A 50,832-nucleotide genomic window follows, 5' to 3' on the forward strand; every position below is an offset into this window, starting at 1 on the left:
TGGGACTGCCAATGCAACCTCGGCAGGTTGGGGGAATCTTGGAGGTGGAGCTAACCGATTGGGTATGCCTATTATTGCTGCAGGTGTAGTTAGTTTTGGAATTGCCGAAGGTGAAGCATGGAGATATTCTATGGTTATTGCTGGTGCAGTTTGTTTTTTAATGGGGATTGTATATTATGTTTTTACACAAGATACCCCACAAGGTAATTTTAAAGATTTAAAGGAATCAGGTATTGAAATAGAAAAGAAGAAAGATCAAGTAGGTTTTGCAACCGTGCTGAAAGATTACAGAACATGGATATTATTTTTAGTTTATGCAGCGTCGTTTGGTATAGAACTTACCGTTTATGGTACCATGGATGATTATTTACAAAACACCTTTCAATTAGAAAGAGTAACAGCAGGTAATCTTGTATTGTCTTTTGCATTAATGAATATTTTTGCAAGAACTCTAGGTGGATTTTTTGGTGATAGATTTGGTAAATTAAAAGGTTTACGAGGTCGAGTGATATTTTTAGCTGCGATTCTTGCTATTCAAGGTTTTATGTTAATTACCTTTTCTTCAACAACAAATATAGCCATAGGTATTTGTTTTTTAATACTGTTTAGTTTATCAGTTCAAATGGCCGAAGGAGCAACATTTTCGGTAGTACCGTTTATAAATAAAAAAGCTATTGGTTCTGTTTCTGGTATTGTAGGGGCAGGAGGAAATGTAGGTGCGTTTTTAGCCGCTATGCTATTAAAATCTCAATCGGCAGTTGCTGAAAAAGCCGCTATTGCAGCTAATGAAGGATTGGGAGAAGCTGCTATCCAAGCGGCGCAATCTGCAGCTTCATCAGCGGCGGTTTCTAGTGGTTATTTTATTATTGGAATTGTGGTTGTGGTTACAGCTATTTCTGCTTTAGCGATTCGTTTTTCTACCGAAGATGAAAAGGTTGCTGAAATGGATGCAGTTGTAAATGAAAAAGATATGATTCCTGTTAGTTAAAATGTAGGGTTTAATACGATTCTATTTAGTATACCTTAAATAATAACTACCTTTTTTAAGGTATTGAAAATAATGAGTTGTGCATTTGTTTTCTGGAATTAAAATGCATTAATTAGTATAAAATGTAAGTCTCTATGATTAAAAACGAAGTAAAAACAACGTGTTCTTATTGTGGTGTTGGTTGCGGGATTATTGTTAAAAAAGATAACAATAATAAGGTGTTTGTTGAAGGCGATAAAGATCATCCTGTTAATAGAGGTATGTTGTGTTCTAAAGGGATGAATTTGCATTATGTGGCCAATGATACTTCCGATAGAATTTTATATCCAGAAATGCGTTGGAGTCGTTCTCACCCAAGAGAGCGCGTGAGTTGGGATGATGCATTAGATAGAGCAGCAAACGTTTTTAAATCTATAATAAAAAAGCATGGTCCAGATAGCGTAGGTTTTTACGTTTCGGGTCAGAGTTTAACAGAGGAATATTATATTGCCAATAAACTTACAAAGGGATTTATAGGTACCAATAACATTGACACTAACTCACGCTTATGTATGAGTTCGGCAGTGGTAGGTTATAAAAAAGCATTTGGAGAAGATAGTGTTCCAATTTCTTATGAGGATATCGAATTAGCAGATACATTTTTAATAACAGGAGCAAATCCAGCGTGGTGTCATCCTATTTTATTTAGAAGGATAGAAAAGCGCAAAGAGGATAATCCAGACGTGAAAATTATTGTAATCGATCCAAGAAAAACGGACACGGCTAATTTTGCCGATTTACATTTACAATTACTTCCGGGTACCGATATTATTTTATACAACGCTATTGCAAGGTGTTTATATAAACGTGGTTTAATTGATGAAGATTTTATAAAAAATCATACCCAAGGTTTTGAATCTTATAAAGAATTAATATTTAAAACCTCATTAAAGCAAGCGTCAAAATTATGTGGTGTTGAAGAAAAAGACATTCGAAAAGCCGCTGATATTATAGGATTATCCAAAGGTTTTATTAGTATGTGGGCCATGGGGCTTAATCAAAGTGTTGTGGGTACAGATAAAAATGTTTCATTACTAAACTTATCGTTAATCACAGGTCAAATTGGAAAACCTGGAGCAGGTCCTTTTTCTTTAACAGGGCAACCCAATGCTATGGGTGGACGCGAAGTAGGTGGGATGGCTAATTTATTGGCGGTTCATAAAGATTTAATGAATCCAGAACATCGTAGGGAAGTAGCTCAATTTTGGGGTGTGGATAAAATTAACCCCAAGCCAGGATTAACGGCTACCGAAATGTTTGATGCCCTAGAAAGTGGAAAGTTAAAAGCGGTTTGGATTGCTTGTACAAATCCATTAGTTAGCTTACCAAATTTAAATAGAGTAGAAAAAGCCATGAAAAACGCCAAGTTTGTTGTGGTTCAAGAGATATCTCATAAATCGGATACTGTAGGTTTTGCCGATTTAGTTTTACCAGCTGCTGGATGGTTGGAAAAGGAAGGAACTATGACCAATTCTGAGCGTCGTATTTCTTATTTGCCAAAAGAAATAGAAGCGCCAGGTGAAGCAAGACCAGATGTTGAAATATTTTGTGATTTTGCACAACGTATGGGGTTTAGAGGGTTCAATTTTAATAACGCTAGCGAGATTTACGATGAGTATGCGTCCATGACCAAAGGCACAAATATTGATGTGTCTTTTTTAAATTACGATCGCTTAAAGAATGAAGGTACATTTCAATGGCCAGTACCGGAACATAGGCATCAAGGAACACCAAGACTTTTTGAAGATAAGGTATTCTATACACCAAGTAAAAAAGCACAGTTTAATTTACCAAGTGTAACTGAAAATACTTCTGAGCCCCCAAATAATGAGTTTCCATTAATTTTAACGACAGGACGGGTTCGAGACCAATGGCATACCATGACAAAAACAGGCAAGGTATCTCGTTTAAAAACGCATTACCCAACTCCTGTTTTGGAAATTAATCCGGTAGACGCCTTCTTAAGTAAAATTAAAAATGGCGACATTACAGAAATTAAAAGTGCCAACGGAGTTGTAAGAGTACGAGCAAAAGTTACAGACACCATTAAAAAGGGTGTAGTGTTTTTACCAATGCATTGGGGTAAGCAGTTGCAAAGTAATTTAAATCGAGCAAATAATTTAACTAATACACACGTAGATCCTGTTTCAAAAGAGCCAGATTTTAAATTTACGCGCGTATCGGTTGCAAAATATAAAAAAGCTGCAGAAAAAATTATTGTTGTTGGTGCTGGTGCTGCAGCCTTCCGATTTGTACAAAATTATAGAGAATATAATGAAATAGATGAAATTCATGTCTTTTCAAAAGAACCTAATCTGTTCTACAATAGGGTTTTGTTACCAGAGTATGTTACCGAAGAATTATCTTGGGAGCAATTACTTAAAATTAAACAAAAGGAGCTTAAAAAGCTTAACATTCAATTACATCCAGAAACATTTATAACCAAAATAGATAAAAAAGCTAAACGGGTTACCGATAGTAATAAGATTGAGCATGATTTTAATAAATTAATACTGGCTACAGGTAGTCGTGCTTTTGTTCCTAAAGATGTTCAGATAGATTTACCTGGTCGTTTTACCATGCGAAACAAAACGGATGCCGACAGTTTTAAAGCGCATTTAGAGGCTACAGGTTTACCTGCGGAGGAACAACATGTAGTTATTGTAGGAGGTGGTTTATTAGGCTTAGAGCTTGCGGCGGCCATGAAACATAAAAATGCTAAAATTACTATTATACAGCGAGGTTCGCGTTTAATGGAGCGTCAATTGGATAAGGTATCTAGTAAATTATTGGCCTTGGATGTGCAAGAACGTGGTATACAGATTTATTTCGATAATGAAGTAAGTACGGTGTTTGATGATGACGATACTGGAGAATTAAATATCACTCTAAAAAGTGGAAAGTTTATTACAGCAAACGCTATTGTATACGCTATAGGAACCATTCCAAATGTAGAAATAGCAAGAACTAATGGTATTGCATGTCGAAGAGGAGTTATAGTAAATCAACATTTACAATCATCAGATCCTGATATTTTTGCCATTGGTGAAATAGCAGAATATAATAATCAGTTATTTGGTATTACATCGGCAGCGGAAGAACAAGCCAATATATTAGCTAACTTTATTGCAGGCGATATTAGTTGTTCATATAATGGATCGGTGTTAATGAACATCTTAAAATTTAATGATTTAAACCTGTGTAGTATAGGTGATATTAATGTTCCTGATAACGATAATAGTTATGAAGAAATTATATTTACAGATATTAAAAAGCGTTATTATAAAAAATGTATCGTAAAAGATGATTTATTGATTGGAGCTGTTTTAATGGGCGATAAAAATGAATTTGCCGAATTTAAAACCATGATTGAAAGCAAAATTGAAATGGCTGATAAACGCGATACCTTACTTAGAGGTGCATCAAACGATGTTCCTGTAATAGGCAAGTTGGTTTGTTCCTGTAGTCAGGTTGGTGCAGGTAATATTCAAGAAGCCATAGCTTCCGGCTGTACAGATTTTACAGAGCTGTGTAATAAAACGGGAGCAGGTTTAGGTTGCGGTAGTTGTAAAACCGAAGTTAGAGAAATACTTCAAAATTCTAAAGTCTTAGCATAATGATAGAACCATATAGATTAATGATAAATGGAGGTGTGTTATCTCCTGGTGAGTTAAAATACATTTGTGAGGCTGCAGAAGTTTTAGGATTAGACGCCATTTCTTTCGGGTCAAGACAAGATATTATTTTTCCTGAAGAAATAGATGAAAGCAAGTTCGATCAATTTAACAAAATTCAATTTGTAAAACCTAAACGTGATGGTATAGAAAATATAGCATCGTCATACGTTTCGGCAGAAATTTTGCCAAGTACGTCGTGGCTAACAAGCGATAGGTATTTATATGTTTTAGAGCAATTTAAACACCATCCTAAACTACGTATAAATGTTATAGACCCTAAACAAAAACTCGTACCATTATTTACAGGTAATGTGAATTTTATAGCTTCAGACCATGAGGATTATTGGTATTTATTTGTAAGGTTACCAGGTTGGAAAGAAACTAAAATGTACCCCGCGCTTATTTATAGTTGGGATATGGATAAAATTGAATTTGCTATTGAGAACATTCTTATTGAAGAACCCGAAACTATAGAAACGGTATTCGATTTAGTAAGTGATGCTGTCGACACTAATAATAGAACAGTTGATAAACCTTTAGAAGTGCCATTTTACCCATTTCCGTATTACGAAGGCATGAATAGAATAGGGACAGATAGGTATTGGTTAGGTTTGTATTGGAGAAATAATCGTTACGACATAAAGTTTTTAAAAGCGATGTGCGATTTGTGTTCCGAAAACAAAATTGGTAAAATATCAATTACACCTTGGAAATCTTTTATAGTAAAAGGAATTCCATTACAGTCTAAATTAAAATGGGAAAAATTATTAGGTAAGTTTGGTATTAATGTTCGCCATTCTATGTTAGAGATGAATTGGCACTTACCAGTTAACGATGATAGTGCTTTAAATTTAAAAAAGTATTTGGTTAATAATTTTGATCAAAACGATATTAGTACTTATGGTTTAACCTTTGGTATAACTAATTTTGATAGTGATACTTATAATTTTACATCTATTGTAATAGAAAAAAACAGGCAACCAGAATCTATTAAAGATTTTAAAATTAGAGATACTTATAATTTATTATACGCTAAAAATTTTGATACCAATACCCGCGAATATATTACACATGTTCAAGATGTAGATAAGGTTGAATTACCTGGTTTATTAATGGAATTAAGTCAGTTGTATTTTGAGCAACTAGGGTCGGAACGTGAAGAAGAAGATCAAAACCTAGCCATTCAAGAAACTATAGAAGAAGAGGTGTATCAATGTTCGGATTGTATGACTATTTATGATGAAACTTACGGCGATCTTACTCAAAATATCCCAGCCCAAACCCCTTTTGATGCTTTGCCTAGTACTTACCAGTGTTCACTTTGCGAAGGGCCTAAAAGTAATTTTAAGAAAATAGTATTGGTTAAATAGCCTAAAACTATTAAATCCATTCGTCGACACTTACTCGATATTCGTCGACACTTAAAATAGAATAAGCGAAGTCTATTTTGTTGGCTGTGTATTTATTATACTTTTACATTAAATTATATAGCAGCAAAGATGGATAAGACATTAAATATTCTACTCATAGAGGACGACATGATTGAAATTATGAAGTTCAACCGAACAATTTCACAACTTCAACTTAATCATAATGTTATTGAAGCCAATAATGGCGAGGATGCTTTAAAAATTTTAGAAAAAAAAGATGAATTACCTGACATTATTTTATTAGATTTGAATATGCCTAAAATAAATGGAATAGAATTTTTGGGCATTCTTAAAAATGATGATGTTTTAAAATATATACCTATTATTATCTTAACAACTTCAAGTAATCAAAAAGATTTGTTAGAGTGTTATAAAGTAGGTATCGCAGGATATGTTCTAAAGCCTTTGAAATATGAAGATTACGTTACTAAAATGGAAAGATTATTAGCGTACTGGAGTATTAATGAATTAAAGCAAGTTTAATGAAAGGTATTGTTTTTACGGAATTTTTGGAGTTGGTTGAAGATAAATTTGGACTAGAAATGGTCGATAATATTATCAATGCATCTAATTTAGAATCGAAAGGTGTTTATACTTCAGTTGGTACCTATAGTTTTTCAGAAATGTTACAATTACTTCAACATTTAAGTGCAAACACTGGTATCTCTATTGATGATTTGTTACTAGTTTATTCAGAGCATTTCTTTAGTGTGCTTAAAGACAGTTATCCAGGACTTATAGCAAGCTATAAAGATCCTATTGAAATGATTTCGTCCATTGAAAATCATATACACGTAGAAGTAAGAAAAATTTATCCAGATGCTGAGCTACCAACCTTTGAAGTTGTTGAAAAAACAGATAGATCCTTAATACTAATTTATAGATCTAGCAGGGCAATGCATCATTTTGGTTTAGGATTAATGAATAAAACATTCGAACATTTTAATTCTTCCGCCACTATAGTTTTAGAAAAATTAAAAGAAGACGGAACAGAGGTTAAGTTTTTAATTAATAAAAATTAATGAGTCAAGCGCAAATTGACATGCTTCAGCGTGCTCTTGCTCGCGAAAAATTAGCTAGAAAACAAGCAGAAAAAATTCTAGAAAATAAGGCTGCAGAATTGTATCAGGCTAAACAAGAACTCGAAAAATCTTATACCGAGTTAGAAACCTTACTAAATAAAACAGATTCCCAATTACAAGGTGTTTTCGAAAATATTGTAGATGCCTATGTTATTATGGATTTACAAGGTAATATTCTTAAAGTTAATGATGCAGCGGTAAGTTTGTTAGGATTTAAGGATTCCAATCAAGAATTTAATCTTCTTGAAATGGTAAAGCCAAATGAAATTGAACGCGTTGCCGAATCGTTTAAAATGTTGCTTAAAACTGGTTCTATTACAGATTTTAGTGTAAATATAATTACTAAAAAAAAGGTTGAAAAACTGGTGCATATTAATGCAAGTATAATTTATGATGATGGTATAGCCGTTGCTGCTCAAGGTATTGTTCGAGATATTACATTACAAAGGAAATATCGAAAAAGTTTAGAAGCAGAAAAACTTAAATACTACAATATAATTTCTAATATGAACTTAGGTTTAGTGGAAGTAGATCTTAATGATCGCATCATTATGGTAAACCAAAGTTTATTGAATATGACGGGCTATTCAGAGGATGAACTTATTGGAAAACATGGCGTAAATCTTTTACCTGTTGATGAAGATAGAGATTTATTAAAAGAAAGAATACGCGAAAGACGGGAGGGTAAAACGGAATCTTATGAATTACGAATTAAAAAGAAAGACGGAGAATTAAGATATTGGCTTGTAAGTGGCGCACCAAATTATGATTTAGATGGAAATATTATTGGATCAATAGGTATCAATTTTGATATCACTGAATTAAAAAGTTTACAGCTTCAAAAGGAACTTTTACTGGAGAAATTAGCTAAAAGTAATGACGATTTACAAGAGTATGCGCATATAGTATCTCACGATTTAAAATCACCATTGCGTAGTATAAATGCCCTGGTTACTTGGGTTAAACAAGATAATGTTGGTAAATTAGACGCCGTAACTTTGCAGAATTTAGACCTTATTGATACTACTCTAGAAAAAATGGAACAACTTATAACAGATGTTTTAAATTATTCTAGTGTTGGCACAAACCATAACGATAAAGTAGAAGTAGATTTAGATGTGGTTATTACAGATTTAGTTAAAATCATGTATAAACCAGACCATGTTACTGTTAATATTTTAAATAAATTACCTGTAGTAAAAGGAGACGAAACTAAATTGCGGCAAGTGTTTCAAAACCTTATTGGTAATGCCATAAAGTTTATAAATAAAGATAATGGATTTGTAAATATAGATGTTGAAGATGCCAATACGCATTATCAATTTACTATTGCAGATAACGGTATGGGAATCGAAGAAAAATTCCATAATAAAATTTTTAAAGTATTTCATGCCTTAAATAAAAGTAAGGATTCTACAGGTATAGGATTATCTATAGTTAAAAAAATTGTCGATTTACATGAAGGTCAAATTTGGTTAGAAAGTGTGTTGGGTAAAGGCACAACATTCTTTTTTACAATAAAAAAATAATTATGGAGCACCCTAATTTATCTTATATTAATCAATTGTCTGGAGATGATAAAGTTTTTAAAAACAAGCTTATAGGTGTTGTAAAACTAGAGTTCCCTCAAGAGAAAGCAATCTATGTAAAAAATATATCGTTAAATAATTATAAAGAAGCTGCAGAAAATGTACACAAACTTAAACATAAAATTAGTATTTTAGGACTTGAAAAAAGTTATGCTGTAGCCGATGATTATGAAAATAATTTATTAGAGCAAAATACGTCTGGAAAATTAGAATTTGAATCTATTTTACAAACTATTACAGACTACCTAACTACTATTTAATGTTATTTTATGAATTGTATTATTATTGATGATGAGGCCATGGCTAGAACAATTATTACGCAACTTTGTTCTCATATTCCCAGCTTAAATTTACTTGAAGAATTTCCTAATGCAATGCAAGCCATAAAATATTTAAATCAAAATGAAGTCGATCTTATATTTTTAGATATTCATATGCCAGATTTTACTGGGTTTGATTTTATTCAATCGCTTAAAAATCCGCCTAAAATAATATTAACAACTTCCGATCCTAAATTTGCCATAGAAGCTTTTGAGTATGAGTGTATTGTAGATTATCTTGTAAAACCACTGTTGTTACCACGTTTTGAAAAAGCTATAATAAAGGCTGAAGCAGCAGGAGTAAAGCCTAAAGGGCTTAAAAAGGCATCTTCAGGCAAAACTGAATCATCTTCTGGAAACGACTTATATGTTAATATTGACAGACGCCTTATAAAAATAGATATTCCAAGTATTTATTTAATAGAAGCTAAAGGGGATTATATACAGGTTAAAACAGAGGATAAAAATTACACCGTACATTCTACTTTAAAAAAGATTGAAAGCAAATTACCAAACGATTTATTTTTGAAAGTACACCGTTCTTACATTATAAACGTTCAAAAAATTATAGATATCGAGGATAATAGTGTACTTATTAAAAAGGATGTTATTCCTGTAAGTCGCTCAAACCGCCCAGAATTAATGAAGCGTCTTAATTTGCTTTAAATACGAAATGTGAACTAATTGTTTTAAAATTTAAATTAATATTAAAAGGCAAAAGAATACTCTTTTGCCTTTTGCATACTATATGTTTCCTATTTATAAGAATACGTTCTATTTATCCTCAATTAAAAAGTGACTAATGGAAAATTAATAATCTCTTGCTTGCCAAATTAATTTTGTCATAATTTCAATTAAACTTCATTAAAAAAATATCATTTGTTTTAGTTACCATATTACTAATATGCGGGAACGTAGTATTGTTTTATTGTTAAACAAGAAGTTGAAATTTAAGGAGTTATATAATTCATTTAACTGTGTAAATCTACCGTTTATCTACACTTAAATCTCATCCACCGAAAATTCTATTTTTAGGCCTAAAAGTGATATATGTTTGTAAAATAGATACCCTATTTCATGAACAAAATATTACTTATTTCAATATTTATAACAAGTATAATTTCTGCTCAAAATACATCTTTTAATTGCGATTTTAGCGCTTACTTATTTCAGTATAACGATGTGTATACGGTCGATTTAGCTTCAGGAAATTCATATACGGTAGCAACCAATATTACCGAGGGTAATATAAATGCAACAGCTTACAACCCTACAGATGGTTTTATTTGGGGGTCGTTAAGTAAGCCCCAAAAATCAATTGTACGTATTGGTAAAGATTTTGAAACCACAACCTTTTATATCGATGAGTTACCCACTAATAACAGGTATGTAGGCGATGTTAGTAGTAATGGTATTTACTATTTAAAAGGTGGCGGAACCAAATATTACGGTATTGATGTAAACCCAGAATCTAAGAATTACACTAAATTTTTAGCAACAAAAAACTTATCTAAAAATATTAGTATACACGATTGGGCTTTTAATGCTGTAGACGGTAATTTGTATGCGCTAGAAAAAAACACAAATATTTTATTTAGAATAGATGCTGAAACAGGAGGTGTTTCAAGTTTAGGTGTTGTGCCAATTCTTAGTGGTTTAAATTATATATATGGTGCCGTATATTTTGATGCTTCTGGTCGTTTTTATGTGTCGGCAAATCAAACAGGAACAATTTACGTTATTCAAAATGTTCAAGATTTAAATGGTTTAAACAATATTGAATCTAACTTATTTGCCTTTGGTCCTTCAAGTTCTCAAAATGACGGAGCACGTTGTCCTACAGCACCTGTTGCTCAAGAAATTTGCGATAATGGAATTGATGATGATGGCGATGGATTAATTGATTGCGAAGATCCATCATGTTCCGGATATTCGGGTTGTTCAGATCTTCAATCTTCTACGGCATCTAGTGCCAATGCAGGTGGATTAGAAAGTAATAACAGGCTATCTCAACAAATTAGTAAACGTAATTTTAATAGAGCAAAAACAAGTTATAAATTCGATAAAACCAAAGCAAAACGTTTCGTTAAATCTAATACGTACGGTAAAACGACTTCAGCAAAAAGTAATGGGTTTCAACTTTCAGATTTTATGCCTTTAGAGGTAATAAATGAAGATGCTGTTATCGAGTCTTCTCCATCAGATTTAATAGGAATTACCAATGCTACCGAAGTTTATTCAATAAACTACATGAGAAATAACGATGCCATAGCATCTATCTTATTACTAAAAACCGAAAAAGGTGTTTACGAGCATACAAAATACATTTGCGATAGGTTGTTAGGCGCACAATTAATCTCGGTATCAACCATAGAAATTAATGAGCAACAATTTATAAAATCTTTAATAAGAAATATTGATGGTAGCTTAGAGTTTGTTTTAAGTCTTTCAGCAAAATCCATAAATAATAATGTGAACTTTGGGATTGAAAGCCACTGGAATCTTGATAAATACGAAAGTAGTGTTGGATTTTATAATTTTCAAATCTGGTCTAACAACTTAGACGATTTAATAAAATTAGGTGAAGAAGTTGTACGCTTATTGGATGTTCAACAACCGGTAACAAGTTATAATAACTCATCACCACCAACTGTGTTTGTTAGAACAGGTACTTATAAAAATGGTAAATTAAATTTACAAGTTGTAAACACAAATAGAAGTGAAGCCGTTGCTTTTGATGGCGGATTAAGAGCTACAGAAACTGAAACTGTAGAAAAAGTATCAACAACTATTAATTTAACTGGCGATTATATTTCAAATATTGAAGTTGATGCTGGAAACCTTTTTGATATTGGCTTTAGAATTGGTGATGGTGTAGCAACTCCAGACGATTTATTCATGTCCGATGGACCATGGGGATATGATGATGCTGCACCAACAACTACTGTTACACATTATACCGTTAACGAAGGCGATAAAACGTTTAATAATGATGAATACACCATAGAGCGTAACGTAAACCTAGAAGCTATCACAAGCGATTATATTGCCACATACAGAGCCTTAACACCAAAGTTTAATCCAATCGATTTAACAAGTTATAACAGCTTAAAATTACAGGCTAAAGGTACAGGAACCTTAATTGTAAGACTGGTAAAAGAAAGTTTAAGCAATTGGAAAACGCAATACAAAACAAGTATAGCTTTAACGGATGATTTAGCGGAGTATACTTTAATGTTCTCAGATTTCAAATCTAGCAACGGTTCACCACTAGAAGCTAACGATGTAACCTCTATAGTGTTTACTATGTTAGCTGAAAATGGAGAACAAGTAACCAAAAAAATGACTTTAAAGCAGTTGCGTTTCGCTACAAGCAACTCATTATCTGTAGCGTTTCTAGATGAAACTAATACGATAGCAACAACTGCTATACCTAACCCAATGCATAATCAAACAACTATACACTTAACTGCAGAATATGCTGAAACTATACAGCTGACGGTTTATAACCAAGTGGGAGGCTTAGTAAAAGCGCTAGAGGTAGATGCTAAACAAGGAGCAAACCAAGTGACGTTGGAACGCGGAAACTTAAGTTCAGGAATGTATTTCTGCACCATTAAAAGTACCCAAGGTCATTACAAAACAATAAAACTACTGATGGATTAATTAATAGCAAATTATAATCTATGTAGTAAGGCAAAAGACGTCAGTTTTTTGCCTTTTTTTGGTATATTACGTTCCTAAATAAGACTTTTTTTATAATTATTGGTTTTCTTTCTCGTTGGTTCAATCAAACAAAAAAAAGCCGGTATTTGGTAATTTAAATATGAGGAAAGAATACAGGATTGCAAAAGGTTGGGAAATTTTTATATGGATATGTTTTCCTGTGTTCATGATTTTGTTTTTCTATTTAGGGATTATGCCATATCTAGAAGAAAAAGTGAATGTAACGTTAGCTGTTTTCTTAACTCTTATCGCATTGGGCTTGGAATTTCTTATGGTTCTTGGATTGATAGACACCAGGAAGAATAAGTTAATTATTGAAAAAGAAAGTATTACAAGTATTGGGGTTTTTAAAACTAAAACACTAGCAATTAAAAATGTTAAAGGGTTTAAAGTAGATAGAAATTATCTCTGGTATTTTTCGGAAAATGAAAATGAGAAAAAGATTAAAGTGAGTAGATATGTTGGTGGTTTTGATGAATTACTATCATGGTCAGAACAGCATTTTAATGATTTAGATCTAGAGGAATTTAAAAATGATGAACAAGAGATTTTGGAGAATAGAGAATTTGGTATGACAGCAAAAGAAAGTGAGCATAACTTATTGAAAGCCAAAAAAACGACAAAGATTATAAATATTATCTCTTGGATTGTTGCTTTATCAACTTGGTTTTATCCACGTTATTATCAAATTCAAATTATACTTTGTGCCGTGTTGCCAATTATTGGACTAATTATTTTTAAAAATTCAAAAGGGTTAATTCGTTTGGACGAAAAACCAAACTCGCCTTATCCTAATATTCATTCAACCCTTATTATTCCTTCGTTAACCTTACTAATAAGAGCGTTAACTGATTTCGAAATATTGGATTATTCAGGTCTTTGGATTCCTGTTTCATCGCTAATTATGGTGATTGGTTTTTTAATTATGAATGATTCCTATGTGCATTATAATTTTAAAAAAGGGCATACATATTTAACGGTATTTGGTGTTTTAATACTTGCCGGTTCTTATGGATATGGCCTTTTAATAACAACAAATGCTGCATTTGAAGATGCTGAACCTATTGTATATGATGTGGGAATTTTGAATAAACGAATTAGTTCGGGTAAATCTACTTCATATTACTTTGAACTTGAAAAATGGGGCCCACACAATAAAATTGATGAAGTTTCTGTATCAAAAAACATTTATAATAGTAAGGAGGTTGGAGATAAAGCCGTTGTTTGTTTTAATACCGGACTTTATAAAATCCCTTATTATTTTGTGATTCAATAATATGAAGAATAGAAAATGATTAAAGAGAGTAGGTCAATGGCTTTTTCCTTTCATTAGGCTAAGTCGTTTTGCTTATACCTTTAGAAAATAATTACTTGTTGTTAAATTTAAAATACATTAATCAATACTGTTTAAATATGTATCAGTAATCTGCAAAATTACTTTCTAAAAATAGGGGTATCAAACAAATACCATTTAAACCGCAACCCAATTTCATTAAAAGTAAAACCGGCAGCTGTGGCAGATGCAATATTACTTCGAGTTCCGTATAGGTTTAATAAGGCTCTTTCAGAGAATTTATAACCTAATTTACCCTGTATGCGGTAGGTGCTTTGGCTGGCATCGTCCTCAATGTATTGTAGTCCTGTTGCAGCCGTTAACTCATAAAACCACGCCTTAGGTTTGGTTGTGGCTTCATCTTTAATAATATTCACAAAAACTTCGGCAGCATTAAACTGTTCTGGGCTAAAATAAATAGTGGATACTTGGTTTTTAAACGTAATGTATTGATAGTTTAAACCAGCCTTTAGTGAAGGCTTGGCTAAAATATTGTAGTATAAAGACGTAAATAATAGGTTTCTAGTATTATCATCGTTTTGCCATGTGTAAAAGTACTGTGTAAACCAACCTAAATTAAAGTTGGTGCTTAAGCTGTAATTGGCATATAAATTATGCATTACAATTTCTCTATTTAATAATTCGGCATTAAAATTTTGTATTTCGCTTTTGTAGCCAATATCTAGTACTTGCAATTTAAAAGGTTTAATGTTTAAGGCTAAATCGGTTACCATTTGTGTGTAATCGTTAGTATCTGCTTTTGCCGAGGTTACACCTGCTGTACCTTTAAACGTTATATCTGGTAATAACTGGTATGCTAAACCTAAAGAAAAATCGTTTGATGTGGCATCAAAATTGGTGACCTTATTGCTAGTTGTTCTATACCCGTAATTTACCAACCATTTAAATCTGGTCGATGTTGGGAATTCTATTTTTGTTGTAACTCCAAAGGCTTTATTATCGCCATTATCAAAAGAGTAGGAGGCCTTAATTTCCAAAAAAGGGGTAAAGCTAGTATTTAGGGTTTTAATAAAATTGGTGGCATCTTTTTGCTTGGTGTAAAACGTTAAAGTATGTTCTGCAGCTTGGTAGGCCTCATCATAATTGCCAATAGCTTTTAAGGCATTTGCTTTTCCTAGGTTTCCATCAAACGAGCTGCTGTCGTTCTCCAAAATGCGGTTATAATCTGTTACACTCTTTTTAAAATCGCTTTTATAAATGTTTAATGTTGCGCGTAGGGCTAATAGCCAGTTTTCGTTGGGTTTGGTTTCAATTAAATTGTTAATTAAGGTATTGGCGGTTTTATATTTTTTATTCCAAATTAAGGCTTGTATATAGCGTTCGGTAGTTGGTTGTACCATTGCTGAATCGGTTTGTTCGTTTAAACTTAAAAAAGCCTCTTCACTAAATTGTAGTGCTTCTTTTTCTTTACCTTTTAAATGTTTTACTAAGGCTAACCCGTTTAAAGCCAAGAGTTTGTTGTTTGGTGTTTTACCAATGGTATAATAAGTGATTTCAGCCTTGTTAAATTGACAAGCAATTATATAGAGGTTTGCTAAATTTAAAAGTGTGTCTTTATCATCATTAAAAAGTGTTAAGTTTTCTTTTAAGAGGCGTTCTGCTTCATCATAATTTTGGGATTGCTGATTTTGATACGCATAGCCTAAATACATATATTTTTTTGAGGTTAAAGCATTGGGATTGTCTGGTAAAACTTCTAGTGCTTTATTTACATAAAGTAAAGCGTCTTCATATTCTTTTAAGTTGGAGAGGGTATTAGCGTAACTTAGTAGTGCTGGAAAACTTTTAGGATCTTCTTCAATTAATCCTTTAAAATAGGTTTTTGCTTTATTGAAATTACTAGTCCATAATAGAGATTCGCCATAGTTAAGTTTTACCTCAAAATCTGTAGGGTAATCTGCCAGTAACTTGGTAAAAAGAGTATAAGCTTGTTCTGGATTTCCGTTAAGCCCAATGGCTCTTCCAAGACATAATCTCGCAGTTTTATTATCGGGATAATCTTTTAATATAGTTTTAAAATAAGCTTCTGCTTTAGCATATTTTCCTGTTTCTAAATAGGTGAAACCTTCTTGCATGTTTTGCGCAAAGCCGTAAAAAGTAACTAAAACCAGTAATAAAAAAAACAGCTTTTTTAAAGGCATAGGATGTGTAGTTTATATAAATGCAAGTTAATTAATCGGATGGAATTATTAACCGACAGTAAATGGTTATTGAACGACATAGATATACCTTTGGTTGTTTAAAAATAGAATTTTAAACTCAGTTTTTAATTTTTTACCTGTAATGTATCGCAATTTGACCTAGTTGTCCAACAATTTTTACCGAGTCTTTCATGGATAGTTTAGAACCATCGGCATGAATCCAGCGCTTAAGTGGTTGTTCGCAAATGTAGGAGATTGCTTTTTTCTTACCATAATGTTTTCTCATGCGAATAAAAATTTCAACATCAAAAATCCAACGCGTGATAAATGAGTCTTTAAACACAAGGTTTGCAATATCTTTGTCCATAATTTTTGCACCACATTGCGTATCATTAAAAGGCATGCCTAAAATGGTACGGATAATAAGATTTATAGTTTTGCTTATTATTTTACGAGCAGATTCTTTGGTTATATTTGCGCCCATTCTACTCATTCTAGAACCACTTACAATTTTAAAATTTGAAGTCTCAATAGTTTTAACTAAGTCATCAAAATCTCTAAAATCTGTTGATAAATCGGCATCTAAATAGCCAATATAATCTAGTTGTGGGTCTTTTGCTAAATGTAAAACACCTTGCCTTACAGCTTCAGCCTTACCACCATTTTTTTCGCAGTTGTATACACTAATATTGTTTTCTCTACCTTTTTTTAGAGTGTTTAAAACATCTAGGGTTTTATCTGTACTTCCATCGTTTACAAAACATAGATGATAGCCTAAATTACTATCCACAAAATCATGAAACTCTTTACTTAATAGTCTTTCTTCTTCATTATAGCAGGGAATAACAACACCAACACAACGTTGCTGTATCATCTGGTCCTTGGTAGTTTCGTTTTGTGATTTATTTGTTTTTATTCCAAATATTCTTGAAATTCTCACCGTGACTTCGTTAAGTGAAACGGGTTTTTTCATGTAATCGTCTATGCCCAAATCAAAGCCATCAATAATAGTATCTTCATTAGTATTTCCTGAAAGTACTAAAATTTTTGTATCCGATTTTTTCTCATACCTAATCGTTTTTACAACATCTAGTCCAGTCATACCATCCATATTTATATCAACAATAACAATGTCTGGTTTAAAGGAATCGAAAATTTTTAAGCCTTCTGCTCCAGAATGTGCACATTTAATATCGAAGCCTAAATCGCTTAAGTGTTTTTCGAGTGATAACAGAATTAATTGTTGATCATCTATGGCTAAAATTTTAATCATAATAGTAGGTTTTTGGGGTAAAAGAGGATGCTTTTATCATTTTATATATGGTAAATATAATATAAATTTGAAAGAAATGTATTATTTTTTACAATATTTTATCGATAAAACGATATATTTGTTAGATGTAATGCGTTAATTGTTGATTTTGTGTTTTATTTTTTACATGGTGTAAGTAAGTAAATCTTTATTAATATGAAGAGTAATATTCATTTTCTAATTAATCAAAACAATTGATTCATTCGTCTAAAGGAAAGTGCAATTGAACGAAATTTAAAGTCCCTCTACTAATTCCTGATAGATATTTGTATCAGAAATCAAAACCATATTAATCTAAAAATATAATGTTATGCCCCTAATAATTAAAGAAAGTAAAGGTGTGTTTTTGTTAGAAGGAATTATAAATTCTACTACTTTAAAAAAATTTAAAGAGCATTTAGAGTTTCTTTTAACATACACAAAGTCCGTAACTATTAATATTGAAAAAGTATCTGCTATTGATAAAAATGGATTGAAAGTTATCCATGAGCTTTTTCAGGTTGCTAAAGCCAGCAAAAAATCATTTGCAGTAATTGGTTATGGTTGTAAAGCTATTTATGAAACTATGGACATTACTACAACATCTTAAATAGTAGGTTTTAATTTTTATACCCCAATCATGCAAATTCTTACTATTTTAAAATCAAAAAAAATTTCTCCAGAGCAATTATTTATGTTAAGTGTTCTTGCCGTAAACGGAGGTAATTATTTATACAATTTAATTTTAGGTCGTATTTTAGGGCCTGCTCAATTTGCAGATGCTGCTGTATTAATTACCTTTTTACTGGTCTTAAGTTTTGCTGCCATGACGTTTCAATTAGTAACCGCAAAATTTTCAGTACTTTTTGAAAACGATATTTTTAAAAGCTTCATTTCTAAAATATATAAAAATGCGCTTTTAGTTGGTGTTATTATGGGAGCACTTATTGTTATTAGCGCTAACCAATTACAAATCCTATTCAATACATCGTCATCTAATATGTTTGTCGTTTTTGGTATTGGTGTTCCACTATATTTTTTAATGAGTGTTAACAGAGGTGTTTTTCAAGGAAAGAAAGCTTTTAAGTCGCTTTCAATTACCTATCAAGGTGAAATGTTAAGCCGACTAATAATTACACTAGGTCTTATATTGATCTTCAATATGCAATCATCGGTTGTGATTGCCGTAGGTATTTTGGCATCGTTTGCTTTTGGACTGATACCGTTTAAATTCCCAACTTTGGTCCCAAAAAAGGTGTTACAGTTAACTACTTCACATTCCAAAGAGATCCGTAGTTTCTTTATTATTACTGCCTTTTATGAGCTGACCCAAATTATTATAAATAATAGTGATATCCTATTGGTTAAACATTATTTCGAGGCTTATGAAGCTGGTTTATATGCTTCTTTAGCTTTAATAGGACGGATTGTTTATTTTATAGCTTGGATGTTTGTAATGTTGTTGTTGCCCACAGTTGTTCAGCTTAAAAAGGAAGGGAAAGAAACAGCACCTACGCTTTTTAAATATGTGGGATATATAGCTGCCATTTCAATAACTATTATTTTGGTTTGCTTAAGTTTCCCCGAAACTATTATTACTATTCTTTTTGGTGATAGTTATATTGCCATGGCACCTCTTTTATGGAAGTATGCTATAGCGACATCCATGTTTGCCATTTCTAATATTTTTGCTTATTACTACCTGTCTCTAGATAAATACATTCCTGTTGTTATTTCTGGAATATTTGGAATGCTTCAAATGGGATTGGTTATTTTTTACCATGATAGTTTGGAGGAAGTTGTGCATATGCAAATTATAGCCATGTTATTTTTATTAGCTATTCAATTGGCATTTTTTAAATATGATCAATTAATTTCTAAATCCACTTATCTATAGTAAAATACCATTCGTCTACAGTAAAGGTTATCCTACCTAAATATGCTGATTTAAGAAGAATAAAGCCTCAATTTTGTAGTGTTATTAAAATTACCTTTAAATCCCAAATCATGAAATTAGCCATAGTAACAGCTTATCCGCCAAGTAAAGTCACTTTAAATGAATATGCATATCATTTAGTTAAGCACTTTAGGCAAAAGGATGACATTACGGAGTTAGTTTTGTTAACTGATACTACCGAAGAAGAAAAGGATATTGCGTTTACCGAGGCTGGTTGTAAAATTACGATTAAGGAATGTTGGTCTTTTAATAGCTATAAAAATATTCTATCGGTTACTAAAGCTATTAACCAAACTAAACCAGACGCGGTATTATTTAATTTACAATTCATGAAATTTGGTGACAAAAAAGTTGCTGCGGCATTAGGGCTAATGTTACCTCTAGTTTGTAGGTTAAAAAAAATACCGAATATTGTATTACTTCATAATATCTTGGAAGAAGTAGATTTAGGGAGTGCAGGATTTACAAGTAATAAATTAATGCAAAAAATTTATGGATTTATTGGTAGTAGTTTAACGAAATTGATACTTCAAGCAGATACAGTTGCAGTAACTATGCAAAAGTATGTTGATGTTTTAGAAGCAAAATATAAAGCAACAAATGTCTTGTTAATACCTCATGGTACTTTCGAAATACCATTAGAACCGGATTATAAAGTACCAACGGCTCCAATGCAAATAATGACTTTTGGGAAATTTGGAACATATAAAAAAGTAGAGGCTATGATTGAAGCTGTTGAAAAAGTAAGACAATCCACGGGACTAGATTTAGAAGTTGTTATTGCCGGAACTGATAATCCAAATGTTCCAGGGTATTTAGCTAAAGTACAAGCTGATTATAAACACATCCCGCAAGTACGTTTTACAGGTTATGTTGAAGAATATGAAGTGCCAAGGTTGTTTAACGAAAGTGCAGTGGTTGTATTTCCATATACATCTACAACAGGAAGTTCTGGTGTATTGCACCAAGCAGGAAGTTACGGTAAGGCTGTAGTAATGCCAGATTTAGGCGATTTAGCTTTGTTAGTACAAGATGAAGGTTATAGAGGTGAGTTTTTCGAACCAACTTCGGTTGAAAGTTTAGCACAGGCTATAGAAAATATTGTAACTAATGAAGTTTACAGAATACAGTTGGGTAAAGCAAATTACCAAGCAGCAACTGCACATCCAATGTCTCAAATAGCAGGAATGTATATAGATACTTTTGATAGTATAATAACTAAAAAAAGTAATTCAGGAACAGTAATGGCGTAAAATTAAAGTGTTGATATGTAGGTGAATGCGGGCTTAGTCTCTCCGTTTTGGTCAATAAAACCAAAATGCTCTTGAGCTCGTTTACGCCAAGGAAGTCGTCCTACGACTTCCTTTGGTATTTCTGTAAAGTCGTATAACGTCCATGACATAAATTGCAAATCATGGGTTTTAAGTTTTTCTTGAAAGAGTTTATGATATTCCAATTGATCGTTTTCTGAATTACCAAAAGGATTCCAAAGTCCGCGATAAGAAGACAGTCCAAACTCTTGAAGTACCAATGGTTTATTTGGTATTTCTGTTTTCATTTTTGTAATGGTTTGGTCAAAATCATTTAAATCTTCATAATAATGAAACGAGATAAAATCAACCTTATCCTTTAAAATTGAAGCACTTTCTGGGTTAGACCAACCAATGGTAACCGGATGCTCATCATCTAAAGATTTTACAAGTTCTATCATGTTTTCTAACCAAGCAATTACTAAACCTTTTCCTCTAGATTCAAAGTCCAAATTAGGTTCGTTTTTAATATCCCAAGCAAGTAAAGCCTTATGGTTTTTAATACTGTTAATAATAGTTTCGGCATGGCGCTGATTTAAAGTCCAATTTAAAACCGAGTAATCGCCATAAAAATCAAACAAGGTTAAAACTACTTTTAAATGATGCTCTTCAGCAGTATCTAAAGTTCGTTTTAGTTTTTCTAATTTTTTATAATCTACTGAGGCCTTTCCGAAGTCTTCATATTGTACAAATAATCTAACAGCGTTTAAACCGGCGTCTTTTATAATTTTAAAATCTCTCGAAATAGTGTCTTTTGAAAATGCATCGCCAAACATATGCCATGGTGTAGCTTGTGGATAATAGTTAATTCCTTTAATATTCAAGCTATCGGTGTTTGCTGGTTTGTTTTCGGGTTTATAAATTTCTACATGTTCTTTAACTAAATGTCTTATTCTCCAAAAGCCATCTTCTAATAATAAAACAACCTTATATGTTGCTAGTTCTTTAGTTTCTAATTCTAATTTTTCCGCTTTATAAATACGTTTATACTCTAGTACATTTCTATCGGTAATAACGGCTAATTGTCCATCTTCACTAAAAAACTCTAAAGTAGGGTTATGCTGTAAAGTGGTGGCTACTATAGTAATGTTTTCAGCCTTGTTTATTTTAATAAAATCATATAAATTTTTTCTAGCGCTATCTGTATAATAATCTTTAATACCGGCAATTTTGTTGGTTTTATAAGCTATCTGTTTAACATACCAAGCATCCAAGTAATCGTTTTGTAAAGCATTTAGGTTTTCGTTATCCATGGGCCTGCCTTGGTTATGTAAAGGTTCCCAATTTAATTTTGGTATATATTGGTCTGCTTTTTGGATTTCGGTGTGCAGCATCGTACTTCTGTCTGCTCCAGTATTTAAATAGCTAAACAGTGCGCTAATGCCGGCAATAATAAGTCCTATGAGAATAATATAAGAGGCCAATAATATGGTACGCATGATGTTTTTATTAATACCTACCATAATTTTTTTGATTTAAATTCTTTGTTTTTTCCAGCTGTTTCCAATTGAAAATGATAAATTCCATTTTCGAAAATAGCAGGTTTTAAAGTAAAATTAGCGTAGCCATTAAAAGATGTTTTTGTCCAAGTTTTAAATAAGGTATCTCCTTTAAAAATTTGAAGTTTTACTTGTAAGCCATCAGGAATCATTTGCTTCATGAAACTTTGTAAAGGCCCAACACGAATAGTTCTATTATTGTTAGAGAAGGACACTGGAAAATCTTCAATAACTTGCTTGTAATCTAGTGTAATAGCATTGCTCTCTGCCATACCATCTATAAAAGCTGTAATGCGCCATTGGTCTTTAAAATCTGGATGTATTATTTTAGACGTAGCAATACCATCAATTGTAGTGCCTGTTGTTTTTAAAATATTGCCTTTAGCATTTTTAATTATAAATGATACAAAAGTACCATCGCTAACTACATTATTGTGCTGGTCTTTAATTATTGACGTAGAAAAAGTAGTAATCTGGTTACCATCAGCATATTGATGTGGCCGTTTTGCTGAAATGCTAAAATTTTTTGGAATAGCCGCGGATATATTAATGGTAAATTCTGTTGAGTTTATGCCCAAAATTTCAGAAGAAACTAGCATTCGGCCGCTTTTCTTTTTAGAATTGATGTTTTTAAATGCAATTAAATTATGGGTATATATGGTTTCTTGTTCTTCCCAATCTAAAAACTGATAATTGGCATTTATTTTAGTGTTAGTAGGCACAGGGTTATCTAAACTGTCTGTGGGAATAACTACTAACATAGTGTAATCTAATCCGCCAGCTTCTATACTTGGTGGGCCTATATAAGTTTCCATAGTGGCAACCTCAGGCTTTGGGGTTATGGTTATACATCCTGAAATAGCTTCTTTAGTATCAGGTAATTTCCAATAAATAACGCCAATTTTTTTGCTAATGTTATCAGGTATTTTATAGTGTATTTCTTGGTTTTCTTTAGTCCCAGAAATTAATGTAGAACCATAACTATTGGAGCAGTAGAGTACCGGTGCCTGGGATTGAGAAGCCGTGAATTTTAAAATAATAGAACTGCCAACCTCATATTTATTAAGTGGTGTAACCGGATTGAGAGCTGTGGTTTGTTCTTTTTGTTGCGCAACAGCAAACCCTGATAATAAAATCAAAACTAATCGAAGGATATGTGTTTTTTTTATTTGCATTAATTAGGGTTTCCTATATAGGTGTTAGTTTCAATTTTTATATAACTAAAGTTTTGATGATCGATTTTTTGTAATTGTGCGTCTCCATGTTTTTTAATTCTATTAGGTACAATTTTACTAGAAATAGCATCATTGGGTAAACCGTTTACATAAATGTTTTTCATATCGCTATTTATGATTTTGACCTGACCATCTTTTAAAATTTGATATTCAAAATCTTGCTTACGTTGTTGCCTTATACCAGCTTTTACAAATAAATGATCTACCCAAAGCATATTTTTATTAGCATCGTAGTAAGAAATTAAAAGTTGAGGAATGGTTATTTCTTGTAAACCACTATTAAATAAACTACCCTGTATAGTTCCATTATTAAAATAAATAGCACTAAGCACGACATTTTTATATAAATCTGAACCAGATACGTTTCCAGCCACCTGAAGATTAAATTTGGTAGGTTGTTCTTCAAATTCTACTGGTGTAAACTCATCAGGATTAAAGGTGTCTGGAATTGAATCTTGGGTTTTAGACCAGGCAATCCCTTCAAAATTAATACGGAAACTACTCGATTCTTTAGGCATTAATTTATGTTTTACATGATACTTCGAGTTATAAGTTGCCAACTGCTTATTGTTATCATTATAAAGTGTGCCTTTTAGAATAACATCTGCCGGAACATTATCTATATTTTGTACCTGACCAATAATAGCGTAGCTACCGTTATATTTTACCAATTTAGCCGAAACTACCTCTAATACCGGTTGTTTTAAAATATCTTCATGGTGGGTCTGCTCGGTTGTTATGCGTCTTCTGCCTTGATTAAAATATTTAGTGGCATTAGCAGAATACAGTTGGTCTGGAGGTAAATCGTTATTTAAATCGTCTGGTTGTAAATACCATTTTCCGTTGTGTTTAGATAATGATTTATAATCAACTTTTTCAATTTTTTCCAAGGGCGTAATCCATTGGCTAATAACTTTTGCAGATACCGTGCTGTCGTTATGTTTTGTAATTTCGGTTTCAATGGCATCCATTTTAGCATAACTACTAAGTAATCCATCGGTTACCGATACCTCTAGCATGTATTGTGCAATTGGTAAATTGCTTTTAGGGTCTATTAATTTATGCGCTTTTTCAAACTCTTTAAAATCTAAGGCGTCATAATAGGCAATTATGGCATTTTTAGGACTTCGTTGTGTGTCATTTTTTAAGTAAAACAAGTATAGGCTATAGCACATAATAAGGGCTAATAGTATAGACCAAATATGAGTAATACGCAGCACATTTTGATTAAATTTTGTATAGGCTACCGGGTATTTTAAAAAGTCGGGCACAGGTTTAACACGTGTTTTTAGCATATTAACCCATAGCATTTGTATGTTTAAAATAAAGGCAATTAAAACGGTTAAAAATGGCACAATGCCCCAATGAATTTTTAGCCATTTGGCAACATCTTCTTTGGGAAGGATGGAGGATACAGGTGGAATATTAAGACGCTCCCAAACCATAATCCCATTTTCCAGTTGACGTAAACGTTGCCAACCACAGAAGAAGAGGATAGGGTCGTAAAATTTATCGTTAGAAAATATGTACTTTAGGTTGTATTTTTCAGGTGTTGTTAAAAACTGTTGTAGGGAGCCAATTCCCGCTACGCCTTTAAACTTTGAGTTTTCTAAACGTTCTATTGGTCGTGTTGTTAATTCTGGTAAACGTCGGGCTGAGTGGTAATTACCATCAACAGTCAAAGCATTGGTTTGCGCACTTAACCAGGCCATTTGGTCACCAAAACCTAGGGTTAAAAATCGCCATTTATCATGATCGTCCTGATTTAAGAAATTAACAATGGGCAACATCTTAATTTTCTGTGGTTGCGATGGTCTAAAATAACCTAGGCTCATTGTAAAAATAACCATAGATAGAAATAATCCTGCAAGGATACCTCCAATTATACGGTGGTAAATAGCACCAAATTTAGTTTGTATTAGTGTTTTTAAGTCGCCTTCAACTAAGCGATATGCAAACTCACCTAATAAAGGAATAGACATAATAGAAGCCCAAAGGGTAAACCGGTCTAGAGTTAAAATATTAAATGCTGTTTCGCCTAACATTTTTAAAGGAATTGGCGTTGTACCTCCAGTTCCTAAAATGGTACAAATGCTTATGGATAAACCAAAAAACAAGTAACGCTTGCTATAATATCTATAAAAAATGTATGGTAATACTAGGAGTAAAATACCCCAAGGGATTAAAAAGAAAACTAAACCAGAGGAAGTTATTTCTAAAAAATTATCCCGAGAACCATGAGGTATTGGTACTTGAGTAATTGGATTAGCTTTAGAGTTTAACCAGTATGGGAAAATACAACCTATAATGAGTACTAAGGACAACATACCGAAAATAACAATACGTTTAAATAACTTAATAAAGCTATTTAAAAACACTTTAAACGTTACTTCTTTCATGGAGTTTACTTGTTCTCTAGAAACATCCATTAACACCATGCCAATTAGTGGGAATATAAAAAATATCATCCCGAAAATAGGGGTAACATGATGTGAAGTTACCGTAACAGCTATTAAGGATAACGAGGTTGCTAAATACCATTTTTTGCCTGTTTTTAGCCATAAGTATATTTCTGGTAATGCATGCATTAAAACAGAAACACCAACTATACTAGGTAATTGTCCAAAAATATGGAGTGTTTCTACAAAGGAGGAAGAGAATACCGCCAAAACTGTTGCATACCCAGCAACCGTTTTATTGGAGGTCATTAACAACGAAAATCGATAAGTTCCTGTTATAAATAAAACAATGGCAATAAGTGCCACGCTAAACATTCCAAATTTTAACCCACCAATTAAAGATAAAAGGGCTATCGATTGATGCACTAAAGGTGGATAACTCTGTACTGTAAATCCTGTGTACCACTCGTAATTCCATGGTTCAAACCAGCTATTAGCATAATGATCTGCAAAAAATAAATGTATTAAAGCATCATAGGTGGTTTCTAAAGTGAAAAATATAGCACTACCATGAAAGGCTAACCCTAAAAGAAGGGCGGAAATTAAATATTTGTTAGAGGTTTCTTTCATTAAATTTCGTGGAGGCTGTGCTACATGGTAAAGATAAATAATTTAATTAGGCTACAAATTTAATTTATCTATAGCTTTTTACCATTCGTCTACACTTATAAATGGCTTAATCTAATTTTGAAAAGACATAGAGGTTTTTAGATGTAATTTTGACCTATAGTTAATAAAAATATCCCTCGAAATGAAAGTTTTAGTAATAGATGATGAGCAAACAGTGTTGATGCCAATTAACAAAAGGTTAGAAGAACTAGGTTATCAAGTTTGTACAACACCAGATGCTATTGATGGGATTTTATTGTTTGATAGTTTTAAACCTAATTTAGTAATTGTAGACATTAATATGCCTGAAATTTCTGGAATAGAATTTATAAACCATATACGAATTAAAAAAAATGAGTCTTTACCAATTATTGTCCTATCAGGTAATACTGAAGATGATGTTATAAAAGAAGCTTTCAAATTAGGGATTAACGATTACATTAAAAAACCAATTTGTTTAGATGATATCTGTTCACGAATAAAGCGATTAAATATTTTTTTCCAAACTCATTAATAAAAAAAACTCAAATCATGAAAATATTAGCCATAGACGATCAACAATTAGTTTTATTGCCATTACAAAAACGGTTACAGGAATTAGGATACGAAGTGATAATAGAAACCAATGCATATGCAGGTATATCAATTTATAATAATGAAAATCCAGATTTAGTAATTGTAGATGTAAATATGCCTAATGTTTCTGGTTTAGATATAGTAAAATATATAAGAAACTCAAAAAAATCCAATACTCCTGTAATGGTATTATCTGGTAACACCAAAGATAATGTGATTACTCACGGTTTCGAATTAGGTATTAATGATTATATGAAAAAACCTTTAAGCTTAAACGAAATTAGTGCTCGTGTTAAGCGATTAATTGGTGCTCCAAAAGTTGACATTGCTATTAGTAATAATAATGTCATGATTCAGGAGCGTTGTGTAGGTGTTGTAATTCCTTGTTATAACGAAGAAGAACGTTTATTAAGCGATGAGTTTATTAGTTACATAAATAAAAATTCTGGATATCATTTATGTTTTGTTAACGATGGTAGCACAGATAAAACACTAGAGGTTTTAAAGGGGTTACAAAAAGGAAGAGAAAATTTTATAACGGTTTACGACTGTGAAAAAAATGGGGGTAAAGCTGAAGCTGTACGTTTAGGTATGTTGCACATGGCAAAGAAAGAAGATTTAGATTACATAGGGTTTTTAGATGCCGATTTATCTACCGATTTGGCAGACTTTGATGATTTGGTAAAAACCATAGAAACTTCAGATTATAAAATTGTAAGCGGTTCCCGTATTTCAAGAATGGGGGCTAACATTACTAAAGAATCAGCACGAAAAATAATTAGTTTGACTATTAATTTTATTATCCGGAAAATTTTAAAAATGGAATTCAAAGACACGCAATGTGGGGCTAAAATTTTTCATAAGGATGTTATTAATATTGCATTTAGGGAAAAGTTTGTAACCCAATGGATTTTCGATGTCGAAATTTTTAAAAGAATGAGTATTTATTATGGATTAAAAAAGGCAAAAGCAATGCTTTGCGAACAACCATTAAAAAGGTGGGTTCATGCCGATGGTTCTAAACTTTCTATGAAAGACTCCGTAAAAATTGTTGGACAATTAGTTCAAATAGCTTGGGTGTATAGAGGTAAAAAGTCAAAACTAACTGCTTTTGAAACTAAAGAATTAAAAATGATTTAAAAAGTATGATACGAATAGGGGTTATTATAGTGTGTCATAATATTGAAAATAATATAAACACAGATTTATTTGTTAAGAATTTAAATCAAGCTAAAAACTTAGAACTTTGTTTTGTAAATAACGCTAGTAAAGACAATACATATCAAATATTAAAAGAAATTAAAGAATTGAGTAAAATAGATTTTTCAATATTAGATATTAAAAGAAATAAATCAGATATTTCCGCAGTTCGTTCGGGTTCTAGGTTTATGTTTAATCAATTTAATTTAAATCATATAGGTTATGTAAGCACTAAAGTATTGAATAAAAAAGAGTATGGTATATGTGGTTTAATTAAGCATATAAGAATAAATCAAAATTTTATTTTACGATATAGTAAAGAGCTTAAAGAAAGGAGTAAAATTAAACAAACCATGTTTCAAACCGTATTTTCAATAAAAGATTATTTAGATAAATTAAATAATACTAATTAAATTATTAGTTTAAAACATTTAGAAAACTCAAGACTTAATTAAGGCCTGAGTTTTTTTATTTACCAAGAAACAGCACCATTCATGGTTAATATTTTATCTGTTACAGTGTTTTTAACAGTAGTATTTTTAAAAATAACTTTATTGTTTTTTTGGTCTACTTCAAAACCAGTACCACAATCCACTTCATCAGCTCCGCCATTATAATCAGATACACAAACAAACCTGTATTCTTCTCCATTTTTGATAATTATCATCGAAATACTTTTTGTGGCCGACGCATTATCTTCATCATCAAATTGAGCCGTAACAATTATAAAACTGTTTGCTAAGCTTGCTGTGGTTGGGGTTATTTCACCATCCTGATCAATTTCTATACTTTTATGGGTTAAGGTAACCGATTTACTAGTGCCTGTTTGATAGGCACCTTCTAAAATATTACTAACCGTTAGGCTAGTGCCAAATAGGTCTGTTTCATCTCCTGATAATGCAATAATACCTTTTGCGTTTCCAGAATCACCATCCGATTCACTGCTGCAACCCAATAAAAAAAGTGAAGCAAAAGCAAAGAGAATAAGGGCGTTTTTTAATGTTTTCATAATAATAGTCTTAAATTAAGATTAATAGCTAATCCTAAATCTAAACTAATCTGTAAGATTTTACAATCAGAAATTATTAAATGTTCAAGTAATGCAAATGGGTGATGCTTATAAATTATTATTCGGTTTTAAATATCATTTATTAAATCAATTAAAGCTGTTTGCTGATATCCGCTATATGTTTTATTTTTTGTTTAAAAATTAATGGGTCCAAAAGTTAAATAATTATTACGAGGTGAAAATTTACAAAGTATTAATGGTTTAATTCATTTTTTTGTTTTAAATTTAATTGATTTTCAGATAGATAGATGTTTTTTAGTTCCTTTTTAAACTCTACTCTAATAGTTTTGAGCTATTTTTTATACCCGTTTAATTTTATATTAATTAATTATGTCTCCATTATCAAAAACAAATCGAAGTTTATCACGAGCCTACAAGCGTTATTTTTCAAGAACTAACGAAAATCCAAATTTAAAGGTATTGGAAACCGATTCTAGTTTTCACTACGAATTAGAAATTCCAGGATATGTAAAAGAAGATTTTAATTTTTATGTAAGTAGAAATAATTTAGTGGTAACTACCGATAAAAGTAATTTAAATCATGACAATAAGGTCGATGGAATTAGAAAAAAACATGCTTACTGTTATCCTTCTGCTTATTTTAAGATGAGAATTCCATTACCTCAGAAATTATTAAAGAAGGAAATATTGGTAAATTATAAAAACAAAATATTGAGTTTCGATTTGTTTAAATACAAGGACCACTCTGATGATGGTTTGTTAATTTAGTCCATAATTATTTACCCGCCAATAGTTATCATACTTCTATTATTGTTGTGTAATTTAGGTTGTTTAAGTTTCTTTAAAGTATCCATACCTCCGCGTATTTTAAATTTAGCTTCAACAGCTTTTTGTATTACGGGTTCAATAGAATTTCCGGCTCTTAAAGTGGTTAATAAATCTGATTCGCCAGCTGAAAACAAACAGTTTTTTAGTTGGCCATTTGCTGTTAAACGCAATCGATTACACGAATCGCAAAACGGGTTAGTAACCGAGCTTATAATGGCAAAACTACCTTTATAACCTTTTATTTTGTAATTTTTTGAGGTGTCGTTAGGTGCATCTTGTAAACGTTCAATGCTATATTCCGCGAAAGCGTTATTAACCAACGTCATCACTTCTGAATAAGATACCATTTTACTCATATCCCATTTATTACCATCAAAAGGCATAAACTCAATAAAGCGTACGGAAATAGGTAAATCTTTGGTAAAGTGTATAAAATCGATAACTTCATTGTCGTTAAAACCTTTTATTAAAACCGCATTTACTTTAACCGTAAAACCTTCTTTAACCAAAAGTAAAATGTTGTCATAAACTTTTTTATACTCATGACGGCGTGTAATATGTTTAAACTTGGCGGCATCCAAGGAGTCTAAGCTTACATTAATTTTATTTACACCGCTGGCTTTTAAATCATCAATAAATTTATCGATTATTACGGCGTTGGATGTTATGGATAGCTCGACCGGAAGCGTCGCTAATTTTTCTAAAATAATGGGAATGTCTTTTCGAATTAGGGGTTCGCCTCCTGTTAACCTAATTTTAGTAACACCATGATTAACAAACGTTTTAGCTATTTCGTATATTTCTTCATAAGTCATTAAATGACTTTTTGGAGATAATTTTACGCCTTCTTCCGGCATGCAATAGGTGCACCGTAAATTGCAACGTTCAATTAATGAAATACGGAGATAGGTATGATCTCTACCATGTGAATCTTGTAAAATGTTTTTGTTATCTTTCATAATAAATTTTCGATCTCAGCATTCAATTTTTTTTAGTTTAGTATTTCCGCTTTTGAGCCTTGGTGTTTTTGTGCAAAAAACTAGTCGTGTCGTGCGCCCTTTAATATTCTAAAAACATGTAACACGGAAGGAAAAATAGCATCCATTGATTCCTTAGCTCCATTAGTAGAACCTGGTAATGCCAGTACTAAGGTGTTTCCTATAGTTCCTGCTACACTTCGGGATAGCATGGCAAATGGTATACGTAGTTGTCCAAAACTTCTAATAGCTTCTTCAATTCCAGGAATACGTCTTTCTAAAAGCGGAATTAGAGCTTCTGGGGTAACATCGCGCCCTGAAAGGCCTGTTCCGCCAGTATAAATGACCATATCTATACCTTGCTCTTGATAAGCTCTTACTTTTTGTTGAATGTCTTCAATCTCATCAGGAATAATAACATATTCCGAAATTTTAACATTACAACTTTCAAGTTTACTTATAATAGCTTTTCCAGCTTTATCCTCTTTATGACCTGCAGAAATAGTATCGGAACATACCACAACAGCGGCTTTTAAATCTTTTCTAAACGTATCCTTAAAATCAGATTTACCACCTCTTTTTTTAAGCAATTTAATAGCGTGTATTTCTATGCCTTTGTCTATTGGTTTTAACATATCATACATGTTCAAGGCAACAACACTAGCACCGTGCATCGCTTCAACCTCAACACCTGTTTTATAAATAGTTTTTACTGTAAATAGAACTGTAATTTCTAAATCATTAATTTCATATTCAACACCAGTAAATTCAATAGGTAAGGGGTGGCAATCAGGTAAAATATCTGGTGTTCGTTTTACACCTAATAAACCTGCTGCTTTACTCATGGCAAATACATTACCTTTTGGAACTGTATCATTTTCAATAGCCTGTATTGTTTCTATTTTACTCACTTTAACAACAGCTTGTGCAATGGCGGTCCTTAGAGTTGTGTTTTTTGTTGTAATATCTACCATTATTTAGCTATTTACTTTCCATTGGTGTGAAGTGTCTTCAAAAATTTCTTTCCCAAATACAGGAACATCTGCTTTAATAGCTTCAACTATAAATTCTAAAGCTTTAAAAACGACTTTTCGCCTTGGTGAAGACACAAATACAAATAAGCAAATTTCTCCCGCTTTCACAGTTCCAAGGCTGTGGTAAATGTGCATGCATGTTAAATCAAACTTTTCAAAAGCAGATTCTCTAATCTCATGAAATTTCTGATTTGCCATATCTTCATAAGCAGTATATTCTATTGCCGAAACCGTTTTCCCATCTATCTCGTCCGCTCTTACTTGTCCTAAGAAAATGTTATGAGCACCAATACTTGTTTTTGTTTGGTGTTTGTAAATAGAATTGCCAATGAATTCTGAAGTTATAGCACCTTCTTGAAATACGTTTTTTGGTTTTTTTTCTTTCATTTTATGATCCTTTTGTGTAATTATTTATTTCTAATGCGCCTTCTTTCATGCTAAAACAGTTGGTAATATTCGCATTTTTTAATATTGAAACTGCACGTTTACTTCTAACACCTGATTGACAAAAAAGGACTTTCTTTTTATATGCATCAATTTGGTTTAAATTTTGTTCTAGCAGACTTAAAGGGATACGAGTTACTTTTAAGTCTTTAACTATTGGTAATTCGTTTATTTCTCTAACATCAATAAACTGGATATTATTTTTTGTTAGTACACTTGCTATGGAAACGCTTTGTATAGCTGATTCACAACTAATATTAATGCTTTTATCTTTGAAATTGTCTTTATTGATTAAAACAGATTGATAATTAGTTTCATTTCTTTTTATTTTTATTGTTGAAGTTTGAGCTGTTAAAGCATTGTAACAGAGTATTTTCCCTGAAAGAACATTTCCAATACCTAAAACTATTTTTAAAACCTCGTTAGCTTGCATACTTCCAATAATTCCTGGAAGCACTCCCAATACACCAATTTCAGAGCAATTTGGGATACTGCCTTGTTCTGGTGTATTAGGAAACAAACAACGGTAACTTGGTCCGTTATTATAATTGAAAACCGAAACCTGTCCTTCAAATTTGTAAATGGCTCCGAATACCAATGGTTTATTTGTAATAATAGAGGCATCATTCACTAAGTAACGCGTTTCAAAATTATCTGAACCATCAACAATTATATCGTATTGCTTAAATAATTCAATAGCATTTTTGTGTGTTAATTTTTCGGCGTAAGCGATAAATGAAATGCTATCATTCAAATCTTCTAATCGTGCTTTGGCTGCGATGGCTTTGTTCTTTCCAAGTGTTGAAGATCCAAATAAAACTTGACGTTGCAAGTTGGATAATTCAACCACATCAAAATCAATAATACCAATGGTTCCAATACCGGCAGCAGTAAGATATTGAAGTATTGGGCAGCCTAAACCACCTGCACCAATAACCAATACTTTTGCTTTTGAGATTTTGTCTTGTCCTGTTTGACCGATGTCGGATAAAATGATATGTCTGCTGTATCTGCTCATAATAATTTATCCTCCTGCAAAGGGAGGTAATAATGCAATTTCTGCTCCTGTTAATTTGGTTTCTATCGAGATTAATTCTTGATTTTGAGCGATTTGAAAACTTTTGGTTTTAAGTGTGTCATACTTCACATAAAGCGTATCTAATAATTCTGACACAAGACGACCGGAAAACTCAAAGGATTCTTCTTCAGTCTTAGTAATTTCAGCTATTTGCCCAAAATATTTAATGTTTATATGCATCTTCAACTGCTTTTAATTCGGTTTGAGTATTTACATTCATTGTAGTAAACTCATTTTCTTTTTCTAATACCATATTTTTAGATTTACAACTTTTAATAACAACCCTTAAGCGTCTTTCATCATTTTTCAAAAATGAATTAAAGGTCTTAGCAACGTCTTTTTTATACAACGCTATTAATGGCATGCTTTTACCATTGCTTTCAACTTGGATAATTTCAGAATTAGCATCAATATTATCAATAAGTATTTCAAGTATGTGGGTGTTAATCAGGGGTATATCGCAACTTAAAATTAAATTATAGTCTGTTGAAGAGGCTTCTAGCCCAGAACAAATTCCTGCAACAGGGCCAGCATTTTTAGTGATATCATTTATGCGTTTCAGTCCGAAAACATCATAATCGGGATTATCTGAAACAATTATAATTTCGGAGACCAATGGAGATAAAGCATCAATACTATATTGAACAAAAGGTTGATTGTTCAATATTAAAAAACCTTTATCTGTTCCCATACGGGAGCTTTTTCCACCAGCTAAAATGATTCCTGTTATGTTTTTTTTGTCTATCATTTAAGTGAAAAATAATTTGCCACAGGCTATAATTAATACAAAAGCTAAAATATATCGTAAACGTTGGTTATTAATGACTTTACTGCCGTAATAACCACCTAAAATTCCGCCTACTAACGCAATGGCAACTAAAAGAAATGATTCTTTTTCAATAGAAACACCAATATGTAATTGACCAATTAAACCAGCTACTGAATTTACCCAAATAAAAAGTGCGGAAACTGCGGCAGCTTCTTTCATTTTTCCCCAATGCAATAACAGAATTATAGGTGTTAATATAATGCCACCACCAATACCTATTAGTCCTGAAAAGAACCCAATAATACCACCAACTATTAAACCTTGCCAAAGTTTTACTAGCTTGATGTTATTGCTTTCTTTTCCAAATACGTTGAGCATTTTTAGAATAGCAAAAACTAGTAATACAGCAAGTGTTTTTTTATAGATAGAAGCATCAACCTCTAAAGTGCCACCCAAATAAGCGAGTGGAATAGAAGCTATGGCAAATGAAATAAAAAGCTTTTTATTAAAATGGCCTGCCTTATAATAATAGTAAAATGAAATGCCCGCAACAAAAATGTTAAGTAATAGGGCAGTAGGTTTCATGCTTTCTGGTGCAAAGGAAAACAAAGCCATTAAAGCCAAATAACCACTAGCACCGCCATGACCTACACTAGCGTATAAAAAGGATACTACAGGTAAGATTAGTAGAAAGAGATATATGTTTTCGGTTTGTAACATTTAAATACGCTCAAATTTTTCCAGTTGCTTATCTAAAAAAGCCCAACAATTTTTATTAATTTCATCGAAGGCCTCAATTAACGATATTCCATACTCTGTAAGTTCTGCGCCTCCACCTCCTTTACCACCAATACTATTTATAGTTACAGGTTTTTTAGCCGATTTATTAACGGAATCTAACAGTTGCCATGCCTTTTTATAGGAAATATTTAGCGACTTTGCTGCTTTTGAAAGTGACCCTGTTTTATGAATAGCTTTTAGTAGATGCACTCGACCTTCGCCTAGAAGTACGTTGTTATCTGACTCTATCCATATTCTACTTTTTATTTTGTATCCCATAATGTCGTTTTAAACTGGTAATTGAATAACCTCTATGGTATCTCCTTTATTAATTTCGGTAACCGTTTCAGGAGCATAAACTAAAGCATTTGAAAGTGCAAAAGTTTGCAACATTGAAGAGTTTTGACCTTCTAAAATCTCAACTGTTCCGGTATTGTAAATAGCCTTTAGAAATTGAGGTCTATCTCCTTTTTTCTTAAAACTTGAAATGGAGTTAGCTTCAATTCTTGGTAATTCTAAAACATCTCGATTCATGAGTTTCTGTAGCGCTATATATACATACACATAAAAACACGATAGGGCAGCAGCGGGGTTACCGGGTAAAGCGAAAATTTGGGTGTTATTCTTTTTTCCATAGAATAAAGGTTTACCCGGCTTCTGTTTTACTTTATAAAAATGCTCTTCTACTTGTAACTGGTTTAAGGCTTTACCAACAAAATCGTAATCGCCCACCGAAATACCGCCAGTAATTAGCACAAGATCCTTATCGTTTATTGCTGTATTGAGCGTTTCGATGGTTTTGGTATAATTGTCGTCAACCTTGTAAAGTGTAACGTCATAAAATTTTAAACTATAAAGCGCACTTAGTAGCATTTTTGAGTTGCTTTCGTAAATTTTTCCGAAAGCTAAATCTTGACCAGCCTCAATCAACTCGTTACCAGTGGTAACAATAGCAATATTGGGTTTTTTAAATACTGAAACTTTTGTTATACCTAAAGACATAAGATAACCAATTGCTGCAGGGGTTAATTTGGTTCCTGCCTTTAAAGCAATATCTCCGGTTTTAACCTGTTCGCCTAATGGTCTAATATTTTGCTGAATTGTTCCTTGTTGTTCTAAGGTGATATGGTTTTCTGTTTTAATAACCTTTTCTTGCATCATAACGGCATTTGCTGAATCTGGTACAGCAGCTCCCGTAAATATTCTAACAGCTTCGCCTTTTTTTAAAACAGGTTGATGGCTATCACCAGCTTTTACTTCGCCAATTAAGTTGTAGTTTAAATCTTCATGCAAATGCAGAGCATAGCCATCCATTGCCGATTGTCTAAACGGTGGCATATTTATAGGTGATGTAACATCTTCAAATAATAAATAGCCTCCAGCTTTTTCAACTTGTTTTGTTGTATTTTTCAATAATGGTTCGCTGTGCTTTTTTACAATTGAAATGGCTTCAGGAATTGAAATCATAAGTGTTTTTTCGTTATGTCTCAACAAATATAACGAATCTGTTTAAGTTTTCACTAACACATAAGGTTCTTCACTAAATAATAAAAATCAAATAAAAAATAGTTAACAAAATTTAGATTAATTGATTAGGAAGTGTATTTTATTGAAGTACCTGTAAAAATTAAATTCTAAGTATGATAAATAAGTATTAATACTTATTTTTGAATAAATATATAACTTCATGTTGGTTTCTACTTCAAACAATCCATTCGAAATTAAAACATCATTAGATGGCACCTGTGGTGTTTGTGGAACTCATAATTGCTTGATACATAATTTTTATGATGTACTTTTTAATTCTAAAGTAGTACGTAATAATCCAATACTTAAATGTCAAAAAGGACAACAATTTATTATTGAAGGCGCACCAGTAAACGGTCTTTATTTTATAAAAGCAGGAACGGTAAAAGTATTTAGAACAGGGATTAATGGTCGCGAACAGATTGTGCGTTTCGCAAAAGCTTGCGAAATTGTTGGTCATCGTGGTTTTGGTACTCAAGAATACTATTCTATTGGTGCCATTGCGCTACAAGATACCGAGTTGTATTATTTTGCTAAAGAGCAAGTGCAGGATTATTTGCTTGAAAATCCAAAATTTGCATACAGTATGATGTTGTTTTATGCTAACGAACTAAATAGGAGTGAGAACAAAGTAAAGTCTATTTCGCAAATGACAGTTCGTGAGCGTGTTATAGATACCTTATTATATATTAATCGTAAATTTGGTGATTTACGTGGATTTCTAAACCTACCTTTAAGTAGAAGGGAGTATGCCGATTATGCGGGTACAACTGAAGAACAGGTTATTCGCGTTTTTTCTATCCTAAAAAAAGAAGGATTAATTAGTGCAAAAGGTAAAAAAATTAGCATCACAGATGTTCAGCTTCTAAAAAGTGAGATTAGTGAGCATAACTACTTCTTGGACACCTAATATTTTTAAGTTACTTCTAATTACCTACTGGTATTAGCTTTTCTATTACTTAATAACTTAAAGGTCCTCTTAATTCTAATAGCTTCTATTTTAAACTTTATAATTCCTTTTGCTGCTTACATGTGTACGCTTTTTAGAGTCTATTTTAATTATATTTTTTCTGCTTTATTTAATTTACGTAGGTATACGTATTATTTATTGTCAGGTTAATTTATTGATTTAAAATTGTTTAGGTTTAAAACATGTTTTTTAGTAGGTTTTATTATGGTTTAAAAAGAGGTTTTAATATGGGGATACTCATAAAATGAAATAAAGTCTACTTATATATTTGCCATGAGTAAGTATTAATACTTAGTGTAAAATTAAAACATAACAAAAATGAAATCTCTACTAAAAAAAACAACTTGGATTTTACCTGTAGCTGCTTTACTAATAGCATGCGGTGGAAAAGAAAAGAAAAATGCGATAGCAGTAAATACGGCTACCCAAACTTCAAAAACTAAAACATTAGCTATTGAAAAGCCACAACTAACATTTGGTTTTATCAAATTAACAGATATGGCACCTTTAGCCATTGCAAAGGAAAAAGGTTTTTTTGAAGATGAAGGATTATTTGTTTCTGTTGAGGCACAATCAAACTGGAAAAATGTATTGGATCGTGTAATTGATGGTCAGTTAGATGGTTCTCATATGTTAGCGGGGCAGCCTATTGCCGCAGGAGCAGGGTTTGGACGTCAAGCAAAATTAGTAACTGCTTTTTCAATGGATTTAAATGGTAACGGTATTACGGTATCTAACGATGTGTGGTCTAAAATGAAACCAAATGTGCCAAAGGATACCGACGGAAAACCTATTCATCCTATTAAAGCAGAAGCGTTAAAACCAGTTATAGATGAGTACAAAACAAATGGTAATGCTTTTAAAATGGGTATGGTGTTCCCAGTTTCTACGCATAATTACGAAATTAGATATTGGTTAGCTGCTGCAGGAATTCACCCAGGAATGTACACGGCAGATAATGTACAAGGGCAAATTGATGCCGAAGTTTTATTGTCTGTTACCCCTCCGCCACAAATGCCAGCAACACTTGAAGCAGGTACGATTTACGGGTATTGTGTAGGTGAACCATGGAATCAACAAGCCGTTTTTAAAGGTATTGGAGTACCCGTAGTAACCAATTATGATATCTGGAAAAATAACCCTGAAAAAGTATTTGTAATGACAGAGAAGTTTGTTGAAGATAACCCAAATACGGCTATTGCCGTAACCAAAGCTTTAATTAGAGCAGGGAAGTGGTTAGATGAGCCAACAAACAGAGCTGAAGCTGTAAAAATATTGTCAATGTCTCAATATGTTGGTGCGCCAGAAGAGGTATTAGCTAACTCTATGACAGGAACTTTTGAATTTGAAAAAGGAGACAAACGTGAAATGGAAGATTTTAACGTATTCTACAAGTACAATGCAACGTATCCGTTTTACTCTGATGGGATTTGGTTTTTAACACAAATGAGAAGATGGGGACAAATTCCTGAAGCGAAACCAGCAGATTGGTATGCAAATACGATTAAAGATATTTACCGACCAGATATTTGGACCAAAGCAGCTAAACTTTTAGTGGAAGAAGGTAATATTCCTGCAGCAGATATTCCAACAACAGATGGCTATAAACCTGCTACAACAGATTTTATAGATGGTACAATGTATGATGCTAAAGATCCTATTTCTTATATCAATAGTTTTAAAATTGGTAACAAGGATAAGGCGGTACAATAGTATAGGATAAAATTAAAGTTTTTATCATTCTGAGCTTGTTTCAGAATCTTGTTAAGTGATAGGTGTTGAAACAAGTTTGGTGTGATAATATAGATAAAAAACAAAAAAATAAGTAACTCATGAGGCAAAGTTTAACATTAGGAAAAGTAACCAAATTTATGGGACTCGGTTTTTTAAGCACTTTAAAAAACCTATTTACAGGAAAGCTAGACAAGGAAGAATTTAAAACTTTTTTACGTAAAACGGTTGTGCCGGTTGCTTCTATTCTGTTGTTTATTGGTTTGTGGCATATGGGGGCAAAGTCTTTGTATAATATTGAAGCCGATCATAAAATTGAAAAAGCTCTAACCGATCAAGGTCAGGAAGCGGCAGATGTTTTACGTGCATGTATAGCATCAGGAGAGTCTGGATGCCAGCCAAATACATTACCATCGCCAAGTCAGGTTTGGGATTCCTATAAATCTTTATTGCGAGACCATAATATTATTGCTGCAGATAAGGCTGCTTTTATAGAAAAAACGGCTGCTTTAAACGAAACACGTGTCGCTCAAGGATTGGATGCTATTACGTATACAGGAAGACCATCGTTTGTAGATCAAATTTTTAGAAGTTTAAAAACCGTATTTGCGGGTTTTTTATTGGCATTATTTATTGCTGTACCCTTGGGGATTTTTATTGGTCTAAGTCCTACTTTAAAAAGTGCGTTTAATTGGTTTATTCAAATTTTTAAGCCTGTATCTCCAGTGGTTTGGTACTTATTGGTTTTTATGATTGTAAAAACATTATTGATAGGGTCTAATGAGGATAGCTCGTTTACCATCTCGTTTATTAGTGTGGGGTTATGTTCTATGTGGGCTACTTTGGTAAATACGGCTATGGGTGTATCGTCTGTAGATAAGGATTATATAAACGTTGCTAAAGTATTAAAGCTTGGTAATTTTCAGAAAATATTTAAGGTGGTTTTACCATCGTCTTTACCATTAATTTTTACAGGATTAAAAATTACTTTATCGGTAGCGTGGATGGTATTAATTGCTATTGAATTATTAGCCCAAAGTCCTGGTTTAGGATTATTTGTTTGGGAGGAATTTCAAAACGGTGCAAACGACTCTAACGCAAAGATTATTGTTGCCATGTTTGTAATTGGTATTATTGGTTTCTTGTTAGATCGATTGATGCTAACTATACAAAATTGGGTGAGTTTTGATAAGACGGATGCAATTTAATAGTGTTGAATTGTTTTAATGTTTAATCGTGTAATCGGCTAAACACATCAACAAATTAACAATTAAACAAATAAGAAAATGGCATATTTAGAATTAAATAATATTTATAAAACTTACGGGCAAGGTGAGAACGAAACCGAAGTATTGTCGAACATTAATTTGACAATTGAGGAAGGCGAGTTTGTTGCTATTGTGGGATTTACTGGTAGTGGAAAAACGACTTTGGTAAATTTAATTAATGGCTTAATTGAGCCTACTAAAGGAGAAGTTCTGTTTAAAGGTGCTCCAGTACAGGGAACCAGCCATGAGCGTGGGGTGATTTTTCAGAATTATTCGTTGTTGCCTTGGTTAACGGTAGGGCAAAATGTTTATATGGCTGTAAAGGAAGCTTTTCCGAAAAAGAATAAAAAGGAGTTAAATGAAATTGTTGCCAATTATGTAGAGATGGTAAGTTTAACACCTGCCATTAATAAACGACCTAAGGAGTTATCTGGTGGAATGCGCCAGCGTGTTGCTGTGGCTAGAGCTTTAGCCATGAAACCAGAAATGATAATTATGGACGAGCCATTGGGGGCGTTAGATGCTTTAACGCGTGGAAATTTACAGGATGAAATTTTAAATATTTGGGGACAAGATAAACGTACAGCCTTATTAATTACTAATGATGTAGATGAAGGCATTTATATGGCAGATCGTATTATTCCGTTACGACCAGGACCTAATGCCACTTTAGGACCTGAGTTTAAAATAGATTTAGAGCGCCCACGAGATAAAACAGAGATGAACGATAATGCAAATTTTAAAGAAACTAGAAATGCCATTATTGAGTACTTAATGGATATTGGTGATGAGAGAAAATCGAAGTCTACAGTAGAATATGTACTTCCGGAATTAAGTCCTAAAGATTTTGTAAACCAGTTTAAATAAGGAGATTATGAGCACTATATTAGAAAATAAAACAATAACTAGTAATGGTCTTTTTCCTTCGAAGAATGTCATGTTGGATTTGAAAAACCTTAAGAAGGTATATCCAACTCCAAAGGGTGATTATGTGGTTCTAGAAGATTTAAATCTCCAAATACGAAAAGAAGAGTTTGTCACCATTATTGGGCATTCTGGTTGTGGAAAAACAACCATGCTTTCTATGATTGCTGGATTAAACCCTATTTCCGGAGGTAATATTTCGGTATTAGGAAAACATATTAAGGGTCCTGGGCCAGATAGAGGTGTTATTTTTCAGGCACCTAGTTTAATGCCTTGGATGACAACTTTACAAAATGTTATGTTAGGTGTTAACCAAGTGTTTCCGCACGCATCAAAAGCACAACGTACCGATATTGCTAAATATTATTTGCAAAAAGTAGGTATGGAAGATTCGTTTAATAAACGTGCTTCAGAGTTATCTCAAGGTATGCAACAACGTGTTGGTATTGCAAGAGCTTTTGCTATTAAACCTAAAGTATTATTGCTTGATGAGCCTTTTGGAATGTTAGATTCGTTAACACGTGGAGAGCTTCAAGATATACTTATTGAAATTTGGAATAAGGAAAAAATTACTGCGGTTATGATTACACACGATGTGGATGAGGCTATTTTTTTAGCAGATCGCGTTGTTATGATGACTAGCGGACCAAAGGCTAAAATTGGTGATATTTTAAATATTGATTTTGAACGGCCTAGAACTCGTAAATCTGTTTTAGAGCACGAGGATTACTACAAATACAGAAAACACTTAATTGACTTTTTAGAGCATTAATTAAATAATTAACAATAAAACTTGTTGTGATTTTCAAATTATGAAATTATTTTTATCATAATTAAAGGATAACTACAACTAAAAATTAACAAAAACTCAAACAATCAAATATTAAAAACAAGTAACATGAAAAAACAATATGTATTAATAGGCCTAATGGCATTGATAGTTCAATTTGCACAGGCACAGTTTACATTAGATGGTGAATTTAGACCAAGAACCGAGTACCGAAATGGTTTTGGAAGTATTATTGCAGATGCTGCAGATCCTGGTTTTGGTATTTCAACACGAATTAGATTAAATGCAGGTTATAATACGGATGCCTATAAGTTTTATTTAAGCTTTCAAGATATTATGGTTTGGGGAGAAAACAGACAAATTTTACCGTACGACCAAAACAACTCGTTTGCAGTATTTCAAGCTTGGGCAGATATAACATTAGGAGAAGGGTTTTCTACTAAATTAGGACGTCAAGTTATTTCTTATGACGACCAAAGAATTTTTGGGGGTCTAGATTGGGCACAACAGGGGCGTAACCATGATGCTGCTTTATTAAAGTACAAAAAAGGAAAATTTATGGCCGATGTTGGTTTGGCGTTTAGTCAAGACTATTCTAACCCAACAGGGTTTCAATCTACTTCAACGGTGTATAGTACAACAGGATACTTTTCATATAAAACCATGCAATATGTATATTTAAAACAAGCTTGGGAAAACTTTTCTGGTAGCCTACTAGTACTAAACAATGGTTTTCAAAAATACGACACAAATAGTAATCCAGATGGTGTAAACAGTATTCAAACTATTGGAACGCATTTAGACTATTCTAAAGGGAAATTTGGAGCTGCAGCAAACGCATTTTTACAAATGGGAGATACTGTTGATGGTGCTTATTTATTAGGATTGGACCTAACGTACAAAACATCTGATAAAGTAAAGCTTGGTGCAGGTTTAGAAATTATTAGCGGTAACGATACAGCAACCGCCGATAGTGAAGCCTTTTTTCCATTATATGGTACAAATCATAAATTCAATGGGTTTATGGATTATTTCTACGTAGGTAACCATGCTAACAATGTTGGATTAGTTGATATTCATGTAAGTGCAGATTTTAAATTAAATAAATCTTCCAGCTTAATGGTTAAAGCATTAAATTTTAGTGGTGAGCAAGAATTGGTTAGTGGAGAAAAATCTTTAGGAACTGAAATTGATATTGTGTTTAAAAAAGCATTTAAAGGTTATGCTTTAGTGGTAGGATACTCGCAAATGTTTGCTAATGATGGTATGTATGAGCTAAAAAGTGTTAATGAAAGTGCAGCGGCAGATATGCAAAACTGGGCTTGGGCTATGTTAGTAATTAAACCTAAGTTTTTAAACTAAAAACCGTATAAATTTTTTCATCAGTGAATTGGATTTAGTTTATATGTTAATAAAACGTATTAGCTCGAAAATCCAATTTATTTGAATCCCGCTTCGGCGGGATTCTTTGTTTTTATCTAGAATGATTAAAATACATTTTATTAATAATTCAATTTTATAAAAGATATATATATTCGTGGTTTTTAATAGAATCTACTGATAACTAGTAAGTTGTAGAGTGAAATGTTAATTGTTAGATAGCAGTAACACTAACAATTTCAAGCAAAAGGATAGAGCTTGCTAGTTTTTCTGTTATTTTTTTTAATAATACATCATCGTGTAATATATTTAATTCAGTTATTTTAGATTTGTAAATAAGACTCTGTAGTTCTTTTCGAGGTCTTATGTTTTAAATTATTATAATTTAAATACATTTCTTACATTTAAGCAATATGAAATCCAATGAGATATTCTAGTGAATATCCTAAAAGATAGTTGTTATATGCTTAAAAAAGTTTTTGCTAGTGCTGTATTTGGTGTAGAAGCTTCAACCATAACCGTTGAGGTAAATGTAGATAAGGGTGTGGGGTATCATCTTGTAGGATTACCCGATAATGCTATCAAAGAAAGTAATTTTAGAATTGCAGCAGCACTTCAAAATAACGGCTATCGAATTCCAGGAAAAAAAATTATAATTAATATGTCGCCTGCCGATTTGCGAAAGGAGGGAAGCGCATACGATTTAACTTTAGCTATTGGTATTCTAGCATCTACAAATCAAATTAAAGCCGAAGATTTAGACAAATACCTCATTATGGGTGAGTTGTCTTTAGATGGGAGTTTACAACCCATAAAAGGCGCTTTACCTATAGCTGTAAAGGCAAGAGAAGAAGGTTTTAAAGGCTTTATTTTACCAAAACAAAATGCCAAAGAAGCTGCTATTGTGGATAACCTGGAGGTTTATGGTGTTGAAAATATTGAGCAAGTTATTAACTATTTTGATAAAGGCGAACCTATAGAACAAACCATTATAAATACTAGAGAAGAGTTTGAAAAAAATCTAGATTTCCCTGAGTTCGATTTTTCGGATGTAAAAGGACAGGAAGGTATAAAACGCTGTATGGAAATTGCGGCAGCTGGCGGTCATAATATTATTTTAATTGGTCCTCCGGGTGCTGGTAAAACGATGCTAGCAAAACGATTACCAAGTATTTTACCACCAATGACGTTGCATGAGGCTTTAGAAACTACAAAAATTCATTCTGTTGTTGGTCGGGTTAAAGACACAGGATTAATGGCGCAACGCCCATTTAGAAGTCCTCATCATACAATCTCGAACGTAGCGCTTGTTGGCGGCGGAAGTTATCCGCAACCCGGAGAAATTTCATTATCGCACAATGGGGTTTTGTTTCTAGATGAATTACCTGAATTTAAGCGGGAGGTTTTAGAAGTGATGCGGCAGCCATTGGAAGATAGAGAGGTTACGATTTCTAGAGCAAAATTTACGGTAACCTATCCATCGTCTTTTATGTTGGTGGCGAGTATGAATCCTAGTCCAAGTGGTTTTTTTAACGACCCAGACGCACCAATTACATCGTCTCCAGCGGAAATGCAACGCTATATGGGAAAAATTTCTGGCCCTTTGTTAGATAGAATTGATATCCATATTGAAGTTACCCCTGTGCCTTTTGATAAGTTAAGTGATGACAGAAAAGGAGAAACATCGGTAGATATTAGAAAACGAGTTACTAAAGCAAGAGAGGTGCAAACCAAGCGTTTTGAAGATTCTGATAGCGTACATTATAACGCCCAAATGAACGTGAAACAAATTAGAACCCATTGTGTTTTAGATGAGGGTTCAAAGCAACTATTAAAAACAGCCATGGAACGTTTAAACTTATCGGCTCGTGCTTACGACAGGATTTTGAAAGTGTCTAGAACTATTGCTGATTTAGAAGGTGATGCCAATGTTAATGGTGCTCATATAAGTGAGGCTATACAGTATCGTAGTTTAGATCGTGATGGTTGGTTGGGTTAAACATTCCTGCGGAGGCAGGAATCTCTTTGATTAAAACTCTAATTTAATATGTTGGTTTCTCAAGCGTTTCGATATTAACAATAATAATACCTAAATAAATAATTTATAATAAATTGGGTGAATAATAGTTTAACGGCACAAGCAAGATGCTTGCGCTAGCGGGGAATACATAACAATCAATACTAACATAGAAGAAAATAAATATAAATACATCAACTAATAATAACCATACAACACCAATAAATAATAAATAACAATAGAGAGAAAATAAAATAATTGGAATCAATAAAATATAACTATTCGTTTAGAAATAATAATATTAATTGCCTTTAAATTTCTTATCTTTTTTATTCTTTAATTCTTCTTCTAATTTACTAATTCTATCGTGTAGTTTAGAATTCCCCATATCAGCAAAATATATACTTACAAAAAACGTACAAATACAAAAGTATATTATAACACCTATAGTTTTACTATCTGTATCAATAATATCGTTTATATAATATTTTAAAATAAAAATAGGGATAATAGAATAAAGAAGTACACAAAAAAAATAGAAAAGCAATTTATCCGCTTTACCAACTAAGGGTTTTAATATCTTATTAATAATATATTTTGAATCAGGTAATTTCGGTTCAAAATATTTAGTAAAAATAGCTGTTAAAATAATTGTTATAATTACTATAAAATAATTGTTGTTCAATATTTCCATATTACAAAATTAATTAAAAATACTACTCTATAATTTAGTAATCATTAAGAGTTTTAAACAATATATGTAGGGTCTCTAAAAAGGTTAAATATAATATAGTACTCAATAAGATAGCCAACACGCACATTACACACCCCAGCACCCCTCGCTAGCGCGAGCGTCTCGCTCGTGAACATAAGAGTGTTTCGTTCTAAAAATACATCTTTTGAATCTTGTCATTGCAAAACGATTATAACCTTACTATTGTAAACGAACAAAAACCTCAAATTAAATATGAGAATTCAGCAAACAAGTGCGTTAGGGATTGCAACGGCATCCTTTTGTTTTTGTTGGTTGAAGATTACTAGTAATAATAGATATACTTGGTTATTAGCGAGTTTCTGCCTAAGTAGGAACATAAAAAACAAAAGATATAGTGGAAAGCCCGACCCTTTTGGGTAACGCCCAAAATACTGAATAGTCTGCTTTTTAAAATAGAAGGTAAGTTGCTATCAGAATATGATAACCTGTTTTTTTAAGGCGTAAAAAGCTTATTTTTAATCGCATAAAGCACCAATCCTATTCTGTTTCTCACATTAAACTTATTAAATAAGGCATCGCGATAGCCATCTATCGTTTTCGGGCTTAGAAACATTTTGGCTGCAATTTCCTTATAGGTTTTGTCGGTGCAAGCGTGATTTAAAAACTCTATTTCACGCTCTTTCAAAATGCTCTTGTTTTTTTCTTGATTATGAAGTGCGTCAACAAGTATTTTTGATACATGTTCGGTATGGTAATAGCCTTTGTTAATGGTTTGGATTAAGGCTTTTTCTAAAGTGCTTTTTTCGATATTCTTTAATAAAAAACTTTTTGCGCCTGCTTCTAGCATTTGTAAAACATCATTTTTTTTGTTTTCTACTGAAATGGCAATAATCTTTACATTTGGATAGCGATTTTTAATGTGTTTTGTGGCTTGTATACCGTTTAAAACAGGCATATTTACATCCATTAGAATGATATCTGGATGTTTTAAGGAAGCATCTAATTTTTCTATAATTTCTTTACCAGTATTACAGGTATAACACACCTGGAAATTTTTAAAAGAATCTACCAAGGTTGCCATAGCCTGAGCTAATAATTGGAAATCGTCTACAACAGCTACATAGTACATAATAAAAATGTTTAATAGCTATTAAAAAGTTGCAATTAAATGGGGAGTATTACAAATATAATATTTTTATTACTTGTAAAGTGTTAAAAATCAATTATATATTGAGTGTTTTGTGGTTTTTTTTATTCTGTCGAGAGCACTGTAATAAGAGGAGGATATTAAAAAAAAAGGTGTTAAATAATCTTCATATATAAAAAGTCAGTGTTTTTCCTATAGCTAAAAAAGGGTTTTTCCTCTTTTAATCTCTTTATAATTAATTCAAATTGCATAGAGCACAAATCAATCAAGCATGAAAAATTTATTAAATGTAGCTATTAACGAAGTTGGTATTACGGAAATAAAAGGGATAGAACATAATAAGCGTATTTTGGAGTATGCTGAACAATCCTTTTTTTCATGGATAAAAGATGACGAAACCCCTTGGTGCAGCATATTTATTAATTGGGTGGCGAAACAAGCTGGATTAGATACCTCAAAATCTGCGGCGGCACGCTCTTGGCAAACCGTGGGTTTTGAAACTCAAGATCCAGAACCTGGAGATATTGCTGTGTTTTGGAGAGATAGTATTAATTCCCATTTAGGTCATGTTGGTATTTACTTAGGGTTTTCAAAAGATGGTACTCGTATTTATGTTTTAGGCGGTAACCAAGGCGATGCGGTTTCTATATCGGCATATCCAACCGATAGAGTTTTGTCTTTTAGAAGATTAACCAATACCGGAAGTGCAAAGCTTCCACCAAGTCCGTTGCGTAATGGTAGTAAAGGAAATAATGTTGTAAAGCTTCAAAACGCTTTAAAAGTTTTGGGGTTTAATCCTGGGACTTCAGACGGAAGATATGGCAATAAAACTGAAAATGCCATAAAGCAACTTCAATCTACAAACTCTAAATTAAATATTACAGGGATTTATAATGCAAGCACTAAAAAGTATATGGAAACTTTACTAGCTAATAAAGGTTAAAAAAATCTCCAATACGAATTAAAATTCACACATAACAAAACTAATAGATCACTCAACATGAAGGAATCAAAACATATTAAAATATTAATATCTATTGCTGTAATCGCTGGTGCAATGGGTGGTATTGGTAATTATTTAATGATGGATCTAGGTTTAGATGATCGCACAAGTATTGTAAAACCTATTTTTTTGGGTATTATTGCGGCGGCCGTATTACCATTGTTTTTAAAACTAGTATCTAGTAATATTCTAGACTTTGTTGAAGAACATTTAAGGTTTAAAAACTATACATACTTTGTTAGTCTTTGTTTGTTGGCAGCCCTTTTTGGTGATGTTTTTTTGCAAGGTATTTATGCTAAAGTTTTTAATGAGTTAACCGAGGAAATTGCGACTATCGATAAAAAGATAGAAGACTCTAATGAAAAAGCAGACTACGCGCTTTACAATATAAAATTAGAGAATGATAAGAAAAAAGAAGTTGGTAATTCTAAGGAAATTAGAGATCATAGGGATCAAAAAATCAGTGACTATTCTAAAGATTATAAACTCAATAAAACAGAGGCAGCTATACTTTATGAAATTAAAGAAAATAAAATTTCGGAGCCCGATGAGTTATATAAATTAGGTGGTAAAGAGGCGGTAGATGCAACGCTATCAAAATTTAAAAAAGAAGACCTTGTTAAAGAGTTTGATTTGAATGATACTAAAGTTATTGTCCCCAAAACTAAATTTATGACCAATTTGAATGACATGAATAAGTCGAATTCAAAATAGGTAAGCATTTGGGGTTTAATCATAATCGATTGTTAAAGTATATTCAATCATAGCTATCGCATCTTTCTCCTTACAAATTCCTTTTTCATTAATAGATTTAATTATAAATTTATAACATGAAAAACACCCTTAATTTACTACTAGTACTTTTAGTTTTTAATTGCCAGAATAAACCAAGTAGCCGAGAATTAGAACCTGCGGTTGAAAACAAGCTAGAAGCTGTAAGCATACTTAATATTAATCAAGCAAATGCTTTAGCAAACTTACCGTTAAACTGTATTAATACCGAGTACCCAAATCGCTTATCGCAAACTTTGGGAGGTCAGGAAGATTTAAAATCACCAATGCAATTGCATCCGGCCTTTTATGGTTGTTTCGATTGGCACTCATCGGTTCATGGGCATTGGAGTTTGGTAAGCTTGTTAAAATCGTTTCCCGAAATTGATAACGCTTCGGTTATTAAACAAAAACTTCTTAATACCATTTCAATGGAAAATATTGAAGCCGAGGTAGCCTATTTTCAAGGTAAGCACAATACATCTTACGAGCGTACTTATGGTTGGGCTTGGTTATTAAAACTCGCCGAAGCGTTACATACCTGGGATAATGAAACCGCAAGACAGTTGGAGGCTAACTTGCAACCGTTAACCAATTTAATAGTTTCAAAATATATTGAATTTTTACCAAAGTTAAATTATCCGCAGCGGGTAGGAACGCATACAAACACGGCTTTTGGTTTGTCTTTTGCTTATGATTATGCTGTAACGGTTAACCATGAACCCTTGAAAAATGCTATTAAAACCCGAGCCTTATATTTTTTTAAGGAGGATAAAAATTGCCCTATGTCTTGGGAGCCTAGCGGAAGTGATTTTTTATCGCCATGTTTGGAAGAAGCCGCCTTAATGAAGCGTTTGTTATCTGTTAACGATTTTAAAATTTGGCTGAATGATTTTCTGCCAGAATTAAAAAATAAGAATTTTAATTTAGAAGTTGGTTTAGTATCAGATCGGACTGATGGTCAATTAGTACATCTTGATGGTGTTAATTTCTCAAGAGCGTGGAGTATGAATACAATAGCTAAAGGCCTGCCTGAATATAGTCACTTGAAAAATATAGCTAATAAACATATTAATTATTCGCTTCCAAGTATTTTTGATGATGGCTACGAAGGTGGCCACTGGTTAGGAAGTTTTGCTATTTATGCCTTGAATTCTACAAAAGAAT

At 32.4% G+C, this 50,832-nt stretch carries 44 protein-coding genes (1 of these 44 cut by a window edge); 27 read left to right on the forward strand and 17 right to left on the reverse strand.

The features are described 5' to 3' along the window. From ABJM36_RS08225 to ABJM36_RS08270, 10 genes are all read left to right on the forward strand, one after another. Positions 1 to 988, forward strand: partial view of an MFS transporter gene (locus ABJM36_RS08225; protein ID WP_348450973.1) — the 3' portion only. 431 nt of this gene lie to the left of the window's left edge; 988 of the gene's 1,419 nt are visible here — the last part of the coding sequence; its start codon lies beyond the left edge, outside the window; the stop codon is at positions 986 to 988. 134 nt (positions 989 to 1,122) lie between these two features. Further along, positions 1,123 to 4,644, forward strand: a complete 3,522-nt coding sequence (locus ABJM36_RS08230) for a molybdopterin-dependent oxidoreductase (RefSeq protein ID WP_348450974.1) — start codon at positions 1,123 to 1,125, stop codon at positions 4,642 to 4,644. Further along, positions 4,644 to 6,074, forward strand: coding sequence for a rubredoxin (locus tag ABJM36_RS08235; RefSeq protein ID WP_348450975.1), 1,431 nt, complete (start codon positions 4,644 to 4,646; stop codon positions 6,072 to 6,074). Before ABJM36_RS08230 ends, ABJM36_RS08235 begins: the two co-directional genes overlap by 1 nt. Positions 6,075 to 6,203: 129 nt before the next feature. Continuing rightward, positions 6,204 to 6,617: a response regulator gene (locus ABJM36_RS08240; RefSeq protein ID WP_348450976.1), complete on the forward strand. Its 414-nt coding sequence runs from the start codon at positions 6,204 to 6,206 to the stop codon at positions 6,615 to 6,617. After that, a complete protein-coding gene (locus tag ABJM36_RS08245) occupies positions 6,617 to 7,156 on the forward strand; it encodes a heme NO-binding domain-containing protein (protein ID WP_348450977.1) in 540 nt (179 codons plus the stop codon). The genes ABJM36_RS08240 and ABJM36_RS08245 overlap by 1 nt, the downstream gene beginning before the upstream one ends. Beyond that, a complete protein-coding gene (locus ABJM36_RS08250; RefSeq protein WP_348450978.1) occupies positions 7,156 to 8,745 on the forward strand; it encodes a PAS domain S-box protein in 1,590 nt (529 codons plus the stop codon). Before ABJM36_RS08245 ends, ABJM36_RS08250 begins: the two co-directional genes overlap by 1 nt. A 2-nt stretch (positions 8,746 to 8,747) precedes the next feature. After that, positions 8,748 to 9,065, forward strand: a complete 318-nt coding sequence (locus tag ABJM36_RS08255) for an Hpt domain-containing protein (RefSeq protein WP_348450979.1) — start codon at positions 8,748 to 8,750, stop codon at positions 9,063 to 9,065. A 9-nt stretch (positions 9,066 to 9,074) separates the two neighbouring features. Then, on the forward strand, positions 9,075 to 9,791 hold the full coding sequence (locus ABJM36_RS08260) for a LytTR family DNA-binding domain-containing protein (RefSeq protein WP_348450980.1): 717 nt from the start codon (positions 9,075 to 9,077) through the stop codon (positions 9,789 to 9,791). A gap of 411 nt (positions 9,792 to 10,202) precedes the next feature. Then, on the forward strand, positions 10,203 to 12,791 hold the full coding sequence (locus ABJM36_RS08265) for a T9SS type A sorting domain-containing protein (RefSeq protein WP_348450981.1): 2,589 nt from the start codon (positions 10,203 to 10,205) through the stop codon (positions 12,789 to 12,791). Positions 12,792 to 12,951: 160 nt separating this feature from the next. Further along, entirely contained in the window at positions 12,952 to 14,127 is a 1,176-nt protein-coding gene (locus ABJM36_RS08270) for a hypothetical protein (RefSeq protein WP_348450982.1), read from the forward strand. Positions 14,128 to 14,285: 158 nt separating this feature from the next. Here the strand turns inward: ABJM36_RS08270 and ABJM36_RS08275 are convergent, their stop codons facing one another. Continuing rightward, positions 14,286 to 16,346: a tetratricopeptide repeat protein gene (locus ABJM36_RS08275; RefSeq protein ID WP_348450983.1), complete on the reverse strand. Its 2,061-nt coding sequence runs from the start codon at positions 16,344 to 16,346 to the stop codon at positions 14,286 to 14,288. A 133-nt stretch (positions 16,347 to 16,479) separates the two neighbouring features. After that, positions 16,480 to 17,616: a response regulator gene (locus ABJM36_RS08280; protein WP_348451019.1), complete on the reverse strand. Its 1,137-nt coding sequence runs from the start codon at positions 17,614 to 17,616 to the stop codon at positions 16,480 to 16,482. A gap of 352 nt (positions 17,617 to 17,968) precedes the next feature. Between ABJM36_RS08280 and ABJM36_RS08285 the strand changes: the two genes are divergently transcribed. From ABJM36_RS08285 to ABJM36_RS08295, 3 genes are all read left to right on the forward strand, one after another. Continuing rightward, a complete protein-coding gene (locus ABJM36_RS08285; protein WP_348450984.1) occupies positions 17,969 to 18,247 on the forward strand; it encodes an STAS domain-containing protein in 279 nt (92 codons plus the stop codon). Positions 18,248 to 18,277: 30 nt separating this feature from the next. Next, positions 18,278 to 19,534, forward strand: coding sequence for an oligosaccharide flippase family protein (locus tag ABJM36_RS08290; protein ID WP_348450985.1), 1,257 nt, complete (start codon positions 18,278 to 18,280; stop codon positions 19,532 to 19,534). A gap of 110 nt (positions 19,535 to 19,644) precedes the next feature. Next, the gene (locus ABJM36_RS08295; protein ID WP_348450986.1) at positions 19,645 to 20,847 is read left to right on the forward strand and encodes a glycosyltransferase; all 1,203 of its coding nucleotides are present in this window, start codon (positions 19,645 to 19,647) and stop codon (positions 20,845 to 20,847) included. A 2-nt stretch (positions 20,848 to 20,849) separates the two neighbouring features. Here the strand turns inward: ABJM36_RS08295 and ABJM36_RS08300 are convergent, their stop codons facing one another. From ABJM36_RS08300 to ABJM36_RS08310, 3 genes are read right to left on the reverse strand one after another with little or no spacing between them, the layout of a single operon-like run. After that, positions 20,850 to 22,367 carry a glycoside hydrolase family 2 TIM barrel-domain containing protein gene (locus ABJM36_RS08300; RefSeq protein WP_348450987.1) on the reverse strand — a complete coding sequence of 506 codons (1,518 nt, stop codon included), beginning with the start codon at positions 22,365 to 22,367 and terminating at the stop codon, positions 20,850 to 20,852. Next, on the reverse strand, positions 22,361 to 23,578 hold the full coding sequence (locus ABJM36_RS08305) for a hypothetical protein (protein ID WP_348450988.1): 1,218 nt from the start codon (positions 23,576 to 23,578) through the stop codon (positions 22,361 to 22,363). The genes ABJM36_RS08300 and ABJM36_RS08305 overlap by 7 nt, the downstream gene beginning before the upstream one ends. Next, on the reverse strand, positions 23,578 to 26,667 hold the full coding sequence (locus ABJM36_RS08310) for a hypothetical protein (protein WP_348450989.1): 3,090 nt from the start codon (positions 26,665 to 26,667) through the stop codon (positions 23,578 to 23,580). The genes ABJM36_RS08305 and ABJM36_RS08310 overlap by 1 nt, the downstream gene beginning before the upstream one ends. A gap of 181 nt (positions 26,668 to 26,848) precedes the next feature. On the opposite strand from ABJM36_RS08310, the gene ABJM36_RS08315 reads away from it, so the two are divergent. From ABJM36_RS08315 to ABJM36_RS08325, 3 genes are read left to right on the forward strand one after another with little or no spacing between them, the layout of a single operon-like run. Continuing rightward, positions 26,849 to 27,220 carry a response regulator gene (locus ABJM36_RS08315; RefSeq protein ID WP_348450990.1) on the forward strand — a complete coding sequence of 124 codons (372 nt, stop codon included), beginning with the start codon at positions 26,849 to 26,851 and terminating at the stop codon, positions 27,218 to 27,220. A 17-nt stretch (positions 27,221 to 27,237) separates the two neighbouring features. Continuing rightward, positions 27,238 to 28,422 carry a response regulator gene (locus ABJM36_RS08320; protein WP_348450991.1) on the forward strand — a complete coding sequence of 395 codons (1,185 nt, stop codon included), beginning with the start codon at positions 27,238 to 27,240 and terminating at the stop codon, positions 28,420 to 28,422. A gap of 5 nt (positions 28,423 to 28,427) precedes the next feature. Then, positions 28,428 to 28,895 carry a glycosyltransferase gene (locus tag ABJM36_RS08325; protein WP_348450992.1) on the forward strand — a complete coding sequence of 156 codons (468 nt, stop codon included), beginning with the start codon at positions 28,428 to 28,430 and terminating at the stop codon, positions 28,893 to 28,895. Between the two features lie 59 nt (positions 28,896 to 28,954). Here the strand turns inward: ABJM36_RS08325 and ABJM36_RS08330 are convergent, their stop codons facing one another. Continuing rightward, positions 28,955 to 29,491, reverse strand: a complete 537-nt coding sequence (locus ABJM36_RS08330; RefSeq protein ID WP_348450993.1) for a hypothetical protein — start codon at positions 29,489 to 29,491, stop codon at positions 28,955 to 28,957. 390 nt (positions 29,492 to 29,881) lie between these two features. Here ABJM36_RS08330 and ABJM36_RS08335 point away from each other — a divergent pair, with 390 nt between their 5' ends. After that, a complete protein-coding gene (locus tag ABJM36_RS08335; RefSeq protein WP_348450994.1) occupies positions 29,882 to 30,280 on the forward strand; it encodes an Hsp20 family protein in 399 nt (132 codons plus the stop codon). An 11-nt stretch (positions 30,281 to 30,291) separates the two neighbouring features. On the opposite strand, the gene moaA is transcribed toward ABJM36_RS08335, so the two are convergent. From moaA to ABJM36_RS08380, 9 genes are all read right to left on the reverse strand, one after another. Continuing rightward, positions 30,292 to 31,299 carry a GTP 3',8-cyclase MoaA gene (moaA, locus tag ABJM36_RS08340; RefSeq protein ID WP_348450995.1) on the reverse strand — a complete coding sequence of 336 codons (1,008 nt, stop codon included), beginning with the start codon at positions 31,297 to 31,299 and terminating at the stop codon, positions 30,292 to 30,294. Between the two features lie 80 nt (positions 31,300 to 31,379). Beyond that, a complete protein-coding gene (moaCB, locus tag ABJM36_RS08345; protein ID WP_348450996.1) occupies positions 31,380 to 32,291 on the reverse strand; it encodes a bifunctional molybdenum cofactor biosynthesis protein MoaC/MoaB in 912 nt (303 codons plus the stop codon). Between the two features lie 3 nt (positions 32,292 to 32,294). Continuing rightward, positions 32,295 to 32,738, reverse strand: a complete 444-nt coding sequence (locus ABJM36_RS08350) for a molybdenum cofactor biosynthesis protein MoaE (RefSeq protein ID WP_348450997.1) — start codon at positions 32,736 to 32,738, stop codon at positions 32,295 to 32,297. Between the two features lies 1 nt (position 32,739). After that, positions 32,740 to 33,813, reverse strand: a complete 1,074-nt coding sequence (moeB, locus tag ABJM36_RS08355; RefSeq protein ID WP_348450998.1) for a molybdopterin-synthase adenylyltransferase MoeB — start codon at positions 33,811 to 33,813, stop codon at positions 32,740 to 32,742. A gap of 6 nt (positions 33,814 to 33,819) precedes the next feature. Beyond that, positions 33,820 to 34,053: a MoaD/ThiS family protein gene (locus tag ABJM36_RS08360; RefSeq protein ID WP_348450999.1), complete on the reverse strand. Its 234-nt coding sequence runs from the start codon at positions 34,051 to 34,053 to the stop codon at positions 33,820 to 33,822. Continuing rightward, positions 34,037 to 34,621 carry a molybdenum cofactor guanylyltransferase gene (locus ABJM36_RS08365; protein ID WP_348451000.1) on the reverse strand — a complete coding sequence of 195 codons (585 nt, stop codon included), beginning with the start codon at positions 34,619 to 34,621 and terminating at the stop codon, positions 34,037 to 34,039. The genes ABJM36_RS08360 and ABJM36_RS08365 overlap by 17 nt, the downstream gene beginning before the upstream one ends. Continuing rightward, complete coding sequence (locus ABJM36_RS08370; RefSeq protein ID WP_348451001.1) at positions 34,622 to 35,362, reverse strand: sulfite exporter TauE/SafE family protein; 741 nt, start codon at positions 35,360 to 35,362, stop codon at positions 34,622 to 34,624. Next, the gene (locus ABJM36_RS08375) at positions 35,363 to 35,701 is read right to left on the reverse strand and encodes a molybdenum transporter (RefSeq protein ID WP_348451002.1); all 339 of its coding nucleotides are present in this window, start codon (positions 35,699 to 35,701) and stop codon (positions 35,363 to 35,365) included. Positions 35,702 to 35,710: 9 nt separating this feature from the next. Then, a complete protein-coding gene (locus ABJM36_RS08380; protein WP_348451003.1) occupies positions 35,711 to 36,889 on the reverse strand; it encodes a molybdopterin molybdotransferase MoeA in 1,179 nt (392 codons plus the stop codon). A gap of 220 nt (positions 36,890 to 37,109) precedes the next feature. Between ABJM36_RS08380 and ABJM36_RS08385 the strand changes: the two genes are divergently transcribed. From ABJM36_RS08385 to ABJM36_RS08415, 7 genes are all read left to right on the forward strand, one after another. After that, entirely contained in the window at positions 37,110 to 37,859 is a 750-nt protein-coding gene (locus ABJM36_RS08385; RefSeq protein ID WP_348451004.1) for a Crp/Fnr family transcriptional regulator, read from the forward strand. A gap of 378 nt (positions 37,860 to 38,237) precedes the next feature. Continuing rightward, positions 38,238 to 39,632 (forward strand): CmpA/NrtA family ABC transporter substrate-binding protein, encoded by a 1,395-nt coding sequence (locus ABJM36_RS08390; RefSeq protein ID WP_348451005.1) that lies wholly within the window; start codon positions 38,238 to 38,240, stop codon positions 39,630 to 39,632. A gap of 119 nt (positions 39,633 to 39,751) precedes the next feature. Next, positions 39,752 to 40,858, forward strand: coding sequence for an ABC transporter permease (locus ABJM36_RS08395; RefSeq protein ID WP_348451006.1), 1,107 nt, complete (start codon positions 39,752 to 39,754; stop codon positions 40,856 to 40,858). Positions 40,859 to 40,936: 78 nt separating this feature from the next. Beyond that, positions 40,937 to 41,785 carry an ABC transporter ATP-binding protein gene (locus tag ABJM36_RS08400; RefSeq protein ID WP_348451007.1) on the forward strand — a complete coding sequence of 283 codons (849 nt, stop codon included), beginning with the start codon at positions 40,937 to 40,939 and terminating at the stop codon, positions 41,783 to 41,785. Positions 41,786 to 41,792: 7 nt separating this feature from the next. Beyond that, positions 41,793 to 42,614, forward strand: coding sequence for an ABC transporter ATP-binding protein (locus ABJM36_RS08405; RefSeq protein ID WP_348451008.1), 822 nt, complete (start codon positions 41,793 to 41,795; stop codon positions 42,612 to 42,614). A 126-nt stretch (positions 42,615 to 42,740) separates the two neighbouring features. Continuing rightward, positions 42,741 to 43,994: an alginate export family protein gene (locus tag ABJM36_RS08410; RefSeq protein ID WP_348451009.1), complete on the forward strand. Its 1,254-nt coding sequence runs from the start codon at positions 42,741 to 42,743 to the stop codon at positions 43,992 to 43,994. A gap of 481 nt (positions 43,995 to 44,475) precedes the next feature. Continuing rightward, the gene (locus ABJM36_RS08415; RefSeq protein WP_348451010.1) at positions 44,476 to 46,011 is read left to right on the forward strand and encodes a YifB family Mg chelatase-like AAA ATPase; all 1,536 of its coding nucleotides are present in this window, start codon (positions 44,476 to 44,478) and stop codon (positions 46,009 to 46,011) included. 319 nt (positions 46,012 to 46,330) lie between these two features. Here the strand turns inward: ABJM36_RS08415 and ABJM36_RS08420 are convergent, their stop codons facing one another. Both ABJM36_RS08420 and ABJM36_RS08425 read right to left on the reverse strand, forming a co-directional pair. Then, positions 46,331 to 46,723: a hypothetical protein gene (locus ABJM36_RS08420; protein ID WP_348451011.1), complete on the reverse strand. Its 393-nt coding sequence runs from the start codon at positions 46,721 to 46,723 to the stop codon at positions 46,331 to 46,333. 514 nt (positions 46,724 to 47,237) lie between these two features. Further along, the gene (locus ABJM36_RS08425; RefSeq protein ID WP_348451012.1) at positions 47,238 to 47,873 is read right to left on the reverse strand and encodes a response regulator transcription factor; all 636 of its coding nucleotides are present in this window, start codon (positions 47,871 to 47,873) and stop codon (positions 47,238 to 47,240) included. A gap of 289 nt (positions 47,874 to 48,162) precedes the next feature. Between ABJM36_RS08425 and ABJM36_RS08430 the strand changes: the two genes are divergently transcribed. From ABJM36_RS08430 to ABJM36_RS08440, 3 genes are all read left to right on the forward strand, one after another. Next, the gene (locus tag ABJM36_RS08430; RefSeq protein ID WP_348451013.1) at positions 48,163 to 48,834 is read left to right on the forward strand and encodes a TIGR02594 family protein; all 672 of its coding nucleotides are present in this window, start codon (positions 48,163 to 48,165) and stop codon (positions 48,832 to 48,834) included. 57 nt (positions 48,835 to 48,891) lie between these two features. Then, on the forward strand, positions 48,892 to 49,608 hold the full coding sequence (locus tag ABJM36_RS08435; RefSeq protein WP_348451014.1) for a YEATS-associated helix-containing protein: 717 nt from the start codon (positions 48,892 to 48,894) through the stop codon (positions 49,606 to 49,608). 116 nt (positions 49,609 to 49,724) lie between these two features. Further along, positions 49,725 to 50,832, forward strand: a 1,108-nt coding sequence (locus ABJM36_RS08440; protein WP_348451015.1) for a DUF2891 domain-containing protein, incomplete at its 3' end; no start/stop codon positions are given.

It is taken from the genome of Algibacter sp., from assembly GCF_039977455.1.
GTDB lineage: Bacteria > Bacteroidota > Bacteroidia > Flavobacteriales > Flavobacteriaceae > Algibacter_B.

Bases quoted from the DNA above. Each gene is read 5' to 3' on its own strand.
- ABJM36_RS08230 (WP_348450974.1), top strand. From the start codon at position 1,123: ATGATTAAAAACGAAGTAAAAACAACGTGTTCTTATTGTGGTGTTGGT.
- ABJM36_RS08235 (WP_348450975.1), top strand. From the start codon at position 4,644: ATGATAGAACCATATAGATTAATGATAAATGGAGGTGTGTTATCTCCT.
- ABJM36_RS08240 (WP_348450976.1), top strand. From the start codon at position 6,204: ATGGATAAGACATTAAATATTCTACTCATAGAGGACGACATGATTGAA.
- ABJM36_RS08245 (WP_348450977.1), top strand. From the start codon at position 6,617: ATGAAAGGTATTGTTTTTACGGAATTTTTGGAGTTGGTTGAAGATAAA.
- ABJM36_RS08250 (WP_348450978.1), top strand. From the start codon at position 7,156: ATGAGTCAAGCGCAAATTGACATGCTTCAGCGTGCTCTTGCTCGCGAA.
- ABJM36_RS08255 (WP_348450979.1), top strand. From the start codon at position 8,748: ATGGAGCACCCTAATTTATCTTATATTAATCAATTGTCTGGAGATGAT.
- ABJM36_RS08260 (WP_348450980.1), top strand. From the start codon at position 9,075: ATGAATTGTATTATTATTGATGATGAGGCCATGGCTAGAACAATTATT.
- ABJM36_RS08265 (WP_348450981.1), top strand. From the start codon at position 10,203: ATGAACAAAATATTACTTATTTCAATATTTATAACAAGTATAATTTCT.
- ABJM36_RS08270 (WP_348450982.1), top strand. From the start codon at position 12,952: ATGAGGAAAGAATACAGGATTGCAAAAGGTTGGGAAATTTTTATATGG.
- ABJM36_RS08275 (WP_348450983.1), bottom strand. From the start codon at position 16,346: ATGCCTTTAAAAAAGCTGTTTTTTTTATTACTGGTTTTAGTTACTTTT.
- ABJM36_RS08285 (WP_348450984.1), top strand. From the start codon at position 17,969: ATGCCCCTAATAATTAAAGAAAGTAAAGGTGTGTTTTTGTTAGAAGGA.
- ABJM36_RS08290 (WP_348450985.1), top strand. From the start codon at position 18,278: ATGCAAATTCTTACTATTTTAAAATCAAAAAAAATTTCTCCAGAGCAA.
- ABJM36_RS08295 (WP_348450986.1), top strand. From the start codon at position 19,645: ATGAAATTAGCCATAGTAACAGCTTATCCGCCAAGTAAAGTCACTTTA.
- ABJM36_RS08300 (WP_348450987.1), bottom strand. From the start codon at position 22,367: ATGGTAGGTATTAATAAAAACATCATGCGTACCATATTATTGGCCTCT.
- ABJM36_RS08305 (WP_348450988.1), bottom strand. From the start codon at position 23,578: ATGCAAATAAAAAAAACACATATCCTTCGATTAGTTTTGATTTTATTA.
- ABJM36_RS08310 (WP_348450989.1), bottom strand. From the start codon at position 26,667: ATGAAAGAAACCTCTAACAAATATTTAATTTCCGCCCTTCTTTTAGGG.
- ABJM36_RS08315 (WP_348450990.1), top strand. From the start codon at position 26,849: ATGAAAGTTTTAGTAATAGATGATGAGCAAACAGTGTTGATGCCAATT.
- ABJM36_RS08320 (WP_348450991.1), top strand. From the start codon at position 27,238: ATGAAAATATTAGCCATAGACGATCAACAATTAGTTTTATTGCCATTA.
- ABJM36_RS08325 (WP_348450992.1), top strand. From the start codon at position 28,428: ATGATACGAATAGGGGTTATTATAGTGTGTCATAATATTGAAAATAAT.
- ABJM36_RS08330 (WP_348450993.1), bottom strand. From the start codon at position 29,491: ATGAAAACATTAAAAAACGCCCTTATTCTCTTTGCTTTTGCTTCACTT.
- ABJM36_RS08335 (WP_348450994.1), top strand. From the start codon at position 29,882: ATGTCTCCATTATCAAAAACAAATCGAAGTTTATCACGAGCCTACAAG.
- moaA (WP_348450995.1), bottom strand. From the start codon at position 31,299: ATGAAAGATAACAAAAACATTTTACAAGATTCACATGGTAGAGATCAT.
- moaCB (WP_348450996.1), bottom strand. From the start codon at position 32,291: ATGGTAGATATTACAACAAAAAACACAACTCTAAGGACCGCCATTGCA.
- ABJM36_RS08350 (WP_348450997.1), bottom strand. From the start codon at position 32,738: ATGAAAGAAAAAAAACCAAAAAACGTATTTCAAGAAGGTGCTATAACT.
- moeB (WP_348450998.1), bottom strand. From the start codon at position 33,813: ATGAGCAGATACAGCAGACATATCATTTTATCCGACATCGGTCAAACA.
- ABJM36_RS08360 (WP_348450999.1), bottom strand. From the start codon at position 34,053: ATGCATATAAACATTAAATATTTTGGGCAAATAGCTGAAATTACTAAG.
- ABJM36_RS08365 (WP_348451000.1), bottom strand. From the start codon at position 34,621: ATGATAGACAAAAAAAACATAACAGGAATCATTTTAGCTGGTGGAAAA.
- ABJM36_RS08370 (WP_348451001.1), bottom strand. From the start codon at position 35,362: ATGTTACAAACCGAAAACATATATCTCTTTCTACTAATCTTACCTGTA.
- ABJM36_RS08375 (WP_348451002.1), bottom strand. From the start codon at position 35,701: ATGGGATACAAAATAAAAAGTAGAATATGGATAGAGTCAGATAACAAC.
- ABJM36_RS08380 (WP_348451003.1), bottom strand. From the start codon at position 36,889: ATGATTTCAATTCCTGAAGCCATTTCAATTGTAAAAAAGCACAGCGAA.
- ABJM36_RS08385 (WP_348451004.1), top strand. From the start codon at position 37,110: ATGTTGGTTTCTACTTCAAACAATCCATTCGAAATTAAAACATCATTA.
- ABJM36_RS08390 (WP_348451005.1), top strand. From the start codon at position 38,238: ATGAAATCTCTACTAAAAAAAACAACTTGGATTTTACCTGTAGCTGCT.
- ABJM36_RS08395 (WP_348451006.1), top strand. From the start codon at position 39,752: ATGAGGCAAAGTTTAACATTAGGAAAAGTAACCAAATTTATGGGACTC.
- ABJM36_RS08400 (WP_348451007.1), top strand. From the start codon at position 40,937: ATGGCATATTTAGAATTAAATAATATTTATAAAACTTACGGGCAAGGT.
- ABJM36_RS08405 (WP_348451008.1), top strand. From the start codon at position 41,793: ATGAGCACTATATTAGAAAATAAAACAATAACTAGTAATGGTCTTTTT.
- ABJM36_RS08410 (WP_348451009.1), top strand. From the start codon at position 42,741: ATGAAAAAACAATATGTATTAATAGGCCTAATGGCATTGATAGTTCAA.
- ABJM36_RS08415 (WP_348451010.1), top strand. From the start codon at position 44,476: ATGCTTAAAAAAGTTTTTGCTAGTGCTGTATTTGGTGTAGAAGCTTCA.
- ABJM36_RS08420 (WP_348451011.1), bottom strand. From the start codon at position 46,723: ATGGAAATATTGAACAACAATTATTTTATAGTAATTATAACAATTATT.
- ABJM36_RS08425 (WP_348451012.1), bottom strand. From the start codon at position 47,873: ATGTACTATGTAGCTGTTGTAGACGATTTCCAATTATTAGCTCAGGCT.
- ABJM36_RS08430 (WP_348451013.1), top strand. From the start codon at position 48,163: ATGAAAAATTTATTAAATGTAGCTATTAACGAAGTTGGTATTACGGAA.
- ABJM36_RS08435 (WP_348451014.1), top strand. From the start codon at position 48,892: ATGAAGGAATCAAAACATATTAAAATATTAATATCTATTGCTGTAATC.